Here is a 40,866-nt window from a genome sequence, read left to right as displayed (position 1 = left end):
GTAAATAGCAAGGCGTCTTGCGATTGAGACTTATACGTCCCCTTCGTCTAGAGGCCCAGGACACCGCCCTTTCACGGCGGTAACAGGGGTTCGAATCCCCTAGGGGACGCCACTTGCTGGTATGTGTGAGTGAAAGTCGCCGACCCCAATATCTCAAAACTTACCTTCGGGTGACGTTTGAGATATTTGCTCTTTAAAAATCTGGATCAAGCTGAAAATTGAAACGACACACTGTTTCATTTCTCCGTAATAAGAAATGAAAAGCGGTGTGTTCGAGTCTCTCAAATTTTCGCAACACGATGGTGTTTTACGAAACATCTTCGGGTTGTGAGGTTAAGCGACTAAGCGTACACGGTGGATGCCCTGGCAGTCAGAGGCGATGAAGGACGTGCTAATCTGCGATAAGCGTCGGTAAGGTGATATGAACCGTTATAACCGGCGATTTCCGAATGGGGAAACCCAGTGTGTTTCGACACACTATCATTACGTGAATACATAGCGTAATGAAGCGAACCGGGGGAACTGAAACATCTAAGTACCCCGAGGAAAAGAAATCAACCGAGATTCCCCCAGTAGCGGCGAGCGAACGGGGAGCAGCCCAGAGTCTGAATCAGCTTGTGTGTTAGTGGAACGGTCTGGAAAGTCCGACGGTACAGGGTGATAGTCCCGTACACCAAAATGCACAGGTTGTGAACTCGAAGAGTAGGGCGGGACACGTGGTATCCTGTCTGAATATGGGGGGACCATCCTCCAAGGCTAAATACTCCTGACTGACCGATAGTGAACCAGTACCGTGAGGGAAAGGCGAAAAGAACCCCGGCGAGGGGAGTGAAAAAGAACCTGAAACCGTGTACGTACAAGCAGTGGGAGCCTCTTTATGGGGTGACTGCGTACCTTTTGTATAATGGGTCAGCGACTTATATTCTGTAGCAAGGTTAACCGTATAGGGGAGCCGAAGGGAAACCGAGTCTTAACTGGGCGTTAAGTTGCAGGGTATAGACCCGAAACCCGGTGATCTAGCCATGGGCAGGTTGAAGGTTGGGTAACACTAACTGGAGGACCGAACCGACTAATGTTGAAAAATTAGCGGATGACTTGTGGCTGGGGGTGAAAGGCCAATCAAACCGGGAGATAGCTGGTTCTCCCCGAAAGCTATTTAGGTAGCGCCTCGTGAACTCATCTTCGGGGGTAGAGCACTGTTTCGGCTAGGGGGTCATCCCGACTTACCAACCCGATGCAAACTGCGAATACCGAAGAATGTTATCACGGGAGACACACGGCGGGTGCTAACGTCCGTCGTGAAGAGGGAAACAACCCAGACCGCCAGCTAAGGTCCCAAAGTCATGGTTAAGTGGGAAACGATGTGGGAAGGCACAGACAGCCAGGATGTTGGCTTAGAAGCAGCCATCATTTAAAGAAAGCGTAATAGCTCACTGGTCGAGTCGGCCTGCGCGGAAGATGTAACGGGGCTAAACCATGCACCGAAGCTGCGGCAGCGACACTATGTGTTGTTGGGTAGGGGAGCGTTCTGTAAGCCGTTGAAGGTGTATCGTGAGGTATGCTGGAGGTATCAGAAGTGCGAATGCTGACATAAGTAACGATAATGCGGGTGAAAAACCCGCACGCCGGAAGACCAAGGGTTCCTGTCCAACGTTAATCGGGGCAGGGTGAGTCGACCCCTAAGGCGAGGCCGAAAGGCGTAGTCGATGGGAAACAGGTTAATATTCCTGTACTTGGTGTTACTGCGAAGGGGGGACGGAGAAGGCTATGTTAGCCGGGCGACGGTTGTCCCGGTTTAAGCATGTAGGCGGAGGTTCCAGGTAAATCCGGTACCTTTTTAACGCTGAGGTGTGATGACGAGGCACTACGGTGCTGAAGTAACAAATGCCCTGCTTCCAGGAAAAGCCTCTAAGCATCAGGTAACACGAAATCGTACCCCAAACCGACACAGGTGGTCAGGTAGAGAATACCAAGGCGCTTGAGAGAACTCGGGTGAAGGAACTAGGCAAAATGGTGCCGTAACTTCGGGAGAAGGCACGCTGATATGTAGGTGAAGTGATTTACTCATGGAGCTGAAATCAGTCGAAGATACCAGCTGGCTGCAACTGTTTATTAAAAACACAGCACTGTGCAAACACGAAAGTGGACGTATACGGTGTGACGCCTGCCCGGTGCCGGAAGGTTAATTGATGGGGTTATCCGTAAGGAGAAGCTCTTGATCGAAGCCCCGGTAAACGGCGGCCGTAACTATAACGGTCCTAAGGTAGCGAAATTCCTTGTCGGGTAAGTTCCGACCTGCACGAATGGCGTAATGATGGCCAGGCTGTCTCCACCCGAGACTCAGTGAAATTGAACTCGCTGTGAAGATGCAGTGTACCCGCGGCAAGACGGAAAGACCCCGTGAACCTTTACTATAGCTTGACACTGAACACTGGTCCTTGATGTGTAGGATAGGTGGGAGGCTTTGAAGTGTGGACGCCAGTCTGCATGGAGCCATCCTTGAAATACCACCCTTTAATGGCTGGTGTTCTAACGTGGACCCGTAATCCGGGTTGCGGACAGTGTCTGGTGGGTAGTTTGACTGGGGCGGTCTCCTCCTAAAGAGTAACGGAGGAGCACGAAGGTTAGCTAATCCTGGTCGGACATCAGGAGGTTAGTGCAAAGGCATAAGCTAGCTTGACTGCGAGAGTGACGGCTCGAGCAGGTGCGAAAGCAGGTCTTAGTGATCCGGTGGTTCTGAATGGAAGGGCCATCGCTCAACGGATAAAAGGTACTCCGGGGATAACAGGCTGATACCGCCCAAGAGTTCATATCGACGGCGGTGTTTGGCACCTCGATGTCGGCTCATCACATCCTGGGGCTGAAGTAGGTCCCAAGGGTATGGCTGTTCGCCATTTAAAGTGGTACGCGAGCTGGGTTTAGAACGTCGTGAGACAGTTCGGTCCCTATCTGCCGTGGGCGCTGGAGAATTGAGGGGGGCTGCTCCTAGTACGAGAGGACCGGAGTGGACGCATCACTGGTGTTCGGGTTGTCATGCCAATGGCATTGCCCGGTAGCTAAATGCGGAAGAGATAAGTGCTGAAAGCATCTAAGCACGAAACTTGCCCCGAGATGAGTTCTCCCTGAGACTTTAAGTCTCCTGAAGGAACGTTAAAGACGATGACGTTGATAGGTCGGGTGTGTAAGCGTAGCGATACGTTGAGCTAACCGATACTAATGAACCGTGAGGCTTAACCTTACAACGCCGAAGATGTTTTGGCGAAGAGACGACATTCAGCTTGATACAGATAAGATTAACCGGCGAAAAGCGGGTTAATAACAGAATTTGCCTGGCGGCTGTAGCGCGGTGGTCCCACCTGACCCCATGCCGAACTCAGAAGTGAAACGCCGTAGCGCCGATGGTAGTGTGGGGTCTCCCCATGCGAGAGTAGGGAACTGCCAGGCATCAAATTGCAGTAAACCGGGATGAAGAATCCGGGTAGTGACAAAGAAATTCGGTGGAGCGGTAGTTCAGTTGGTTAGAATACCTGCCTGTCACGCAGGGGGTCGCGGGTTCGAGTCCCGTCCGTTCCGCCACTTATTAAGAGCCCTGAGCATTAGCTCAGGGCTTTTTCTTTGCCTGCAATTTAATTATTGCTACATCCGCAAAAATCCTCTGCATTTATCACTCTTTTTATATAAAGAGCTGGAAGTCATAATCCTCTTAGTTGATGAACATAGTGATTAAAAAGAGGAATTCTATGGCTATCCCTGCATTCGGTTTGGGTACTTTCCGCCTGAAAGACGACGTGGTTATCGCTTCTGTTAAAACGGCGCTTGAACTAGGCTACCGTGCTGTCGACACTGCGCAAATCTATGATAATGAAGCGACTGTTGGTCAGGCGATTGCCGAAAGCGGCGTACCGCGTAACGAACTATACATCACCACCAAGATCTGGATTGAAAATCTCAGCAAAGAAAAACTGCTCCCAAGTCTGAAAGAAAGCCTGAAGAAACTGCGTACAGATTATGTTGATTTGGCGCTGATCCACTGGCCATCTCCAGGAGATGCTGTATCTGTTGAGGAATTCATGCTGGCGCTGCTCGAAGCAAAACAGCAGGGACTGACTCGTGAAATTGGTATCTCAAACTTCACTATTGCGCTGATGGAAAAAGCCATTGCCGCAGTAGGTGCAGACAATATTGCGACCAACCAGATTGAGCTTTCTCCGTATCTTCAGAGCCGTAAGGTGGTTGACTGGGCGAAAGCACACGGTATCCACATCACCTCTTACATGACGCTGGCTTACGGTAACGCGCTGAAAGATGAAGTGATTGCGCACATTGCCGCTAAACATAACGCGACCCCGGCGCAGGTTATTCTGGCATGGGCAATGGGGGAAGGTTACTCCGTAATTCCTTCTTCTACCAAACGTGAAAACCTGGCAAGCAACCTGCTGGCGCTGGAACTGCATCTGGATGCCGAAGATAAAAAAATGATCGCGGCACTGGACTGCAACGATCGTCTGGTCAGCCCGGAAGGTCTGGCTCCTGCCTGGGATTAATTGCCCGATCCTGTGTATCCCTTACCCCTCTTTTACAGCTCCTTCGGGAGCTGTTCTTATATATTCACTTAAAAAGTCTATAAATGCACGAATACGTGTACTGACCGCACGATCGCTGTAGTAAACGGCGCTGAAAGGCATTTTTACCGGCAGACGTTTATCGGCCAGCAGTTCCACTAGCTTTCCCCGCGCGATCTCTTTATCTATCATATAATCTGAAAGACAGGCGATGCCGTTGCCGTTCAGGCAAAGCTGTTTTAGCGTTTCCCCACTGTTGGAAGAAATGCCACACTCGACCTCATGCAGCTGTCCGTCGCTACAGGCAATCGGCCAGGTATTGAGCGAAACCGGTTCGGAAAACCCCAGACACAGATGCTGTTTTAACTCCTCGACGGTCTCTGGTCTACCAAAACGGGCAATGTACTCCGGTGAGGCAATAATCTTGCGATAGCTGGTAAATAACGGACGCGCACGTAGACTCGAGTCAGTCAGTGTACCCGCTCGTATAGCAACATCCACTTTTCGTTCAATAAGATTGATGAATGTTTCCGAGGAGACGAGAGACAACGTCATCTCGGGATACCGCTCCCGGAACGGTTTGATTAGCGGCATCAGGAAATGCAACATCACCGGTGTTGCTGCGTCGATGCGCAGCAGGCCGCGCGGAGTATTACGCGACTCCATGATTTCCGTTTCTGCTGCACCCATCTCTTGCAGTATCTGCTGCACCCGCCTGAAATAGCGCTCTCCTTCCTCAGTGAGACTTAGCTGTCGGGTCGTTCGATTAAGCAAACTGACGCCCAGTTTCATCTCCAGCTTTTTTACTGCCCGACTGACCGCGGAATTGGCTTGTCCAAGCTGTTCTGCCGCCCGGCTAAAGCTGCCGCTTTCCACTACCGCTACAAAAATCGCAAGTTCTTCAGAGGTTGCTTTCATTTTTGCACCTGACGCAAAATTATATTGAGATTTTGAATATTTTTGTCATTAAAACATCCAGGCATACTGCGTGTCATCTGATTACTGATGTTACGGAGTTATTTATGCCTCTCGCTTTATTTGCACTAACAATTAGTGCCTTCGCTATAGGCACTACTGAGTTTGTGATTGTTGGTCTGGTGCCGACTATCGCTCAACAACTGGCGATCTCGTTACCTTCCGCCGGGATGCTGGTTTCCATCTATGCGCTGGGTGTGGCGATTGGCGCACCGGTACTGACCGCTTTGACCGGACGCCTGCCACGTAAGCAGTTACTGGTTGCGCTGATGGTTCTGTTTACGGCGGGGAATTTGCTGGCATGGCAGGCTCCCGGGTATATGACACTCATTGTCGCTCGTCTGCTGACTGGGCTGGCACACGGTGTATTCTTCTCGATTGGTTCTACCATCGCGACAAGTCTGGTGCCGAAAGAGAAAGCGGCCTCCGCCATCGCCATTATGTTTGGTGGCTTAACGGTGGCGCTGGTAACCGGCGTGCCGCTGGGAACGTTTATTGGTCAACACTTTGGCTGGCGCGAGACTTTCCTTGCGGTATCAATGTTAGGCGTGATTGCACTGATCAGTAGCCAGTTGTTGATCCCCGCCAACATTCCCGGTCGTGCAGCCGCCAGCATTCGCGACCAGGTGAAGGTGCTGACTCATCCCCGTCTGTTGCTGATTTATGCCGTTACGGCACTGGGCTACGGTGGTGTATTCACGGCATTCACCTTCCTGGCACCGATGATGCAGGAGCTGGCGGGATTCTCTCCGGCAGCAGTAAGCTGGATCTTACTGGGTTACGGTGTTTCAGTGGCTATCGGTAATATCTGGGGTGGTAAGCTGGCGGATAAGCATGGTGCTGTTCCTGCGCTGAAATTCATTTTCGCCGCGTTGTTTGTTCTGTTGATGGTTTTCCAACTGACGGCTTCTACGCAGTATGCCGCGCTGGCTACCATCCTGGTAATGGGGATCTTTGCCTTTGGTAACGTACCGGGGTTGCAGGTCTACGTGGTACAGAAAGCGGAACAATTTACGCCTAATGCTGTAGATGTGGCGTCAGGGTTGAATATTGCGGCGTTTAACATTGGCATTGCACTGGGTTCAGTGATTGGTGGACAAACGGTCGAGCATTATGGTTTGGCGCAGACGCCGTGGATTGGCGCACTTATTGTCCTGGTTGCGTTCCTGCTGATGGGACTCAGCGGTCGTCTTGATAAGCCCGCACGCGTTGCTTTGGGGTAAATCATTGATGTAAGCGCCCACTTACAAAACAAACTGCAATTGTTCGTTGAAAGTGAGTGCTAAAATCCCTATAACAGAAGAACCAGTCCGGCTGCGGACTGGTTGACGTTACAGAGGTTTGAAAGTCTAAAGTGCGAAAAAACACCTATGCCATGCGTTATGTTGCCGGACAACCCGCCGAGCGGATTTTACCGCCGGGGTCGTTTGCGCATATTGGCCAGGCATTACCCGCAGGCGTTCCGTTAAGCAGTGAAGATCGCATACGCGTGCTGGTATGGAATATTTTTAAACAGCAGCGCGCAGAATGGCAGTCGGTGCTGAAGAATTTTGGCAAAGATGCGCATCTGGTGTTATTGCAGGAAGCACAAACCACGCCAGAACTGGTGCAGTTTGCGACCGCTAACTATCTTGCTGCCGACCAGGTTCCCGCCTTTGTGCTACCTCAGCATCCCTCTGGCGTCATGACGCTCTCTGCTGCTCATCCTGTTTACTGCTGTCCATTGCGCGAGCGTGAGCCTATTTTACGGCTGGCGAAATCGGCGCTGGTGACGGTGTACCCGTTGCCTGACACTCGGCTGTTAATGGTGGTGAATATCCACGCGGTTAACTTTAGCCTTGGCGTTGATGTCTATAGTAAGCAGTTACTTCCCATTGGCGATCAGATTGCTCATCACAGCGGTCCGGTGATCATGGCTGGCGATTTTAATGCCTGGAGCCGTCGACGGATGAATGCGCTGTACCGCTTTGCGCGTGAAATGTCGCTGCGCCAGGTTCGCTTTACTGACGATCAGCGCCGCCGTGCGTTTGGTCGCCCTCTTGATTTTGTGTTCTATCGCGGTCTGAACGTGAGTGAAGCCTCTGTGCTGGTCACCCGTGCATCCGATCACAACCCGCTACTCGTTGAATTCAGTCCCGGCAAACCTGAACAATAACGGTGTGTCAGGTCTGCCATAGGGCAGGCCTGTGATGGTTGCCCTTCATATTTCATAACAACCGAAGGACAACACAATGACAACACGCTCTCACCATGACAACGTCGAAAAACAGTTTGGCTCTCAGGCTAATGCCTATTTAACCAGTACGGTGCACGCCTCTGGCCGTGACTTGCAACGTCTGGGGGAAAGGTTGTCGGCATTTCCGCAGGCTCGCGTATTGGATATGGGATGCGGAGCAGGGCACGCCAGCTTTGTGGCCGCGCAATACGTAAAGCAGGTCGTGGCTTATGATTTATCGTCGCAGATGCTTGAAGTGGTTGCTGAGGCGGCAAAAGACCGAGGCCTGGAAAATATCGCCACACGGCAGGGGTATGCTGAGAGCCTGCCATTTGAAGATAACGTATTTGATGTGGTGATTAGCCGCTATTCTGCGCATCACTGGCATGATGTCGGGCGCGCGCTGCGGGAAGTGAACCGCGTTCTGAAGCCCGGTGGTGTACTGATTGTGATGGATGTGATGTCGCCTGGCCACCCAGTACGTGATATCTGGTTGCAAACCGTGGAGGCGTTACGCGATACCTCACACGTACGCAACTATTCCAGCGGAGAGTGGTTGTCGTTAATCAATGACGCCAATCTGATTGCCGATACCTTGTTAACCGATCGTCTGGCGCTGGAATTCAGTTCGTGGGTGGCGCGGATGCGTACGCCTGCAGCGTTGAGCGACGCGATTCGTGCCTACCAACAAAGTGCTTCTGCACAAGTGAAAGACTACTTTGCGTTACAGGGAGATGGCTCGTTTACCAGCGACACGATAATGGTTGAGGCACATAAAGCGGGATAAATGAAAAAGGCACTGGGGGGAAACCAGTGCCTTCATTTCTACAATGCTATCAGGAGTCCGGCATGTCGTTGTTTTTCACAAACAACGTTAGCTGATCGCCTGGCTGTAGATTATTCGTATCGCTGTTCCAGCGCATCACATCCTTGATGTTAACCCCGTGGCGTTTGGCAATACTCGAGAGCGAGTCGCCTTTACGCACACGATAGGTGATGCTATCGCTGTTGTTCGCCAGTCGCTGTGCGCTGCTGCCAGCGCCCACCGTCAGATTCTGGCCTACTTTCAGCGACGACCCGCGCAGATTATTCCACTGCTTAAGGTCATTGATGCTCACGCCAAGACGTGAAGCAACGCCAGAAAGCGTATCGCCAGAGCGAACTTTGTAGCTACGGCTGTTCAGCGGCGTGTTATCCGCGACCAGCGTTGACTGCACGGCTGCAATTTCGCCTGAAGCCAGAGACTCACGCAGCTTCTCTGCATGCTTCTTTGGCACCATCACATATTGCGGGCCGCTGGCACCCAACGTGGAACCTTTCACGCCTGCATTGAAGGTCTTCAGCTTGCTGACGGAAATACCCGCCATATCGGCAACCTGAGCCATCTCAACCGGGCTACTCAGGCGAACACGTGCCAACGCGCGGCTTTCGTCTGTTGTTGGCAGACGTACACCATAGCGTTTGCTGTTTTTGAGTATATCGCTCAATGCCAGCATTTTGGGCACGTATAGCTTCGTTTCCTGAGGCAATGGCAACGACCAGAAGTCAGTGGGTTTACCACGAGCTTTGTTCGTTTTGATTGCCTTCATGACACGACCTTCACCGCTATTATAAGCAGCAACGGTCAGCAGCCAGTCGCCATCAAACATCTTGTTCAGACGCTGCATCATGTCCAGCGCGGCGGTGGTGGAAGCCACAACGTCGCGACGTGCATCATAACTGCGGGTCTGTTTTAAACCATAATTGCGCCCCGTGCTCGGAATGATCTGCCAAATACCTGCGGCATTGGCGCCAGACGTTGCGTGAGGATCAAAAGCGCTCTCCACTATGGGTAGTAGTACCAGTTCCATAGGCATGTTACGTTTCTTAACCTGCCCGGCTATCCAGTACATATACGGCTCTGCCCGTAAAGTTACATCGTGGAGATAGCTCTTATTGCGTAAATACTTCTGTTTCTGTTCGCGAATCCGGCTGTTTTCCGGAATTCCCATCTTTAGCTCGTCACCAATGAAAGCCCACAAATCTTGATCAGCAGCGATAGATGTTCCGTCGTCCATCCATCGCGCCTGACTTGTAAACTTTCCTGCTTCCCCTTGACCAGCTGCAGAAAGGCTCTGTGCGTGTTGTTGGACGTTACCAGTATTCTGGCACCCAACAAGCAGGACAGAGGCGAGTAATATCGCTTTTGCCTTCATGTGTGTGTCAATAGTTGCTTAAAAGACGACCGATCATAACGGCGAAGTTTTCAAAAGGCAACCCGGAATTGTCAGAACGTATCTTTCTTTGACCTTAACCAGGCAAAACGCTCCTCAGGTTGTTGCAATATTGTTTCTTTGTTAATTTCATTAATTAAATCAATATCTTCCGTTCTTAAAAAAAGATTATTTCGCCGCTCATTTTTCAGAATTACGGGTAGTGTCATTTGTTTTTTTACGCGTAACTCATTAACTTTACGATAATATTCATTTATGAACGAATCGTGCGGGAGAATGCTTAAGGCAAACTTCATGTTTGCTAATGTGTACTCATGTGCGCAACAAATTAATGTATCGTCAGGAAGGGCGTTTATTTTTTTAAGTGATTGATACATTTGGGTCGCTGTGCCTTCGAAAAGTCGACCGCAACCGCCAGAAAAGAGTGTGTCACCACAAAATAAGTAAGGATGGCTAAAGTAACAGATATGTCCTAAAGTGTGACCCGGAGTAGCAATTACCCTAAATTCATGCCCCAAAACGAGTGCAATATCACCATCTTCGACTATGTGTGTCGTTCCCTTATCTTGCGTTTCAGCCGGTCCGTATACCACTATTTGTGGGAAATGCTGCAGAAGTTCTTTCACTCCGCCCACGTGATCCTGATGATGATGGGTTAGCAGAATGGCTTCAGGCACCCAGTTATGCTCTGCAATGGCTTTCAGAACAGGAGCCGCTTCACCCGGGTCCACAATCAGACAATGCTGGTCATTATTTGACAAGACCCAGATGTAATTGTCCTGAAATGCAGGAATACTGTTAAGATTCATATATTACCTCTCAATGCGTAACGGAAGGTTGTGATGAAACCGGCAAGGATCCCTCAAACTGTCGTAGCGCCCGTTAGCTGGGATGATCTGCCCTGGGGCGAACACTATCGTGAGGCGCTGGAGTATCAGCTTAACCCGTGGTTCGCAAAAATGTACGGTTTTCATCTGCTTAAGGTTGGTAATTTAAGCGCAGAAATCGATTCCGAAGCGTGCGCGGTTTCTCATCAGGTAAATGTTTCTTTGCAGGGTTCTCCCATGCAGGTGACGGCCGATCCTTTGCATCTTCCCTTTGCCGATAAGTCCGTGGATGTCTGTTTATTGGCCCATACGTTACCGTGGTGTTCCGATCCGCATCGCCTACTGCGTGAAGCCGATCGCGTGTTGATTGATGACGGTTGGTTGATTTTGAGCGGCTTTAACCCGGTAAGCCTGATGGGTTTGCGTAAACTGGTGCCCGTATTGCGTAAGACATCGCCCTATAACAGTCGGATGTTTACCCTCATGCGTCAATTGGACTGGCTATCATTACTGAATTTTGAAGTGCTGCACTATAGTCGTTTTCATGTTCTGCCCTGGAATAAGAAGGGCGGGAAAATGTTAAGCACCCATATCCCCGCGCTGGGCTGTTTACAGCTGGTGGTTGCGCGCAAGCGAACCATTCCACTTACACTCAACCCGATGAAACAAAATAAAAGCAAAACGCCTATCCGTCATGCCGTTGGCGCGACCCGGCAATACCGTAAACCGGACGCTTAAGCCTCAGTCTGATACCCAATATCATCCTGAGTTGGGCTCATGGCCGCGGCGCGCGCAAGCTCATCGCAGCGTTCGTTTTCCGGATGGCCCGCATGGCCTTTAACCCATTCCCATTTGATTTGATGAGGGCCCAAAGCGGCATCGAGACGCTTCCACAGATCGACGTTCTTCACTGGTTTTTTATCTGCTGTTTTCCAGCCACGCTTCTTCCAGTTGTGGATCCACTGCGTAATGCCCTGGCGCACATACTGGCTGTCCGTGCTGAGTATCACTTCACACTGTTCTTTCAGGGCTTCCAGCGCAACGATTGCTGCCATCAGCTCCATGCGATTATTAGTTGTAAGGTTGTAGCCTTCGCTAAAGGTTTTTTCGCGCCCGCGATAGCGTAAAATCGCCCCATAACCACCCGGTCCTGGATTTCCCAGGCAAGAACCATCGGTGAAAATTTCTACCTGTTTAAGCATCTCTGGTAGACTTCCTGTTTTAGCAAATCGAAATCAAACGATAAGTCTGACATAAATGACCGTTATGAGCACTGGAATTACACGACAGATCGTCCTCGATACCGAAACCACCGGTATGAACCAGATTGGCGCCCACTATGAAGGCCACAAGATCATTGAGATCGGTGCGGTTGAAGTGGTGAACCGCCGCCTGACCGGCAATAACTTCCATGTTTATCTGAAGCCGGATCGGCTGGTGGACCCGGAAGCGTTCGGCGTACACGGAATCGCAGACGAATTCCTGCTTGATAAACCCACGTTTGCTGATGTAGCCGACGAATTTCTCGACTACATTCGCGGCGCGGAGCTGGTCATCCATAACGCATCGTTCGATATCGGTTTTATGGATTACGAGTTCGCGAAGCTCAAGCGGGATATTCCGAAGACGAACGAATTCTGCAAAATAACCGATAGCCTGGCGCTGGCGAGGAAAATGTTTCCTGGCAAGCGAAACAGCCTTGATGCGTTGTGCTCGCGCTATGAGATAGACAACAGTAAACGAACCCTGCACGGCGCATTGCTTGATGCCCAGATTCTGGCCGACGTTTATCTGATGATGACCGGCGGGCAGACCACGATGGCGTTCTCAATGGAAGGCGACAGCCAGCAGAGGAATGACACGGGGATCCAGCGTATTGTGCGCCAGTCCAGCAAACTACGTGTTGTTTTCGCCACTGATGAAGAGTTAGCGGCCCATGAGTCACGCCTTGACCTGGTGCAGAAGAAAGGCGGAAGTTGCCTCTGGCGGGCATAGTTTGTACATTTACCGTATGAAAATGGCCGTTCGGGTGATTTTTGCAGCAAACGATTAAAAAACGTGAGAAAAAACGTTGACGAGGTGCGAAGCAATCCGTAATATTCGCTTCGTTCCCAAGCGGAACACAACGCGGAGTGGTAGTTCAGTTGGTTAGAATACCTGCCTGTCACGCAGGGGGTCGCGGGTTCGAGTCCCGTCCATTCCGCCACTATTCAGAAAGCCTGAATCAGAAATGATTCAGGCTTTCGTCGTTTTAATCACTGCAAAATATTATCTATCATTTTACCATCAAAAAAATCAATAACTGACCGCGCGGTATGGATACCTGTCTGGTGGTACGATTCAACCGTCGCAGCGGCGATGTGTGGGGTCGTGATAATATTTCTGGAATGTAGCAGAGGGCTGAATTGTGGCAAAGGTTCATGCTGAAATACGTCGAGGGCGGAAAACACATTCCTTTCATCAATCACCTGCAACAAAGCGCGTTCATCGATTAATTTCCCACGAGCCGCATTGATGAGCAGGGCACCATTTCTCATCATAGAAAGGTATTTGTGACTGATAAAATTCTCTAAGGATGATGTATAAGGGAGAAGCACGACAATGACGTTGGACTGCATGAAGATGTCGTCAACCGACACAAACTTAACAGCCATTTTTTCAGCTATCTCATGATCCGGGTTTTTGTCGTACGCGAGAATTTCAATCTCGAAGCCGGACAACCTCTTAACCAACGTTTTGGCAATATTCCTAAAACCTAATAATCCTACCCGTTTACCATTTAATTCATTTCCCAGCGAGTATCCCCAATAGCCGTTTTGCATGTCCATATGATTACCGGGAATATTTCTCAGACCAGAAAAGATAAGGCCAATGATAAATTCGGCGACAGCGTTGGCATTGATGCCTCGTGCATTATTAACCACAATGCCTGATTTTTTTGCCGCGTCAGTATCTATATTATCAACGCCGGTACCAAATCTTGAGATGATTTTCAGTTTTGGTAGAAGAGAAAACACACTGGCGTCATAGCAATCCGTTCCGGCAATGACAGCATCAATAGATGCCCTCAACTCATCTGATTCTGATGCGATAAGATGATTCACACTGTTCTTGAAAATGAGATTATATTGGTTATCGCGCAATAATTTGCAACCGGTTACACAACGAGCCGAAAAACTGGAAACGGTGATTAATACATTTTTCATATCTGTTACCTCGTACCTGAGAACGCCATCAGGTTGTGATGGCGTAGACCGGTTACAATAAAAATGACACAAGTTATGAATTTACTTTAACGCCGAGAGCACCTCCTGGATGAAATAAACCAAAATCGGTTCGGGTAAACTGCTTGAGTTCTGACAGCGTGAGGGCTACCGCATCTCCCACGACAAGAACAGCCGTAGAAGAGCAGGATGGAGCAAGACCTAAGGTGTCGGCTTCACTTTTTACGGGTATTTCAATCGATAAATCACAGCAGATAGCCAGCGACGAATTGTGGCTTCGGGTAAATGAGACCAGAAAATTTTTCATTTTTTTCAGACTTGGTAGCGTAGCTAACAGTTCTGCTGTCTCACCACTATTGGATATCAAAATAACAATATCTTCACTGGTAACCATGCCCAGATCGCCATGAACAGCTTCTGTTCCATGAATAAAAAAAGAGGGGGTACCGGTGCTGGCAAATGTCGCTGCCAATTTTTTTGCAATAATTCCTGATTTTCCTACGCCGATAAAGACAACTTTTCCGCTACAGGATTGCAGTATTTTTACAAGAGTTGCGGTTTCTGAAAGCGGTGCATTAATAATTTCCTCAACTGCTTTTTGCTCATTTCGCATAAATCCTTTAATGAGTGAGATGACCTCAGTATTATTCATGTCTGTTTTCCTGATTAATTTTATCAATAACGTAAGCCACCCGAGATAAGCCCTGGTATAGTTTTTCCCTGCTGCAAGCCAGATTTAACCGTAAATAGTTTTCCCCACCTGGTCCATATACGTTGCCTGCCATGATCCCCACTTTTCCTTCATGAATTAACATGGCGTAGAATTTTTCGAATGAACAACTGATGTGTGAACAGTCTATCCATGCAAAATAGCAACCTTCAGATTCTCTGAGTTTCAGAGGTGAAAGATTTTCTTGAACATAATGAACAGCAAAATCAATGTTTGACTGAAGGTGTGACTTCAACTGTTGTAACCATACATCACACTCATTGTAGGCAACGATAGTGGCAATGATATTCAATACCGAAGGTGAATTCACAAAATCCCGATAACGAGTTATCACCCTGAATTTTTCATTAAAGATAATGTCAGGTGCGATAAGATACGAGCCCGTTAGAGCAGGGACATTAAATGTTTTTGAGATAGAGTTAAAAACAACCGTTTTATCGTAGTGCAATTTAAGTGCAGACGTAAATTTATGGCTAAAAGCGAAATCACTGTGGATCTCATCGGATAACAGCCAACAGTTATTTTTTATACATATCTCTGAAATTTTAATTAACTCATGCTCAGACCATACTTTTCCTGTTGGATTATGTGGATTGCACAATAAAATTACCTTTGCATGTTTTGCTCTGGCATTGAAGTCGTTCCAGTCTATGCCATACCGGCCATCATCATTTTTAATCAATGTTGAAGTGAGTAATTTTCTTCCACTATTTTTGATAACATCAAAGAATGCATTATATGCTGGAGTGAAAGTCAGAATGCTATCTTCAGGTACAGTTAATAATTCTAGCGCTTTGGCGATTGAGTACATCACACTCGGACTATAAGTAATCCAGTTAGCATCAATGATCGTATCATATTTCTGACCATACCAATGGCATATCGCGTTGAGATATTCGCTATGTTGCCAGCGACTATACCCGAGGACAGGATGTTCCAGTCTTTTCTGTAGCGCTTTGGTAATTGCTTGTGGTATGGGTAGATCCATATCAGATATGGAAAAAGGAATAATATCGTGTACACCAAATCTGTCTTCGCAGAAGTCCCACTGCGTGCAGTAAGTTCCTTTTCGCGAAATAGGCGTGTTAAAAATATCCATCAACATAACCCCATACATTTATCCATATCTTTACGCAAGGCGATGACTTTTGTACCAATAATGACCTGTAAGGTATTTTTATCGAGTTTGACAATTGCGATCCCTCCCTGCTTTTTAATGGCAGCTTCATCAATTGCTTCTATATCTTTGATTGTTAGCCGTAAACGTGTAACACAGTTATCCAGAGAGGTAATGTTTTCTTTTCCTCCGAGAGCCGCAATCATATTCTCAGCGGTGCTGACGTCTGTATTTCTATTTGCCACTGGTTGGACAGTCGGTGTTATCACATCAGCTGTTGTTGCAGATGGAACCATGTCACTGTCTTCTCTGCCAACAGTCATTAAGTTGTATTTTAGAATGGCCCATTTAAATACCATGTAATAAATGAAAAAATAGGCGATTTCTACACAGACAGCCACTGGCCATCCAGTTCTTGCACCCCGTAATACGCCAAAGCTTATAAACTGAATCAAATCTCCGGTGAATCCCATTTTCACGCCGAGATACGGTAAAAACATATTTGCGAAGCCATTCATAAAAGCATGGAATACAAATAAGACAGGGCTGACAAACAGGAATAAAAATTCAATCGGTTCGCTAACACCGCCAATAATTACAGTCAGTACCGCAGAGATTAATAATGCTTTAATAGCCTTGCGATTTTGTACATGAGCAGTCTGATACATAGCAAGAGCCGCACCTGCTAAACCATACTGGATCATTAGCTTACCTTGTTCCATTTTTCCGGCAAGGTCTAAGGGAATGACGGCGTTTTCTTTGACGTAGGCCATAAACATATTGAGAGTGCCGTAGTACTCCTCGCCGTTGATGATTGCTGATCCGCCAATCGGAGTAAATCTGAATACAGATGTGACTAAATGATTTAGTCCGAAGGGAATCGTTACGCGCTCTGCAACGGCATAGAAGAAATAACCTACCGGACCAGAGGTGGATATCCAATGGCCGATTAACATAAACATGTTAAAGAAAGGAGGCCAGACAAAAGGGATTATGATGCCGAAAACACTCATGACAACTAACGTAATGATAGGAACAAGGCGTGGGCCACTATAGAATCCCAACGACTCTGGGATACGCAGATTGACGATCCGTTTGTACATGGCGAATACCATCAACCCTGCAACGATTCCCCCCAATACGCTGGTATTGTATGACTGAATTCCCAGAATAATAGTTTGTCCATGTGTGGACATCTGATCTGTGGGGACGAGCAGACCGTGACTTTTAAGATAAAAATTTGTTCCCAAATGCATTGCCATAAACCCGACCAGGCCGGAAAATGCGCCATATGCTTTATCTTCTTTTTCTTTCAACAGACCCAGTGGGATGGCGATTGAAAATAATACCGGTAAATTAACAAAAGCGAATAAACCCAGGCTAACAATAAAATCTAAAAATGATTTAACAACAGGGTACCCTAATACAGGAATTAATTTAGCCATTTCCTCGCTGGCTAATCCACTTCCCAGGCCTAACATCATGCCGCATACGCTTAGCAGAGCGATTGGATACATAAATGCCTTACCCAGGCTCTGAAAAAAACTCCAGGCTTTTTTCTGTTTCATATTAACTGTCTCGTGATAAGGTGAAATACAATCAGTCCATCAATACCTTAATGCGAATTGAAAGATACAACTTTTCTTCCATCGCCAGTTCATAGTTAAACTCTGATTTTAAATACTCTTCTATTTTTATAATAGAATGTTGCAAGATTAAATCTTTCTCCAGAAAATGTTCATAGATATCACCGATGTCTTTATTCTTTATATTTTCGTTGCATAGCACCCGACAGGAGAAATATTTTAAATGGGTCATGAAACGTGAGTAGTTGAATGCGTTACGATCTACTCTTTTCTCGTAAACTTTTTCAATAATATCTGTGATTTTTTGTGAGAACTCTATAGTCCTGAGAGATTCATAGTTGGAGGTGTTTTCATAGTTATTCAAAATATGTAGAGCGATGAAACCAATCTCATCATCCGGAAGTCGGATGTTAAAATGCTCATTGACGATGGATAAAGCATCCCGACTAATAGCATACTCTGACTTGTATAATGCTTTTATCTCATCAAGGAATATATTATTGATTTGGATGCCAGCAGCGCATCGAGAGACTGCATTCGAAATGTGATCGGCAAGAATGAGTAAAAGCGATGGGTTCAACTTTTTGTCAAGATTTATCTCCGCATAACGGACTATGTTTTCAGATACAAAAACATAATCAATATCTACCCTTTCTATTAGTTTGTATAATTTTCCTTTTTCTTCATTTCTGACATAAAAAAATCGATTAGCAGGATGTGGTGGAACAGACATGCCATTTTTTCTGTTGTAACCTACGCCAGGGCCAGAAATGATGACTTCCTGACCATTCATCGATGCCAGCACACAATTATTGTTCATGACTTTTTCGATGATCATTTCATGGCTCCAAAAAAAAAGGCAAGACAAGTAAGAAGTAATAATCACTTCAAACGTTGTCTTGCCTGATTTAACAGTTACAAGATTACTCACTGATGTGTATACCCTACACAGGATTATCTTAAATAAATGAGATGCATGTCCTGTTTTGGGATTAGCATGACAAATTTAAGATGCCAGCCACACATACAACACACTAATAATTCATGTGGTGAATTCATGGGTGGGATATATAATATTTTCCTATGTATAGTGTTGTTCGTCCTTCCTTCAGCAGTGTGTAGGCAATTACTCGCTTAGCGTCTGTGCGATGTCTTTTTGCACCTGCTGGCGCTGTTCTGGAGTCAGCACTTTGTTCAGGTCAAAATAGTATTTCACGCGATAATAACGCGCCTGCTGTTCGATGTTGCTGAATGCCGAAAGCTGTTTTTTGACGGCTGTTTCATCCCACTTCCCGGACTTGATGACGTCAATCAACGCGCCGTCTTTAACATCCTTCACCGAAATCTGGCTTACGTTGGTTTCAAGCTGCTGGTGCAGTTTTTTAATCTGCGCAATCTGGTCAGTGCTCAACTTAAGATGTTGTACTATCGGATCCTGGGCTGGAGCCGGAACATTAGATGTGGTTGCTGCAAGCGTGCTAAAAGAAGCGCCAGCCACGGTAACTGCCAGCAAAGTCATGCGTAAGAAGTTCTTCATGTCGAGATCCTGATAAGGGAATTATTAACATTGTCAGTCACTCGCTGGTTACGAGTGATTATCTTTTGCAGGATACGATGCCCACCGCATGTCGCCACGCGAATTTGTTTTGCGGTTGGTTACGGAGTGAAACAATCCCGCCACGGAAAAACGTTATGCAGCGGGAGTGAAGGCGATAGTTATAGTGTGAATGGGTCGGCGTCCTGCCAGGCGGGAAATTTCTCGCGATATTCACGCAGCGCTGAGAGAGACAGTTCTGCGTCAATGCGTGTGGCCTGATGCGGCTCGGCGGTGGCAATAATCTCACCCTGCGGATTAATCACCCGGCTGTCACCGCGATAATGATGCCCGTTACCGTCAGTGCCCACGCGGTTACATCCTGCTACATAAGCCTGGTTCTCAATCGCCCGTGCGGCAAGCAGAACCTGCCAGTGCAGAGAACGCGGCGCAGGCCAATTGGCAACATACAACGCAAGGTCGTAATCGTTGCGATTGCGCGACCATACCGGAAAACGCAGGTCATAACAGACCAACGGCAGAATGCGCCAGCCGCGCCATTCAACAATAACGCGCGCGTCACCCGCCTGGTAATGCTGGTGCTCATCCGCCATGCGGAACAGATGGCGCTTGTCGTAGAAATGCACATTACCTTCGGGTTCAACCAGCAAAAAACGATTCACCGGCCCCCGTTCAGACTGTATCGCCGCGCTACCTGCTATCAGGGCATTTGTCTGCTGCGCTTTGCTACGCATCCAGCTTACAACTTCTTCTTGCGGCAACGATTTATTTGCCGCTTCCATGGCAAATCCGCTGGTAAACATCTCAGGCAATACAATGACATCACGTCCGGCGACGGTTTCCAGTTGTCGGTCAAAATGGCGCAGGTTGGCCGGGCCATCCATCCAGATCAATGGTTGTTGCAGCAGAGTAATTTTCAAACCAGGCACGATCGAGGCTCCTCGTTGAACAACATTTTGACACTGTAGCATGAGCATTAATGAAAATGTGGCAATAAAAAGCCCCGCATTAAGCGGGGCTAAACGTCGTGCGAGTGTCGTTATGCGGCTTCGACTTTACGCACTTTCTCTGGCAGCTTTACCGGCTGAGTCGCCAGCTCCTCGGGTTCAAAGTCATCCACGTTGATACTGCGCAGGCGGCTCGCTTCGGCTTTCACCAGAATCGCGGCTTCATCTTTATCAATCAGCCCTTTCGCCAGCGCATTGTGCGCCAGTTCGTCGAGACGGGTAAATGGCAGGTTTTTACCCAACTCTTTACAGATCCGCTGGTGGATTGGGTCGGCTGCAATCACGTCCAGCAGCGCCTCTTCCAGCAAACCAACCGGATTATGCTCGCTTGGCGTCAGATATTGACCGCGACCAATACGAGAACGAGTAGCGCTCGGAACCTGCAAAATCTTCGCGACTTTATGATCCAATTTGTCAGACGGTGCATGGTAGTGGCGACCGGTAGGGAAGATAACCACATTCAGCAAGCCCGCGACCAGACGGTTCGGGAAGTTCTTCAGCAGATCGTCCATCGCCTGTTCCGCTTTGTACAACGCATCCTGAACGCCCCAGTGAACCAACGGCAGGTCCGCTTCATGACGGCCTTCGTCGTCATAACGCTTCAGCACCGCGGAGGCCAGATACAGCTGACTTAACACATCGCCCAGACGTGCGGAGATACGTTCACGACGCTTCAGACTACCGCCCAGTACAGCCATCGACACATCTGAAAGCAGGGCCAGGTTGGCGCTCAGACGGTTCAGGTGCTGGTAGTAACGTTTGGTCGCATCGCCAGTTGGCGTGCTGCTGGTTAAACCACGCGTCAGGCCAAGCCAGAAGCTACGCACTTTGTTACTGCCGACGTGACCGATGTGTTTGAACAGCAGCTTGTCGAACGCATTCACATCGTTACTCTGTGCCGCAGCCATCTCTTCCAGAACATACGGATGGCAGCGAATCGCACCCTGACCGAAGATCATCATGCTACGGGTCAGAATGTTGGCACCTTCAACGGTAATAGCGATTGGCGCACCTTGATAAGCACGGGCGAGGAAGTTGCTTTCGCCAAGCATAATGCCTTTACCGCCAGTGATATCCATCGCATCGATGATTGACTGCTGTCCGCGGTGGGTGCAGTGATATTTCACGATGGCCGACAACACCGCCGGTTTTTCACCCAGCATAATGCCGTAGGTAATCAGTGATGCTGCAGCGTCCATCACGTAGGCGTTACCGGCAATACGTGCCAACGGCTCTTCAATACCTTCCATCTTGCCGATAGAGATTTTGAACTGGCGACGAATGTGCGCATACGCGCCGGTGGCCATCGCGACCGATTTCACGCCGCCCGTCGAGTTAGATGGCAGGGTAATACCACGTCCCACAGACAGGCATTCCACCAGCATGCGCCAGCCCTGACCGGCCATTTTCGGACCACCGATGATGTAATCAATTGGTACAAACACATCTTTGCCCAGTGTCGGACCGTTCTGGAACGGCACGTTCAGCGGGAAGTGACGACGCCCAATTTGTACACCTGGCGTTGAGGTTGGGATCAGCGCACAGGTAATGCCAAGATCTTCTTCGCCACCCAGCAGTTTTTCCGGGTCGGAGAGTTTAAATGCCAGACCCAGCACGGTAGCGATAGGCGCCAGCGTGATATAGCGTTTGTTCCAGGTCAGGCGCATACCCAGCACCTGCTGGCCCTGCCAGTCGCCCATACAAACCACGCCGGTATCAGGGATCGCGCCTGCGTCGGAGCCGGCTTCCGGGCTGGTCAGAGCAAAGCATGGGATCTCCTGACCGCGAGCCAGACGTGGCAGATAATGATTTTTCTGCTCTTCGGTGCCGTAATGTTGCAGCAGTTCGCCTGGGCCTAATGAGTTAGGCACGCCAACGGTGATCGCCAGGATCCCGGAAACGCCGGAGAGTTTCTGTAGAACGCGAGCCTGAGCATATGCTGAGAATTCCAGCCCGCCGTACTCTTTCTTAATGATCATCGCGAAGAAGCGGTGTTCTTTCAGATATGCCCACAGTTCCGGAGGCAGATCCGCGAGTTCGTGAGTGATCTGAAAGTCGTTCGCCATGCGGCACGCTTCTTCCACTGGACCATCAATAAACGCTTGCTCTTCAGCAGTCAGATGCGGCTGAGGATAGTTATGCAGTTTTTTCCAGTCAGGCTTGCCCTGGAACAGGTCACCTTCCCACCAGGTCGTACCGGCATCAATCGCTTCTTTCTCAGTACGCGACATCGGCGGCATGACTTTACGGAAACCGCGGAACACCGGTGCAGAGATCATAGATTTGCGCATCGGCGTAAAGTTAAACGGTACGAGAATAATGGCCAGAGGAACCAGCAGCCAGACTGACCACAGGCCAGCCACGCCAAGCGCGGCCGTCCAGGCGAGCAAAATTAAGCTGCTGAGGAATAAGCTCACGCGGTGATAAAACAGAACGCTGAGCAGAACAACCGTAGCGATAATACTCAAAATCATCATAACGAAAAGCTCCCTTGCTTGTAGGAGGTCTGACCACTTGTGATGATATGGTTGTAGTGGATGTAAATTCTTTTAGCAATGTGTTTACAAAATAATTACAACAAAGCTCACATTGTTGCTGTTTTAACCGGCACAAAAAATCAAAAGCCGTAGCCATTCCTGTGGCTTGTACTTCTCGCTGGTAGCGCTATCCGGTACACTGCACCTTGTCATTTACATTCATGCTGAAGGATATCCTCATGTACCAGGATCTTATTCGTAACGAACTGAGCGAAGCGGCGGAAACGCTGGCTAATTTTCTTAAAGATGACGCCAATATTCACGCCATTCAGCGCGCGGCGGTCCTGTTGGCAGACAGCTTTAAAGCCGGCGGTAAGGTACTTTCTTGCGGTAACGGCGGTTCCCATTGCGACGCGATGCACTTTGCCGAAGAGCTGACCGGACGCTATCGTGAAAACCGTCCTGGTTACCCTGCTATCGCTATCTCTGACGTCAGCCATATCTCCTGCGTCAGCAACGATTTCGGTTACGATTATGTGTTCTCTCGCTACGTAGAAGCCGTGGGTCGTGAGGGAGATGTCCTGTTAGGCATCTCGACTTCGGGTAATTCCGGTAACGTAATTAAAGCGATTGCCGCAGCGCGTGAGAAAGGGATGAAAGTTATCACCCTGACCGGTAAAGATGGCGGCAAAATGGCGGGCAGCGCGGATATCGAAATTCGCGTGCCGCACTTTGGCTACGCTGATCGTATTCAGGAAATTCATATCAAAGTGATTCATATCCTGATCCAGTTGATCGAAAAAGAGATGGTTAAACCATAAGAAGACGATTGCCGGATGGTGGCTGAAGCCGTATCCGGCCTACATGAGCGCCACGTAGGCCTGATAAGCGCAGCGCCATCAGGCAGTTCACGGTTTTAAGGTAGGTGATGTATGTGCGAACTGCTCGGGATGAGCGCCAATGTGCCAACCGATATCTGCTTTAGCTTCACCGGGCTGGTCCAGCGCGGCGGAGGGACCGGGCCGCACAAAGACGGCTGGGGTATTACGTTTTATGAAGGTAAGGGCTGCCGTACGTTTAAAGATCCGCAACCCAGCTTTAATTCGCCTATCGCCAAACTGGTACAAGACTATCCCATCAAATCCTGTTCCGTGATTGCCCATATTCGTCAGGCGAATCGTGGAGAAGTAGCGCTGGAAAATACCCATCCATTTACCCGTGAACTATGGGGACGTAACTGGACGTATGCCCATAACGGGCAACTCAGCGGTTATAAATCACTGGAGACCGGTAATTTCCGCCCGGTCGGTGAAACCGACAGCGAAAAAGCCTTCTGCTGGCTGCTCCACAAGCTGACGGAGCGTTATCCGCGCACGCCTGGCAATATGACGGCGGTGTTTAAATATATCGCGATGCTGGCAGGAGAACTGCGGGAGAAGGGCGTCTTCAACATGCTGTTGTCTGACGGACGTTATGTGATGGCCTTCTGCTCGACCAATTTGTTTTGGATCACGCGGCGTGCGCCGTTTGGCGTGGCGACATTGCTGGATCAGGATGTGGAGATTGATTTTAGCTCAGAGACCACACCCAATGATGTGGTCACCGTGATTGCCACTCAACCGTTAACCGGCAATGAAACCTGGCAAAAGATTATGCCAGGCGAGTGGGCATTATTTTGTCTCGGGGAGCGCGTAGTTTGATGCCAGTTGCGGCTGAACCACTTCGTGACTCAACGGCTTGCTGACGACGTAACGGCCATCGACGACGGAAACGGTCGGTGGCTTACGCGTTTGTTCGAAGTAATCGTATCCCGGTTTTAGCTGCGACCAGAACTCTTTGTAATACGAGAACTTATGGCGCTGCATGTTGGCATCGGTCATGCGGAACGGGTAAATGCTAACCTGTACGCTGGACTGCCCGAACACCAGCGCGCCGGTGACAAACTGGAAAATCTCATCAATGCCGTTGTCGGTCATCGCATAGCAGCCGACGGAAACGCAGGCGCCGTGGATCATCAGGTATTTACCTTCATAACCGTGGGCGCGATCGTAGGCATTAGGGAAACCAATGTTAATCGCTTTATAGAAGCGGCTATCCGGTTTCAGCTGTCCACGCTGAACGCTGTAAAATCCTTCCGGACTTTTGAAATCACCCTGACGCTGTTTCGGCCCTAAGCCACCGGAATAATTACAGATCTTATAACTGTCGAGCAATTGATACTGTTCGCCCATCTTGACGTACAGATCCAACGTTCGCTCTTCTTTGAAGATCTGGATATAAACGGGGGAGCCCATTAATTGCTGCTTATATTCTTTGCTGACAGGCGTAGTCGGGCTGCTGCTGCTCAGCAAACCGGCAAATGAAACGCACGGCAATAAAAGCATCGCAAGAAAAAATGCGATTTTACGCATACTGCTTATTCCTTGATAAAACGATCACACACGCCAGGACGGCAAAAGAGTCCCCAAATCGGATAAATCTGGATCTGGAGCGCTCACATTATCACCCAGAGAGTTTTTCGCAAGTCTCTCTTGCTGCGTTTACACTTTAGATTTTCTTTATACGGATAATTGTGCTTAAAGTCTGTCAGACACTGGCGTATTTTGCGGGTGAGCGACCGTCATTGAGCCCTATTAGTGCAAAATTCCTAATGTATTGAATTTAAAAAATTAATACTTTAATAATCAAATATTAAAATGGAATACCCGGTAATAGCGGTAGACTGCGCGGAACGTGTTTGATTAGGTATTTTTGTTTTCATGTCTTTTGTCCCTGCACCCCGACGCTTTTTGCCGGGTCTGCTGTCTTTGTGTGTTGTATTGTCCTCACCGTCTGTCGCCAAAGTTCAGCCCCTCTTATCTGACGCCCATGTAAGCTATGCGGCGCAAATTCGCATGCGTAATCGTGCCCGGCTGCTGAAGCAGTATCACGCACAGGTAAAAAAGCAGGCAAGCTACGTGGTGGAAGGCAACGCAGAAAGTAAAAGCGCGCTGCGCCAGCAGAACCGGGCGCTGATTAAACAGCACCCGGAGTGGTTCCCTGGCCCACTAAAAGCCAGCGACCATCGCTGGCAGGAACTGGCTGAGAATGATCATTTTCTCAGTAGCGATCATCTACACAATATCACTGAAGTGGCCATCCACCGACTTGAGCAACAGCTCGGTAAACCCTATTTGTGGGGCGGTACCGATCCGGATGAAGGGTTTGACTGTAGCGGGCTGATTTTTTATGCCTACAACAAAATCCTGGCGGCAAAATTGCCCCGGACAGCGAATGAAATGTATCACTATCGACGGGCTACTATTGTCGCTAACCGCGATCTTCGCCGTGGTGATTTAGTGTTCTTTCATATTCACAGCCGGGATATTGCCGATCATATGGGCGTCTATTTGGGGCAGGGACAATTTATTGAATCACCACGGACAGGAGAAACAATTCGGGTGAGCAATTTATCCGATGACTTCTGGCAGGATCATTATCTAGGCGCTCGTCGTATTCTTACGGAAAATACGATTCTGTAATCAAAAAGGCGGTGTAATGACACCGCCTCGGCAGGCGTTAACTTAACGCCCCCATGATCTTTAATTCCAGTTCATCCGGAACTTCGTTATAAGACAACACCTGTAGGCCCGGGGCAAACAGGCGCGCATAGCGCGCGAGCAAAGGACGTAACTGCGGCGCGACCAGCAGCACAGGCTCTTTCCCCGCCGCTTTCATCTGTTCTTTTATCTGCGGCATATTGGTCTGAAACTGATTCAGCATATTGGGATCGACCGGCACGCTATCCAGCACCACTTTTCCACTTTGCTGAGCCTGATTCACCACATTCGCCAGCAGATTCTCCAGTTCACTGTTCAGCGTATATACGGCCAGCTCATCTTTGCGCACAAACGGGTGGGTAATGCTGCGACGGAGCGCCAGACGCACATCCGCCGTTAACAAAATATGATCTTTGGTCACGGTGCTACTGGCGACAAGTACGGTGGCTATGGTGACGATATCGCGCAATGACACACCTTCGATAAGCAGCGCCCGGTACACTTTCAAGAGCTGGCTGTAATTCAGCGCTGCGCTCAAATCTTCCGCCAGACGTGGCGCCATAGAAGAGAGGCGGTTATGCAACTGCGTAATGTCATCGTAATTAAACAGCTCTGGAATATAGTTACGAATGATCTTATTCACATGCGTCGCAATGACGCTGGCACTATCAATAACCTGGTACCCCATATTTAACGCTTTAGCTTTTTGCGCCGGAACAATCCAGGTGACCGGCATACCATAGGCCGGATCGTGGCCTAAAACACCGTCGATCTCGCCATAGGTTTCACTGGAGGGCAGCGCCATCAGCTTATCTGCGGGAATATCGGCTTCATCGGCCTTGATCCCATTGATAAAAATGGCGTACTGGGTCGGTTTAAGGCGGAAGTTTTCGCGGATGCGAATTTCCGGCAGCAGTACGCCGTTCGTGTCTGAGATCACCTGTCGCACACCGCGAATGCGTTGAGTGAGCGGATTCCCTTTGGATTTATCGACCAACGACACCAGCTTATATCCCAGGCTCAGGCTGATAGGTTCTATTAAGGGGATAGTTTCCCAACTGACCTGTTGCTCGGTGGTTTCAGCGATGGTTTTGGTCAGCGTTTCGAGATTTTTCTCTTCGGTCTCAGCCACCTTCGGTCGCTTGCTCATGCGCCAGGCGGTGAATCCCAGCAGGGCGCTGAAAATCAGGAAGGGGAAATGCGGCATCCCCGGCACCACTGCCAGCACAAACATAATGCTGGTGGCGGTATAAAGCACGGAGGGGCTGGCCAGCAGTTGGCTACGTACGTCCGTGGCAATATCGCCGCTGTCGCTTACGCGGGTGACGATGATCGCTGCTGCTGTCGACAACAGCAGAGAAGGGATCTGGGCGACCAGGCCGTCACCGATGGTCATCAGTACGTATTGCTGGAAGGCGGCTTCGGCGCTTAAATCGTATTTAAAGATCCCGATACAGACGCCGCCGATCAGGTTGATAGCCAGGATCATCATCCCGGCGATGGCATCGCCGCGCACGAACTTTGACGCACCATCCATCGCGCCATAGAAATCCGCTTCGCCCGCTTCGCCCGCTACGTCTTTACGTCGCGCTTGCGCCTGCGCCTGATTAATCAGTCCTGCGTTCAGATCGGCGTCGATCGCCATCTGCTTACCGGGCATGGCGTCCAGCGTAAAGCGGGCAGAAACTTCGGAGATACGCTCCGCACCTTTGGTCACCACGATAAAGTTAATTGTGAACAGCGTCAGCAAGGCTGACCGAGAAAATATTGTGGCGGCGCTGCACGGCCAGTCAATCTTTAACGGTGGCGGTATGGCACCTTTAAACAAGCTGGGCAAGCAGCCGATAGCGCCGGGTGCGCAGAAGAAAAACGTCACGCGCAACAAGCTGGATAAAACGGTTACCCCGCAAGAGACGGCGAAGATCACAGAAGATAACGCCAAAAAAGCGCTGGATGTAAATGAAAAAGCGGTGTTGCTGAAGCAAAAATCAGCGCGTGAATTGGGCGAGCTGGCGACCGATATTAACGTCATTGCCCGCAACGCACATATGGAAACCAACCTCGAGATGGAGATTGTTCCTCAGGGGTTGCGCGTACTGATTAAAGATGACCAGAACCGGAATATGTTTGAACGCGGCAGCGCCAAAATTATGCCGTTCTTTAAATCGCTGCTGGTTGAGCTGACCCCCGTGTTTGACTCGCTGGACAACAAGCTCATCATTACCGGACATACGGATGCGATGAGCTATAAGAGCAACATTTACAACAACTGGAACCTCTCCGGCGACCGTGCTTTGTCAGCACGACGCGTGCTGGAAGATGCCGGCATGCCGCAGGATAAAGTCATGCAGGTTAGCGCCATGGCGGACCAAATGCTGCTGGATGCGAAAAACCCGGAAAGCGCAGGCAACCGCCGTATTGAGATCATGGTGTTAACGCAAAGTGCTTCCGATACGCTGTATCAATATTTTGGTCAGCACGGCGAGAAAGTGGTTCAGCCACTGGTTGATAAGCTGGACAAACAAAAGCAGGTGACTTCTTTACGTCAGCCCTCTGCTCCCGTCACGCATTAATTCTGTTCTCTGCCCCCCACGCAACGTGGGGGAAAATTATCCCTCAGGAAGGTCATGTGATAGATGTAACCCATATTATTCCATTGGATATTCATACTGATAACGTCACCGATGTGGCTTGTCAGGGGGCGCATTTCGACCCGGTTTCAGGTATCTGGTACACCGAACCTCATGAGTTAAATGAGACGCTGCGCGAGCATGTTTACGCGACGGACAATTTTAATATTGTGGCTCCTTATTACCTGGTTATTACGTCGAAAATGCAATGCTGGAATTGCCATCAGCCCACGCATATTCATGGTGTGATGTTTACCCGGTTTATCAAACAAAATCAGGATGATAAAAGATGGGTGTCCGTGCGGCGCAATACATTTTTGTTCCATATCAACACGCTGCCGGAAGAGATAAAAAAGAACATCAAAGCCAGCAATTACTACCTGGATAAAAGTAAAACGACCGGGCTACGTTATTGGATGAACCACTGTGAAATCTGTGGAGAGCGCCTGGGTGATTACGAGTTGTTCTGTGTCGAAGATGATGCTTTTCGTCTGATGACGATTGAAAAAATTTTGCGGGCAAATGTGCGCAAAGTGAATAAGTTGTTTGTCAGTACGGCAGGAAATCCCGCCGACCATGCGCCAAAAGACATTGTGCGTTATCTGTGTGATGCGCGCTTTGTGATGAATGGACCCGCATTGACGTAGCAAAGGTACAGGCTTCTCATATCGTAAAAATACTGTATACTTAAACAGTGTTATGAGAGGTGAGTCATGCGCAAAATCATACATGTCGATATGGACTGCTTTTTCGCGGCGGTGGAAATGCGCGACAACCCCGCCTTGCGTGATATTCCCATTGCTATCGGCGGCAGTCGTGAACGCCGGGGGGTTATCAGCACGGCCAATTATCCGGCGCGTAAATTTGGCGTACGCAGCGCAATGCCAACCGGAATGGCGTTAAAGCTGTGCCCGCATCTCACGTTATTGCCAGGCCGATACGAGGCTTATAAAGAAGCCTCCCGCCAGATTCAGGCTATTTTCTCCCGTTATACCTCGCTGATAGAACCGCTTTCGCTGGATGAAGCCTATCTGGATGTGACTGACAGCACTCACTGCCATGGCTCAGCTACGCTGATTGCTCAGGAGATCCGCCAGACAATTTTTACCGAGCTACAGTTAACCGCCTCTGCCGGAATTGCGCCGGTCAAATTTCTGGCAAAAATAGCCTCCGATCTCAACAAACCCAATGGGCAATATGTGATTACCCCTGCCGATGTTCCTGAATTTCTCAGAACATTACCGTTAGGCAAAATTCCCGGCGTTGGCAAAGTCTCTGCCGCTAAGCTGGAAGCGATGGGGTTGCGAACCTGCGAGGATGTTCAGAAATACGACCTGGCCATGTTGCTCAAACGTTTTGGTAAGTTTGGTCGCGTGTTGTGGGAACGTAGCCAGGGCATTGATGAGCGCGACGTCAACAATGACAGACTGCGCAAATCAGTCGGCGTCGAGCGTACTTTGGCAGAAGATATTCATGAGTGGGCTGAATGTGAGGAGATTATTGAGCGGCTATATCCCGAACTGGAACGACGTCTGGCCAAGGTAAAACCGGATCTGTTGATCGCCCGGCAGGGAGTAAAACTCAAGTTTAATGATTTTCAGCAAACCACGCAGGAGCACGTCTGGCCGCGCTTAAGTAAAGATGACTTAATTGCGACGGCGCGCAAAACATGGAATGAACGTCGGGGAGGGCGGGGCGTAAGGCTGGTGGGATTACACGTCACGCTGCTGGATCCACAGCTGGAAAGGCAACTACTGTTGGGGCTGTGATGTTGATGTATTGCCGGATGGCTGCGTAAAAACTATATCCGGCCTACAAATCAGCATGTAGGCCGGATAAGCACAGCGCCATCCGGCGTTTAGCGCAGACTTACTTCGCCGGAATAGACTTCAGCAGTTCAGTCAGCAGCGTCCAGTAATGGCCGACGCTTTCGATATGAACCTGTTCATCCGGGGAGTGTGGACCGGTGATGGTTGGCCCGATGGAAACCATGTCCATATCTGGATACGGTTTCTTGAACAGACCACATTCCAGACCGGCGTGGATGATTTGGATGTTAGGCGTTTTGTTGAACAGACGCTGATAGGTTTCACGAACCAGGTGCATAACCGGAGAGTTGGCATCCGGCTGCCAGCCAGGGTATCCGCCTTTTGCCTGGGTTTTCGCGCCAGCCAGTTTACCCAGTGAATCCAGCATGCTCACCACGTAGTCTTTACCGCTGTCGATCAGAGAACGGATGAGGCAGTGAATTTCAACGTTGTCGTCAGTCATGGTTACAACGCCGACGTTCAGGGAAGTTTCTACCACGCCTTTGGCGACGTCGGAGTTGCGGATAACACCGTTCGGGGTGGCGTTCAGCAGACGCACAAAGCTGTCACGAGACTCAGCGGTCAGCGCGGCTTTGTCTTGAGTAACGGCATCCAGCAGCAGAGCCAGGTTCTTCTCTTTGGCTTCCAGTTCGTTTTTCAGGATTTCCTGATAGGTGTTGACCAGCGCTTTTAACGCATCAACTTTATCTGCAGCCACGGCCAGGGTGGCAAAGGCTTCACGCGGAATTGCGTTACGCAGCGTACCGCCGTTGAAATCAACCAGACGCAGATCCAGCTCTTCAGCGTGGCCCGCCAGGAAGCGTACCAGCAGCTTGTTTGCGTTACCGAGACCCACGTGGATTTCGCCGCCGGAGTGGCCGCCTTTCAGGCCTTTTAACGTCAGCTTAAAGCTCTGGAAGCCTGCAGGGATTGCTTCACGGGACAGCGGCAGGTTAGAGGTAAAGTCGATACCGCCTGCGCAACCCATGTAGATCTCACCTTCTTCTTCTGAGTCGGTGTTGATCAGGATATCTGCCTGCAGCCAGTTAGCCTGCAGACCAAACGCGCCATCCATACCTGCTTCTTCGGTCATGGTCAGCAGCACTTCCAGAGGACCATGTACCACGCTGTCATCAGCCAGAACGGCCAGCGCGGACGCCATACCGATACCGTTATCCGCACCCAGCGTGGTGCCACGGGCTTTTACCCATTCGCCATCAATATAAGGTTGGATAGGATCTTTGGTGAAGTCGTGCACGGTGTCGTTGTTTTTCTGCGGGACCATATCCAGGTGCGCCTGCAGAACGACCGGTTTACGGTTTTCCATGCCTGCGGTAGCGGGTTTGCGAATCAGGATATTACCGACTTGATCGCGCTCGACGTGGAAACCTTTTTCCTGGGCCCAGCTCAGAATGTGTTCAGCGAGCTGCTCTTCATGATAGGACGGATGAGGAATAGAACAGATTTTGGCAAAAATATCCCATAGCGGTTGCGGGGATAATTGAGACAGTTCAGACACGTTGAGTCTCCTTGGCGATGTCCTACAAAACTTGCTTGCAGGCCACGGGGTTAGCAGAATTAAAAACATCACAAGTCAGGCTTGCGCGATGCGATTGAGAATACCACTTTCTCCGCTGACAGCTAGCATAAAGCATGCAAAAAGAGGCGCGGATTCCGCGAAACACTGGTTTTTAGTGCGTCAGATCTCTATAATCTCGCGCAACCTATTTCCCCCTCGAACACTTTTTAAGCCGTAGATAAACAGGCTGGGACACTTCACATGAGCGAAAAATACGTCGTCACCTGGGACATGTTGCAGATCCATGCACGTAAACTGGCAAGCCGCCTGATGCCTTCTGAACAATGGAAAGGCATTATTGCCGTTAGCCGTGGTGGTCTGGTACCGGGCGCATTGCTGGCGCGTGAATTGGGTATTCGTCATGTCGATACCGTATGCATCTCCAGCTACGATCACGACAACCAGCGCGAACTGAAAGTGCTGAAACGTGCCGAAGGCGACGGTGAAGGTTTCATCGTAATCGATGACCTGGTTGACACCGGTGGTACCGCCGTTGCAATCCGCGAAATGTATCCTAAAGCGCATTTCGTTACTATCTTCGCTAAGCCGGCAGGTCGCCCGCTGGTGAATGATTATGTTGTTGATATCCCTCAGGATACCTGGATTGAACAGCCGTGGGATATGGGCGTGGTGTTCGTCCCGCCGATCTCTGGTCGCTAATCTAAAAAGTTTTCAACGCCTGGCAACTGCCGGGCGTTGTTCTTTTTGTGCAGTGTCAGGTTACACTATGCCTTAGTGAGTACTCATGGAGGCTGCAATCATGTCACAGGCTAACCTCAGCGAAGTCCTGTTTAAACCCCGCTTCAAACACCCTGAAACGTCAACGCTGGTTCGTCGTTTTAATCACGGCGCGCAGCCGTCCGTACAATCTGCCCTGGATGGTAAAACCATTCCCCACTGGTATCGCATGGTGAATCGTCTGATGTGGATCTGGCGTGGCGTCGACCCGCGTGAAATCCTTGAGGTGCAGGCACGTATCGTGATGAGCGAAGCCGAGCGTACGGATAAAGAACTCTACGATACGGTTATCGGCTATCGCGGTGGGAACTGGATCTATGAGTGGGCGAAGCAGGCGATGGACTGGCAACAGAAAGCGTCTATGGAAGAGGATCCGCAGGTGAGCGGACGCCACTGGCTGCATGCGTCTACGTTGTACAACATTGCCGCTTACCCACACCTGAAAGGCGATGAGCTGGCAGAACAGGCACAGGCTTTGGCCAATCGCGCCTATGAAGAGGCCGCGCAGCGACTGCCGGGGACGTTGCGCGAGATGGAATTTGCCGTTACTGGCGGCGCGCCAATCACTGGATTCCTGCATATGCCAAAAGGCGACGGTCCGTTCCCGACGGTGCTGATGTGCGGTGGCCTCGATTCCATGCAAACGGATTATTACAGTCTGTATGAGCGCTACTTTGCTCCGCGTGGCATTGCCATGCTGACGCTGGATATGCCGTCGGTTGGGTTCTCATCAAAATGGAAACTGACTCAGGATTCCAGCCTGCTGCATCAGCACGTATTAAAAGCGCTGCCTAATGTTCCCTGGGTGGATCACACTCGCGTGGCGGCCTTTGGTTTCCGCTTTGGCGCTAACGTAGCGGTACGTCTGGCATATCTGGAATCATCACGCCTGAAGGCGGTGGCCTGTCTGGGACCAGTGGTTCATGCGCTGCTCAGTGACCCGCAACGTCAGGCGAGCGTCCCGGAAATGTATCTTGATGTACTGGCTAGCCGCCTGGGGATGCATGACGCCTCCGATGAAGCGCTGCGCGTTGAGCTTAATCGCTATTCATTAAAAGTGCAGGGCCTGCTGGGGCGACGCTGCCCGACGCCAATGCTTTCGGGGTTCTGGAAGAACGACCCGTTTAGCCCGGAAGAAGAGTCACGTTTAATCACATCTTCATCCTCAGACGGTAAGCTACTGGAGATCCCCTTCAATCCGGTGTATCGCAATTTTGACAAAGGGTTGCAGGAAATAACCAGTTGGATCAATCAGAGATTGTGTTAAAAGTTTGCTAAATTTTATCGATTTGGTAAAACAGGTGCTTCACCTAAGGAGATCGTAATGACGTTACCGAGTGGGCATCCGAAAAGTAGATTGATCAAGAAATTCACCGCGCTTGGCCCGTACATCCGGGAAGGGCAGTGCGAAGATAATCGATTTTTTTTCGATTGTCTGGCTGTTTGCGTCAACGTGAAACCCGCCCCTGAGAAACGCGAGTTCTGGGGCTGGTGGATGGAACTGGAGGCGCAGGAAAAACGCTTCACGTATAGTTATCAGTTTGGTTTGTTTGATAAAGACGGTAACTGGACTGCGGTGCCGGTGAAAGAGACTGAAGTGGTAGAGCGACTGGAATACACCTTACGTGAATTCCATGAAAAATTACTTGGCTTGTTAACGACGCTGAATCTGGCGCTGGAACCTGCTGACGACTTTAAGGATGAACCGGTTAAGTTAACGGCATAATGAACAGTGAAAAGCCGGATGGCGGCGCAACCCCATCCGGCTTTTTTATGCTATATCAAAACTGGTAGACCATACCGACTGCAACGATATTATCATCGTTGATGCCCAGCTTATTATCGCTATCGAGCTGGTTGATTTTATAATCGACAAACGCGGACATATTTTTGTTGAAATAGTACGTTGCGCCGAGATCAATATAATTCACCAGATCCTCATTGCCGACGCCTTCAATATCTTTCCCTTTAGACAGCACATAACCCAGTGACGGACGCAGACCAAAGTCAAACTGGTACTGAACGACCGCTTCGAAGTTCTGTGTTTTATTAGCAAAGCCACCGGAAATTGGCGTCATATTGCGCGTTTCAGAATAGAACGTTGCAATATAAATATCGTTAGCATCATATTTTAAGCCAGTAGCCCAGGCTTCTGCTTTATCGCCTGTACCGCGAGTTTGCAGATTCTGCTGGTTAGTACGATCGGAGTTGGTATAAGCGCCGCTCACCGCAAAATCGCTGCCGCCAAAGTCATAGGTAACGGAAGTACCAAAACCGTCGCCATTCTGTTTTTTCACATCGCGGTCCTGGTTTTTACCCTGATATTGCAGGGTCAGATCCAGGCCATCCACGACGCCGAAGAAGTCGGTGTTACGGTAAGTTGCCAGGCCGCTGGCACGTTTGGTCATAAAGTTATCGGTCTGTGCGGAGGAGTCGCCGCCGAATTCCGGGAACATATCGGTCCATGCTTCCACGTCGTACAGCGCACCCAGGTTACGACCATAATCAAACGAGCCAAAATCTTTTAATTTCACACCAGCGAAGGCCAGACGTGTTTTTTGTTGGTTAGAATCGCTTTCAGCTTTATTGCCGGCGAATTCAGCCTCCCAACGACCATAACCGGTCAGTTGATCGTTAATTTGCGTTTCGCCTTTAAAACCTAAACGGATATAGCTTTGGTCACCATCTTTGCTGTCATAATCCGTCATGTAATGCATGGCTTTTACTTTGCCGTATAAGTCCAGCTTATTACCGTTCTTGTTATACACTTCCGCTGCCTGTACGGATGCCGACGCAACAATTCCCATCACCACTAATGCCAGAGTGCTCTTTTTCATTTTCATTCCTGATTAAAAGTACGCGCTAATATTCACTGGGTGTGATCCCCGTTAAAAGACAGGAGGGTTTTTAACGTCTGGCAATGAACGTTTTATGACAAAGTAAGAATATTTTTAAAAAAGGATGTTTTTTTGTTTCTGTAATAAATGCGTCAAAATCTGCCGCTACGCTTGCTGATCCTGCGCAATAAAATTTCATGCTTTGTGCGCTGGTTGTTGGCAACCGGGGCCAGTCCTGCTAAAACGTTCGTTTGATATCATTTTCCCCAATTTTGAATGGCAGAGAATCATGAGTGACAGCCAGACGCTGGTGGTAAAACTTGGCACCAGTGTGTTAACAGGCGGATCCCGCCGCCTGAACCGCGCCCACATCGTAGAACTGGTTCGCCAGTGCGCGCAGCTCCATGCCGCAGGGCATCGTATTGTTATTGTTACCTCAGGCGCGATTGCCGCCGGACGTGAGCATCTTGGTTACCCTGAACTCCCGGCAACGATAGCCTCGAAACAGCTGTTGGCAGCGGTAGGGCAGAGCCGACTGATTCAACTATGGGAACAGCTTTTCTCGATTTACGGTATTCATATCGGGCAGATGCTGCTGACGCGTGCGGATATGGAAGACAGAGAGCGCTTCCTCAATGCCCGCGATACCCTGCGCGCGCTGCTGGATAACAACATCGTTCCGGTCATTAATGAGAACGATGCGGTGGCGACCGCTGAAATTAAAGTGGGTGATAACGACAACCTCTCAGCGCTGGCGGCAATTCTGGCTGGAGCCGATAAGCTGTTGCTGTTGACCGATCAGCAGGGGCTGTTCACCGCCGATCCGCGCACCAATCCGCAGGCGGAGCTGATTAAAGACGTGCACGGTATTGATGATGCGCTGCGCGCCATTGCCGGAGACAGCGTCTCGGGTCTGGGAACCGGCGGGATGGGAACAAAACTGCAGGCCGCCGATGTCGCGTGCCGCGCCGGGATCGACACCATAATTGCCGCAGGCAGCAAACCGGGCGTCATTGGCGACGTGATGGAAGGCGTTTCCGTTGGGACGCGTTTTCATGCTCAGGCATCTCCACTGGAGAACCGTAAACGCTGGATCTTCGGCGCGCCGCCTGCCGGAGAAATTACCGTTGATGAGGGCGCTACCGCAGCGATTCTGGAACGCGGCAGCTCATTACTGCCAAAAGGCATTAAAAGCGTGACAGGCAACTTCTCTCGTGGTGAAGTGATCCGCATCTGCAATCTCGAAGGGCGCGATATTGCCCACGGCGTCACCCGCTATAACAGCGATGCGCTGCGCCGTATTGCCGGACATCACTCACAACAGATCGACACCATCCTGGGCTACGAATACGGCCCGGTTGCTGTCCATCGTGACGACATGATCACCCGTTAAGGAACAGGCATATGCTGGAAAAAATGGGCATTGCTGCCAAAGCCGCGTCATATAAGCTGGCGCTGCTCTCCAGTCGCGAAAAAAATCGCGTACTGGAAACCATTGCTGATGAGCTGGAAGCGCAAACCGAAAGCATCCTCAGCGCGAACGTACAAGATGTTGAGCAGGCGCGAGCCAACGGCCTGAGCGATGCGATGCTCGACCGCCTGGCTCTGACGCCAGCGCGTCTGAAAGCGATTGCTGACGATGTACGCCAGGTGTGTAATCTCGCCGACCCGGTCGGGCAGGTGATTGACGGTGGGCTGCTGGACAGCGGTCTGCGTCTGGAGCGTCGTCGCGTCCCGCTGGGCGTGATTGGCGTAATTTATGAAGCGCGCCCAAACGTCACCGTTGACGTTGCCTCCCTGTGCCTGAAAACCGGCAATGCCGCGATCCTGCGTGGTGGGAAAGAGACCTACCGGACGAACGCCGCCACCGTAGCGGTTATCCAAAAGGCGCTGGAAGCCTGCGGTTTACCCGCGGCTGCCGTACAGTCGATTGATAACCCGGACCGCGCACTGGTCGCTGAGATGCTACGGATGGATAAGTACATCGATATGCTGATCCCTCGCGGTGGCGCGGGCCTGCACAAGCTGTGTCGTGAGCAGTCGACTATCCCGGTCATCACCGGCGGCATTGGCGTATGTCATATCTATGTTGATGATACCGCGGAGATCGCCCCGGCCCTGAAGATTATCGTCAACGCCAAAACCCAGCGTCCGAGCACCTGCAACACCGTAGAAACTCTGCTGGTGCATCAGGATATCGCCGCGCGTTTTCTGCCAGCATTGAGCCAGCAGATGGCACAAAGCGGCGTAACTCTGCACGGAGACGAAATGGCGCTGGCTACATTGAAGGCAGGACCTGCTAATGTGGTTGCGGTGAAAGCTGAAGAGTATGACGACGAGTTTCTGTCGCTGGATTTGAACGTGAAAATCGTCACCAGTCTGGATGATGCCATCGCCCACATCCGCGAGCATGGTACCCAGCATTCCGATGCGATCCTGACGCGTACGCTACGCAACGCCGATCGTTTTGTGAATGAAGTCGATTCTTCCGCTGTGTACGTTAACGCTTCTACGCGTTTTACCGATGGCGGCCAGTTTGGACTGGGTGCGGAAGTGGCGGTAAGTACGCAAAAACTGCACGCGCGTGGCCCAATGGGGCTGGAAGCACTGACTACATACAAATGGGTTGGCTTCGGCGACGACACGATCCGTGCGTAATTGAAAACGGGCGATTCCATAATAGCACTCTGATTTTCAAGGCTATTAAGGCATCGCCCTGTTAATTCTAACCTTCACTCCACTGCCACATTTTTCTATCCTGCGTTTTAACATCATCAGTCTGGTTTTGACCCATGCGTCCCTGTGCCAGAAAGGCGATGTATCACAGAATTTTCCCTGCCAGCATGAATTTTCCTGGTCTTAAGTTCACATATTGTTCCCATGGCCCGATCTATTAGAATCAGTCTCATTTTTATGAGGAGTTGTTGCGTGAAATCGGATATTCACAAACATCGCATTCCTGTAGTGCCGCTCGGCAAGCCGTTTCCCCCCCGCCATTGTTCGCTGTGTCCAAAGGGAGCGGCAATTGATCGTGATAATCAACACCGATTAATAGACAAAAGAAGAAGGTTTAAAGCTGGGGAGATACTCGCCCGGCAGGATGAAGCCGCAAACATGCTTTTTGTTATTCACGAGGGATACTGCAAGTCCAGCGTGGAATGCGGTGATAACGATTTTATCAGTCGCTTTTATGTTCCGGGAGATATCATGGCGCTGGATGCTGTCGAAGGGGGGAAGTACCTGACAACGATTAAGGCGGCAACGGCTGCGGAGGTATGTCATATCGATATTGCGCGGTTGTTCAAAGTAGCAGAAAAGGATCCGTCGGTTGCTGCCGCAGTCATCAAGTTTCTCTGCAGGGACAATGGATTCATTGTTGAAAAACTGCGGCGCTATGCGAATAAACATGCTGAGGCCAGGATCGCTGCTTTTCTGGTGGAGTTTTACGAGATGCATTTACGTATTGGCAGGCCAGAAACGACGCTTCACTTGCCATTCTCCCGGGAGGAAATTGCCAGTTATCTCGACCTTAAAATTGAAACCGTTAGCCGGTCATTTAAATCCCTCGAACAACAAAATTTGATTACCCTACATCGGGTACGAACGGTAACACTTAATAGTTATTTGGGATTAAAAGGTTTCAGCTAAATCTCTCCTGTTGAGCGTTATATAACTCTTGATATTCCAGGAATATTCTTTTTATATGGAAAATTCCTGGTTTTATTTATGTGAAATAATTATCAATTCGAATGCTAATCCTCCAGCTTAGCGATTATTTTATAAGAATATTCCCCCTCATATGAATATTTCATGAGAATTTTCTTGTGAAGTTAAAGAATTAGCATAATTGCAACAAATAATAAGCATTATAGAGAAAATATGGAGGCGTTAATTATCTTTATGTTTTGTAAGGATTTTGCTTAGGTGGTATTTGTATGATCTTTTTGATATTTATCAAAAACATAAAAAAGATGAATTGTTTGGTATTGCTTATTTGTGCGGGTGATAATTCTGAAACAAGGCGCATTTCAAGTAATTCTGTCTTAGGAGACTTCTTAGATAAATTTTTTTGTGGGAAAATTCTTAGTTTTTTGTATTTTTTGCGTTTCAGGGTTTGTTGAGATGTTACTTAATTCAAATGATAATTTTTTGGCGCGGCAATTCTGGCTCGCAACTAATGGAACCGCTGGAGTGACTTAAAAATAAGACTCGGTGGTGAGTTTGTTCTTAGGAGAAGATAAAAATGAAAAAATTATTATTAGTAACCTCTCTGGCTTCTGTATTTGTTGCAGCAAATGCAATGGCAGACGTTACTGCTTCTGCAACTGCCTCGTGGGACGCGACGGCAACAAAAGATACCACCAGTATGTTGGTTGTCACCCCGCTGAACTCTTTGACTTTCCAGTATGCTGAAGGACTGAAAGCCTTCAACTCTCAGGACGGTGCTTTTGATGTGACTATTCAGGGTCAGGAAACGGCAACTGATTTTGAGCTGACTGCTCAGATCATTAGTAACACGCTGACCAACGCCAGTGGCGATGCGTCTACTCTGAACGTAGGGGTGGCATGGAATGGCACCGCGCTGACTAACTCATCAGATACTGTCCTGGTTAACTCCAGCTCGACTTCTGGTCTTGAAAGCCTGATGGCTGATGGCGCTTATAACGGTGCTGCTCGTGTCAGCGATCAATCCAACTTCAAATTCACCATCGCGTCAGCGACTTCTGATGGTAGCCAGGCAGTAACGGATTACTCTGCTCTGCCAGACGGCTATTGGACTGGCGATGTAAAAGTACAGTTTAATGCAACCTGGACGACTCCGTCTGCCTAAGTAATAAAAATTCGGGAGAGTTTTTTCTCCCGAATTTATCAGGAATGGCGTCATGAAAAAATATTTACCGGCAGTGATGTTGGTAGGGTTAGTAGCATCTTTTCCCGGATGGGCAATTAATGTGGGTGAAATCACATCGATAATGACTTCTGCTGAGAGTTCATTATCGAAAGAAATTACTAATACAACTGATGCGGCGCGTTATGTCAGTGTTTCGGTAAAACAATTGTCATCACCTTTGGCGGGGGGAGTCGAAATAAAGCCTGTCAATTCCGGAGAGTTACTTTCTACACCTGCCAATCTTATTCTTCCTGGTCAAGCAAAGGATGTTTTCCGCTTCTTTTATAAAGGACCAGCAGATGATCTCGAACGTTATTATCGTCTGCAATGGATAGATGAGCCGGTCACCGAGAGCG

Annotated in this window: 34 protein-coding genes, 3 tRNA genes, 2 rRNA genes and 2 pseudogenes (1 of these 41 cut by a window edge); 25 read left to right on the top strand and 16 right to left on the bottom strand. The window is 49.4% G+C overall.

What is annotated here, in order from left to right; translation table 11 throughout:
- The first annotated feature begins 36 nt into the window (after positions 1 to 36).
- The 5 genes from GFB57_RS22945 (at position 37) to dkgB (ending at position 4,544) form a co-directional block, all read left to right on the top strand.
- A tRNA-Glu gene (locus GFB57_RS22945) sits at positions 37 to 112 on the top strand.
- 219 nt (positions 113 to 331) lie between these two features.
- Positions 332 to 3,238, top strand: a 23S ribosomal RNA gene (locus GFB57_RS22940).
- Between the two features lie 90 nt (positions 3,239 to 3,328).
- Positions 3,329 to 3,444: ribosomal RNA gene (gene rrf / locus GFB57_RS22935) — 5S ribosomal RNA — on the top strand.
- A gap of 55 nt (positions 3,445 to 3,499) precedes the next feature.
- Positions 3,500 to 3,576 (top strand) — tRNA-Asp (locus GFB57_RS22930).
- Positions 3,577 to 3,740: 164 nt separating this feature from the next.
- The gene (gene dkgB / locus GFB57_RS22925) at positions 3,741 to 4,544 is read left to right on the top strand and encodes a 2,5-didehydrogluconate reductase DkgB (RefSeq protein ID WP_003031432.1); all 804 of its coding nucleotides are present in this window, start codon (positions 3,741 to 3,743) and stop codon (positions 4,542 to 4,544) included.
- Positions 4,545 to 4,565: 21 nt separating this feature from the next.
- Here the strand turns inward: dkgB and yafC are convergent, their stop codons facing one another.
- On the bottom strand, positions 4,566 to 5,480 hold the full coding sequence (yafC, locus tag GFB57_RS22920; protein ID WP_003031431.1) for a DNA-binding transcriptional regulator YafC: 915 nt from the start codon (positions 5,478 to 5,480) through the stop codon (positions 4,566 to 4,568).
- Between the two features lie 104 nt (positions 5,481 to 5,584).
- Here yafC and GFB57_RS22915 point away from each other — a divergent pair, with 104 nt between their 5' ends.
- The 3 genes from GFB57_RS22915 (at position 5,585) to GFB57_RS22905 (ending at position 8,539) form a co-directional block, all read left to right on the top strand.
- A complete protein-coding gene (locus GFB57_RS22915) occupies positions 5,585 to 6,760 on the top strand; it encodes an MFS transporter (RefSeq protein WP_003031429.1) in 1,176 nt (391 codons plus the stop codon).
- Positions 6,761 to 6,891: 131 nt separating this feature from the next.
- Entirely contained in the window at positions 6,892 to 7,692 is an 801-nt protein-coding gene (locus GFB57_RS22910; protein WP_003031427.1) for an endonuclease/exonuclease/phosphatase family protein, read from the top strand.
- Between the two features lie 76 nt (positions 7,693 to 7,768).
- A complete protein-coding gene (locus GFB57_RS22905) occupies positions 7,769 to 8,539 on the top strand; it encodes a class I SAM-dependent methyltransferase (RefSeq protein ID WP_003031424.1) in 771 nt (256 codons plus the stop codon).
- 49 nt (positions 8,540 to 8,588) lie between these two features.
- Here GFB57_RS22905 and mltD read toward each other — a convergent pair whose 3' ends face one another.
- Complete coding sequence (mltD, locus tag GFB57_RS22900; RefSeq protein ID WP_003031421.1) at positions 8,589 to 9,947, bottom strand: murein transglycosylase D; 1,359 nt, start codon at positions 9,945 to 9,947, stop codon at positions 8,589 to 8,591.
- Between the two features lie 71 nt (positions 9,948 to 10,018).
- Positions 10,019 to 10,774 (bottom strand): hydroxyacylglutathione hydrolase, encoded by a 756-nt coding sequence (gloB, locus tag GFB57_RS22895; RefSeq protein WP_003031418.1) that lies wholly within the window; start codon positions 10,772 to 10,774, stop codon positions 10,019 to 10,021.
- A 33-nt stretch (positions 10,775 to 10,807) separates the two neighbouring features.
- Here gloB and GFB57_RS22890 point away from each other — a divergent pair, with 33 nt between their 5' ends.
- A complete protein-coding gene (locus GFB57_RS22890) occupies positions 10,808 to 11,530 on the top strand; it encodes a class I SAM-dependent methyltransferase (RefSeq protein ID WP_003031413.1) in 723 nt (240 codons plus the stop codon).
- Here the strand turns inward: GFB57_RS22890 and rnhA are convergent.
- Positions 11,527 to 12,105: pseudogene (rnhA, locus tag GFB57_RS22885) on the bottom strand (ribonuclease HI). The gene GFB57_RS22890 and the pseudogene rnhA overlap by 4 nt on opposite strands.
- Between rnhA and dnaQ the strand changes: the two are divergent.
- Both dnaQ and GFB57_RS22875 read left to right on the top strand, forming a co-directional pair.
- Positions 12,059 to 12,787, top strand: a complete 729-nt coding sequence (dnaQ, locus tag GFB57_RS22880) for a DNA polymerase III subunit epsilon (RefSeq protein ID WP_003031410.1) — start codon at positions 12,059 to 12,061, stop codon at positions 12,785 to 12,787. The pseudogene rnhA and the gene dnaQ overlap by 47 nt on opposite strands.
- A gap of 134 nt (positions 12,788 to 12,921) precedes the next feature.
- Positions 12,922 to 12,998 (top strand) — tRNA-Asp (locus GFB57_RS22875).
- Between the two features lie 49 nt (positions 12,999 to 13,047).
- Here GFB57_RS22875 and GFB57_RS22870 read toward each other — a convergent pair.
- The 8 genes from GFB57_RS22870 to fadE all read right to left on the bottom strand — a co-directional run bounded on the left by GFB57_RS22870 (position 13,048) and on the right by fadE (position 22,488).
- Positions 13,048 to 13,998 carry a phosphoglycerate dehydrogenase gene (locus GFB57_RS22870; RefSeq protein WP_003031407.1) on the bottom strand — a complete coding sequence of 317 codons (951 nt, stop codon included), beginning with the start codon at positions 13,996 to 13,998 and terminating at the stop codon, positions 13,048 to 13,050.
- A 73-nt stretch (positions 13,999 to 14,071) separates the two neighbouring features.
- On the bottom strand, positions 14,072 to 14,668 hold the full coding sequence (locus tag GFB57_RS22865) for an SIS domain-containing protein (RefSeq protein WP_003031405.1): 597 nt from the start codon (positions 14,666 to 14,668) through the stop codon (positions 14,072 to 14,074).
- Positions 14,661 to 15,845, bottom strand: coding sequence for a PatB family C-S lyase (locus GFB57_RS22860; RefSeq protein WP_003031403.1), 1,185 nt, complete (start codon positions 15,843 to 15,845; stop codon positions 14,661 to 14,663). The genes GFB57_RS22865 and GFB57_RS22860 overlap by 8 nt, the downstream gene beginning before the upstream one ends.
- A complete protein-coding gene (locus GFB57_RS22855) occupies positions 15,845 to 17,431 on the bottom strand; it encodes a PTS transporter subunit EIIC (protein ID WP_003031400.1) in 1,587 nt (528 codons plus the stop codon). Before GFB57_RS22855 ends, GFB57_RS22860 begins: the two co-directional genes overlap by 1 nt.
- A gap of 31 nt (positions 17,432 to 17,462) precedes the next feature.
- Positions 17,463 to 18,287 (bottom strand): PRD domain-containing protein, encoded by an 825-nt coding sequence (locus GFB57_RS22850; protein WP_003031398.1) that lies wholly within the window; start codon positions 18,285 to 18,287, stop codon positions 17,463 to 17,465.
- A gap of 288 nt (positions 18,288 to 18,575) precedes the next feature.
- A complete protein-coding gene (locus GFB57_RS22845) occupies positions 18,576 to 18,986 on the bottom strand; it encodes a Spy/CpxP family protein refolding chaperone (RefSeq protein ID WP_003838871.1) in 411 nt (136 codons plus the stop codon).
- A gap of 179 nt (positions 18,987 to 19,165) precedes the next feature.
- Positions 19,166 to 19,933: an amidohydrolase gene (locus tag GFB57_RS22840; protein WP_003031394.1), complete on the bottom strand. Its 768-nt coding sequence runs from the start codon at positions 19,931 to 19,933 to the stop codon at positions 19,166 to 19,168.
- Between the two features lie 110 nt (positions 19,934 to 20,043).
- Positions 20,044 to 22,488: an acyl-CoA dehydrogenase FadE gene (gene fadE, locus GFB57_RS22835; protein WP_003031392.1), complete on the bottom strand. Its 2,445-nt coding sequence runs from the start codon at positions 22,486 to 22,488 to the stop codon at positions 20,044 to 20,046.
- A gap of 239 nt (positions 22,489 to 22,727) precedes the next feature.
- Between fadE and lpcA the strand changes: the two genes are divergently transcribed.
- A complete protein-coding gene (gene lpcA, locus GFB57_RS22830) occupies positions 22,728 to 23,309 on the top strand; it encodes a D-sedoheptulose 7-phosphate isomerase (RefSeq protein WP_003031390.1) in 582 nt (193 codons plus the stop codon).
- 111 nt (positions 23,310 to 23,420) lie between these two features.
- Complete coding sequence (locus GFB57_RS22825) at positions 23,421 to 24,188, top strand: class II glutamine amidotransferase (protein WP_003031388.1); 768 nt, start codon at positions 23,421 to 23,423, stop codon at positions 24,186 to 24,188.
- Here the strand turns inward: GFB57_RS22825 and dpaA are convergent.
- Complete coding sequence (gene dpaA / locus GFB57_RS22820) at positions 24,159 to 24,899, bottom strand: peptidoglycan meso-diaminopimelic acid protein amidase (RefSeq protein WP_003031387.1); 741 nt, start codon at positions 24,897 to 24,899, stop codon at positions 24,159 to 24,161. The two genes, GFB57_RS22825 and dpaA, sit on opposite strands and share 30 nt — an antisense overlap.
- 348 nt (positions 24,900 to 25,247) lie before the next feature.
- Between dpaA and GFB57_RS22815 the strand changes: the two genes are divergently transcribed.
- Complete coding sequence (locus tag GFB57_RS22815; RefSeq protein ID WP_008324480.1) at positions 25,248 to 26,009, top strand: C40 family peptidase; 762 nt, start codon at positions 25,248 to 25,250, stop codon at positions 26,007 to 26,009.
- 37 nt (positions 26,010 to 26,046) lie between these two features.
- Here GFB57_RS22815 and GFB57_RS22810 read toward each other — a convergent pair.
- Positions 26,047 to 27,759: pseudogene (locus GFB57_RS22810) on the bottom strand (flagellar biosynthesis protein FlhA); the annotation flags it as partial.
- Here GFB57_RS22810 and lafU point away from each other — a divergent pair.
- From lafU to dinB, 3 genes are all read left to right on the top strand, one after another.
- Complete coding sequence (gene lafU, locus GFB57_RS22805; RefSeq protein WP_071596408.1) at positions 27,686 to 28,600, top strand: putative lateral flagellar export/assembly protein LafU; 915 nt, start codon at positions 27,686 to 27,688, stop codon at positions 28,598 to 28,600. The pseudogene GFB57_RS22810 and the gene lafU overlap by 74 nt on opposite strands.
- 56 nt (positions 28,601 to 28,656) lie before the next feature.
- Positions 28,657 to 29,304, top strand: coding sequence for a hypothetical protein (locus GFB57_RS22800; protein ID WP_003031383.1), 648 nt, complete (start codon positions 28,657 to 28,659; stop codon positions 29,302 to 29,304).
- Positions 29,305 to 29,370: 66 nt separating this feature from the next.
- Positions 29,371 to 30,426, top strand: coding sequence for a DNA polymerase IV (gene dinB / locus GFB57_RS22795; protein WP_003031382.1), 1,056 nt, complete (start codon positions 29,371 to 29,373; stop codon positions 30,424 to 30,426).
- A 100-nt stretch (positions 30,427 to 30,526) separates the two neighbouring features.
- Here the strand turns inward: dinB and pepD are convergent, their stop codons facing one another.
- Positions 30,527 to 31,984, bottom strand: coding sequence for a cytosol nonspecific dipeptidase (gene pepD, locus GFB57_RS22790; RefSeq protein ID WP_003031381.1), 1,458 nt, complete (start codon positions 31,982 to 31,984; stop codon positions 30,527 to 30,529).
- A gap of 261 nt (positions 31,985 to 32,245) precedes the next feature.
- Between pepD and gpt the strand changes: the two genes are divergently transcribed.
- From gpt to crl, 3 genes are all read left to right on the top strand, one after another.
- Positions 32,246 to 32,704, top strand: a complete 459-nt coding sequence (gpt, locus tag GFB57_RS22785; protein WP_003031380.1) for a xanthine phosphoribosyltransferase — start codon at positions 32,246 to 32,248, stop codon at positions 32,702 to 32,704.
- A 100-nt stretch (positions 32,705 to 32,804) separates the two neighbouring features.
- Complete coding sequence (frsA, locus tag GFB57_RS22780) at positions 32,805 to 34,049, top strand: esterase FrsA (protein ID WP_003031378.1); 1,245 nt, start codon at positions 32,805 to 32,807, stop codon at positions 34,047 to 34,049.
- A gap of 57 nt (positions 34,050 to 34,106) precedes the next feature.
- Entirely contained in the window at positions 34,107 to 34,508 is a 402-nt protein-coding gene (gene crl, locus GFB57_RS22775) for a sigma factor-binding protein Crl (protein ID WP_003031376.1), read from the top strand.
- Positions 34,509 to 34,563: 55 nt separating this feature from the next.
- On the opposite strand, the gene phoE is transcribed toward crl, so the two are convergent.
- Positions 34,564 to 35,619 (bottom strand): phosphoporin PhoE, encoded by a 1,056-nt coding sequence (gene phoE, locus GFB57_RS22770; protein WP_003031375.1) that lies wholly within the window; start codon positions 35,617 to 35,619, stop codon positions 34,564 to 34,566.
- 289 nt (positions 35,620 to 35,908) lie between these two features.
- Between phoE and proB the strand changes: the two genes are divergently transcribed.
- The 5 genes from proB to GFB57_RS22745 form a co-directional block, all read left to right on the top strand.
- Complete coding sequence (gene proB, locus GFB57_RS22765; protein ID WP_003031373.1) at positions 35,909 to 37,012, top strand: glutamate 5-kinase; 1,104 nt, start codon at positions 35,909 to 35,911, stop codon at positions 37,010 to 37,012.
- Positions 37,013 to 37,023: 11 nt separating this feature from the next.
- Entirely contained in the window at positions 37,024 to 38,277 is a 1,254-nt protein-coding gene (proA, locus tag GFB57_RS22760) for a glutamate-5-semialdehyde dehydrogenase (protein WP_003031370.1), read from the top strand.
- Between the two features lie 270 nt (positions 38,278 to 38,547).
- A complete protein-coding gene (locus GFB57_RS22755) occupies positions 38,548 to 39,267 on the top strand; it encodes a Crp/Fnr family transcriptional regulator (RefSeq protein ID WP_003031367.1) in 720 nt (239 codons plus the stop codon).
- Positions 39,268 to 39,862: 595 nt separating this feature from the next.
- On the top strand, positions 39,863 to 40,450 hold the full coding sequence (locus GFB57_RS22750) for a common pilus major fimbrillin subunit EcpA (protein WP_003031365.1): 588 nt from the start codon (positions 39,863 to 39,865) through the stop codon (positions 40,448 to 40,450).
- 52 nt (positions 40,451 to 40,502) lie between these two features.
- On the top strand, positions 40,503 to 40,866 hold the 5' portion of the coding sequence (locus GFB57_RS22745; RefSeq protein ID WP_003031363.1) for a hypothetical protein. It continues 314 nt past the right edge of the window; only the first 364 of its 678 coding nucleotides appear in the window; it begins with the start codon at positions 40,503 to 40,505; the stop codon falls past the right edge of the window.

This window comes from Citrobacter sp. S39, assembly GCF_009495675.1.
GTDB classification, from domain to species: Bacteria; Pseudomonadota; Gammaproteobacteria; order Enterobacterales; family Enterobacteriaceae; genus Citrobacter; species Citrobacter freundii.
Note: the sequence above shows the minus strand (reverse complement) of the source record. Positions and strands in the feature narration are given on the sequence as shown.

Bases quoted from the DNA above. Each gene is read 5' to 3' on its own strand.
- dkgB (WP_003031432.1), top strand. From the start codon at position 3,741: ATGGCTATCCCTGCATTCGGTTTGGGTACTTTCCGCCTGAAAGACGAC.
- yafC (WP_003031431.1), bottom strand. From the start codon at position 5,480: ATGAAAGCAACCTCTGAAGAACTTGCGATTTTTGTAGCGGTAGTGGAA.
- GFB57_RS22915 (WP_003031429.1), top strand. From the start codon at position 5,585: ATGCCTCTCGCTTTATTTGCACTAACAATTAGTGCCTTCGCTATAGGC.
- GFB57_RS22905 (WP_003031424.1), top strand. From the start codon at position 7,769: ATGACAACACGCTCTCACCATGACAACGTCGAAAAACAGTTTGGCTCT.
- mltD (WP_003031421.1), bottom strand. From the start codon at position 9,947: ATGAAGGCAAAAGCGATATTACTCGCCTCTGTCCTGCTTGTTGGGTGC.
- gloB (WP_003031418.1), bottom strand. From the start codon at position 10,774: ATGAATCTTAACAGTATTCCTGCATTTCAGGACAATTACATCTGGGTC.
- GFB57_RS22890 (WP_003031413.1), top strand. From the start codon at position 10,808: ATGAAACCGGCAAGGATCCCTCAAACTGTCGTAGCGCCCGTTAGCTGG.
- dnaQ (WP_003031410.1), top strand. From the start codon at position 12,059: ATGAGCACTGGAATTACACGACAGATCGTCCTCGATACCGAAACCACC.
- GFB57_RS22870 (WP_003031407.1), bottom strand. From the start codon at position 13,998: ATGAAAAATGTATTAATCACCGTTTCCAGTTTTTCGGCTCGTTGTGTA.
- GFB57_RS22865 (WP_003031405.1), bottom strand. From the start codon at position 14,668: ATGAATAATACTGAGGTCATCTCACTCATTAAAGGATTTATGCGAAAT.
- GFB57_RS22860 (WP_003031403.1), bottom strand. From the start codon at position 15,845: ATGGATATTTTTAACACGCCTATTTCGCGAAAAGGAACTTACTGCACG.
- GFB57_RS22855 (WP_003031400.1), bottom strand. From the start codon at position 17,431: ATGAAACAGAAAAAAGCCTGGAGTTTTTTTCAGAGCCTGGGTAAGGCA.
- GFB57_RS22850 (WP_003031398.1), bottom strand. From the start codon at position 18,287: ATGATCATCGAAAAAGTCATGAACAATAATTGTGTGCTGGCATCGATG.
- GFB57_RS22845 (WP_003838871.1), bottom strand. From the start codon at position 18,986: ATGAAGAACTTCTTACGCATGACTTTGCTGGCAGTTACCGTGGCTGGC.
- fadE (WP_003031392.1), bottom strand. From the start codon at position 22,488: ATGATGATTTTGAGTATTATCGCTACGGTTGTTCTGCTCAGCGTTCTG.
- lpcA (WP_003031390.1), top strand. From the start codon at position 22,728: ATGTACCAGGATCTTATTCGTAACGAACTGAGCGAAGCGGCGGAAACG.
- GFB57_RS22825 (WP_003031388.1), top strand. From the start codon at position 23,421: ATGTGCGAACTGCTCGGGATGAGCGCCAATGTGCCAACCGATATCTGC.
- dpaA (WP_003031387.1), bottom strand. From the start codon at position 24,899: ATGCGTAAAATCGCATTTTTTCTTGCGATGCTTTTATTGCCGTGCGTT.
- GFB57_RS22815 (WP_008324480.1), top strand. From the start codon at position 25,248: ATGTCTTTTGTCCCTGCACCCCGACGCTTTTTGCCGGGTCTGCTGTCT.
- lafU (WP_071596408.1), top strand. From the start codon at position 27,686: ATGGCGTCCAGCGTAAAGCGGGCAGAAACTTCGGAGATACGCTCCGCA.
- dinB (WP_003031382.1), top strand. From the start codon at position 29,371: ATGCGCAAAATCATACATGTCGATATGGACTGCTTTTTCGCGGCGGTG.
- gpt (WP_003031380.1), top strand. From the start codon at position 32,246: ATGAGCGAAAAATACGTCGTCACCTGGGACATGTTGCAGATCCATGCA.
- frsA (WP_003031378.1), top strand. From the start codon at position 32,805: ATGTCACAGGCTAACCTCAGCGAAGTCCTGTTTAAACCCCGCTTCAAA.
- crl (WP_003031376.1), top strand. From the start codon at position 34,107: ATGACGTTACCGAGTGGGCATCCGAAAAGTAGATTGATCAAGAAATTC.
- phoE (WP_003031375.1), bottom strand. From the start codon at position 35,619: ATGAAAAAGAGCACTCTGGCATTAGTGGTGATGGGAATTGTTGCGTCG.
- proB (WP_003031373.1), top strand. From the start codon at position 35,909: ATGAGTGACAGCCAGACGCTGGTGGTAAAACTTGGCACCAGTGTGTTA.
- proA (WP_003031370.1), top strand. From the start codon at position 37,024: ATGCTGGAAAAAATGGGCATTGCTGCCAAAGCCGCGTCATATAAGCTG.
- GFB57_RS22750 (WP_003031365.1), top strand. From the start codon at position 39,863: ATGAAAAAATTATTATTAGTAACCTCTCTGGCTTCTGTATTTGTTGCA.